The organism is Rhizobium sp. YJ-22 (assembly GCF_029601685.1).
Lineage (GTDB): Bacteria > Pseudomonadota > Alphaproteobacteria > Rhizobiales > Rhizobiaceae > Metarhizobium.
Window position 1 is genome coordinate 489,061 of the sequence record NZ_JARRIR010000002.1, and the last position, 56,115, is coordinate 545,175.

Here is a 56,115-nt window from a genome sequence, read left to right on the forward strand (position 1 = left end):
TTTGGCGCTCTCGACGATTTTCCCAAGGGGCGAACGCGCTGGTTTTTGCAGAAGCGGCTGGTTGGGTAAAGCCCCTCATTCGGCCCCTTGGGCACCCTTCCCACAGAAGGAAGACGGGCGCCACTCTATGCCTTATAGGCGATAGCCGCCGTCAGGCGCTTTTCAGCAACCGTTCGACAGCCTCGGCCTCGACCGCCTTGTCCCGCCAGGTAATGACACCCTTCAGCCGCGAATGCGTATCGGGCGCAAACGGCGCCACCAGAATCCGGGCGGGATCGGTAGGCGCAGGAAAGGTCAGCGCATTATAAGCGACCTTCTCGAAACCGAGCGGCATGTAATAGGGAGCGTCGCCGACAAGGATGACGGCTTCCGAGCCTTTGCGCCGGGCCGCGTCCACGGCGATCCGCACCAGTTCGCGGCCGATGCCCCGGTTCTTGTGCGACGGCCGGACGGCGAGCGGGCCGAGCAGGTGGCCCTTAACCGAACCCGCCAGCACCGGCGTCATCCGCACAGAAGCAATGGTTTCGCCATCGTCGCAGCAGACATAGGACAGCGCCCGGTCATGCGGCCCCTGCTCACGGATACGCGCGGACGACTTGGTAAACCGGCCGGGGCCGAAAGCCTCGTCGTTGATGAGTTCGATGACGGCGTCGTGCGTTGCGTCTTCGGTGAGATAGACCAGATCGTGCTTGAGCATGGTGAGACTGTACCGTGGAGGATGCGGACATGCGGATGTATTCAGCCACGCCAAAATGGCGTGTTTGAGATCATCAGCGTCGTCGCAGGCTCCGAAGGGTCGTCATCGATCAAGTTCCAAAAAGAGAATGGCAAAGCGGATATCAGAAAATATTCGTTTGTCCAATGGTAAAAACGCACCGTTCATTGTTTGGCGTCTCGCCAGCTGCGCGCCACGGTCTATCTTAGCCGCCAGATAACGACAGGAGATTTGATATGGGACGGCTCGTCGACGGCGTCTGGCAGGACGTGTGGTATGACACCAGGGAAAACAGGGGGCATTTCAAGCGCGCCGCCTCGCAATTCCGCAACTGGGTGACGAAGGACGGCAGCGCCGGCCCGAGCGGCCAGGCCGGCTTTGCCGCCGAGCGCGACCGCTATCACCTCTACGTGTCGCTCGCCTGCCCCTGGGCGCATCGCACGCTGATCTTCCGCAAGCTGAAAGGGCTGGAGGAGATCATTCCGGTCACCGCCGTCTCGCCGCTGATGCTGGAAAACGGCTGGACCTTCGATACGGAGAAGGACGGCATGGCCGACCCGCTGTTCGGCGCCGACTACCTCTGGCAGATCTACACCCGTGCCGATCCGCAGTATTCCGGCCGGGTGACCGTGCCGGTACTGTGGGACAGGAAGACGCAGACCATCGTCAACAACGAATCGGCCGAAATCATCCGCATGTTCAACAGCGCCTTCGACGATCTCACCGGCAATCGCGACGATTACTGCCCGCCGCATCTCAAGGCCGAGATCGATGCGATCAACGACCGTGTCTACGATCGCGTCAACAACGGCGTCTACAAGGCCGGTTTCGCGACGACGCAGGACGCCTATGAAGAGAACGTCCTGAAACTGTTCGAGACGCTGGACGAGTTGGAGGAGCGCCTGTCCCGCCAGCGCTATCTGGTCGGCAACCGGCTGACGGAGGCCGACTGGCGGCTGTTCACGACGCTGGTGCGCTTCGATCCGGTCTATGTCGGACATTTCAAATGCAACATCCGCCGCATCGCCGATTATCCGAACCTGTCGGCCTATCTGCGCGAACTATATCAGGTTCCGGGCGTGGCCGGGACGGTGGATTTCCACCACATCAAGCACCACTATTACCGCAGCCATCCCACGATCAACCCGACCCGCATCGTTCCCGTCGGCCCTGAACTGGACCTGACGACCCCACATGGGCGCGAAAGGCTGGCTGCGGCCTGAGGCGATCTACCAGATCATCGCCGGCGGTTCCTCCCCGCGCAATTCCGCCAGCCGCCGCACCGTGGCCTGTGTCACGCCGTCCGGCAGGGCATCCAGCGCAAAGAAGCCGCAGTCTCGGATCTCGCGATCCGGCGGGCGCGGCGCGGTCTGGCGCACGTCGACGCGGTAAAACAGAACATGGTCGCGCTTGCTGGCGTTGCGGTTGAAATAAATGTGGAACAGCGCGGGCTGGCCGAGGATTTCGAGGTTTCCCTCCTCGCGCAGCTCCTTGATCAGCGCGTCGCCGGCGCTTTCGTAATGCTCGACGCCACCGCCGGGCATATGCCAGCCGGGCACATAGGTGTGGCGCACCAGGAAGATCCGCCCCTCCGCATCGAAACAGGCGGCGCGCACGCCGAGCGTCATGCCACGCGTCACGGCGAAGACGCGGTGCAGGTTTGAGGTGAGCAATCGGGTGGCGATGATCTTCAGCCGGGGCTTGAGGCGTGCCATCATTTTATCGTGCTCCTCGAAGCCAGGTCTCGTCAACGTCCTGCTGTCGCACATGTCCATGGGAAAGCCCGCTTTCGTCCACGGCTGAAAATGCTCCGATTTGTCGCAATTCCAGCCGGAAAACCGGTTTCCCCTTTCCGCGTAAATGCTTTATGTCTGCGCCCCATGTTCAAGCTTGCTCATATTTCCGATGTCCATCTCGGGCCTCTGCCGAAACTGACCTTCCGGGAACTGGCCTCCAAGCGCATCACCGGGTTTGTGAACTGGCATCGCAACCGGCGCAAGCATCTTTTCACCGATACGCTGGATGTACTGCTCGAAGACATCGAGCGGCAGGCGCCCGATCATCTGGCGATAACGGGCGATCTCGTCAACCTCGCGACCGGCATCGAGATTCGCGCCGCCGCCGATTGGCTGGAGGAAGTCGGCTCGCCGGAAACCACGTCCGTGGTGCCCGGAAACCACGACGCCTATGTCGCCGGCGCCCACGACAAGGCGATGAACGCCTGGTACGGCTATGTGTGCGGCGACAACAACCCTGCCGCCTGGGACGAGGAGCGCAAGATCTTCCCCTATATGCGCGTGCGCGGACCGGTGGCGCTGATCGGCTGCTCGACCTCGATCGCCACGCCGCCCTTTTCCGCCAGCGGCTATTTCGGCCGCCGCCAGGCGCGAGAGACAGTCAACATGCTGCGCGCCGCCGGTGAGGCAGGGCTGTTCCGCGTCGTCCTGATCCACCATCCGCCGATCCGGGGCGCGACGTCGCCGCACAAGCGCATGTTCGGCATCCGCCGTTTCGCCGCCGCCATCTCCTCGGGCGGGGCCGAACTGGTGCTGCACGGCCATACTCATCTCAACACCACCTACTGGCTGCGCGGCCAGACGAGGCCGGTGCCGGTGGTCGGCATCGCCTCCGCCTCGCAGGGCCCCGGCGGTAAGAAACCGCCGGCCGCCTACAATCTTTTCCACATTTCCGGCAGCGCCGGCGCCTGGCATCTGGAATGCGAACGCTACGGGCTTACGCCGGATGGGCGCGAAATGGCGCTGGAGAACCGCGTCACCCTGCTGGATTAGCCCGCTTGCCACCAAAACCGCTTGCAGAGCGCGGTCGGTTGATTCATACCTTGGAATGCGCACGCGCAAGCCCTGGGATTTGTACCCTCGGAAACTGCCGGACGGGCGCATGATCTGGCAAGTGTCCATCATGATCGGCTTCACAACCGCGTTCCCGCGCGTCTGGATTGAACGGCAATGCATGAAACGGCAGTATCGGATATGGACGACCTTCGCCGCAGCCTGGTCGGGCTGCTGCCGAAGCTGCGCCGTTTCGCAATGACGCTGGCCCGCGATGCCGCAGATGCCGACGCGCTGGTGCTGCAAGCCTGCGAGCGCGCCATCGCCAAAAGCCCGATGCATGAGGGCGAAGCCAGGCTGGACGAGTGGATCTACACCCTCGCCCGCACTCTCTGGGCGGAGGAAGCGCGAAAACGCCCGCCCCGCGCCACGCAGGCAAGCCACGATCCGGCATCGCGTGAAAGAATCTCTCCTGCCCACCCGCTTCACGAGACGATTCTCTCTATGCCCGAGGGATTGGCGAGTGTTTTCGTGCTCGTGAACGTCGAGGGGCGCAGCTATGGTGAGGCAGCAGGAATTCTCGGCATTCCCGTCGCCACCGTCACGGCGCGCCTGTCCGCGGCCAGGCTGAAAATGGCCATGATTGTGGCCGAGGAAGAAGCAAGGAGAGCGTGAGCCGAATGCAGGATCTTCGAAAGCAGCCGCTTGAGGTACGTTTGTCGGCCCTTCTCGACGGAGAAGTGGCGCAGGACGAACAGCAGGAACTCGAACGACTCCTTTCGATGAACGGCGATGCCCGCGACCTGTTCGAGCGGCTGAAGCGCGGCTCGGAGACCGGCACAGCCGCCATGGACGAGCTGGTGAAGGAACCGGTTCCGCTGGCTCTGGTGCGCGCCATCAAGCAGGCGCAGCCCCCACGCGAAAAGCCCGGCCCGCGCCTGACGCTGAAATCGCTGCTGCGCACCATCCGCATCGCGCCCACCGGCCCGCAGGCGCTGGCCGCCGGCCTGTTCCTGTTCCTCGTCGGCGGCGGCATCGGCTATCTCTTGGGCGCACAGGCCACGGGCGCGGCACTGGCGCCGCAGGCGCTGGCCGCACTGCCGGCGAAAAGCTGGCTGGACGACATCGCCGCCTATCATCGCGTCTATTCCCGCCAGCAGCGGCATCTGGCCGAGGTGCCGGCCTCGGATGCCGACCATATCGTCGAATGGCTGACGGAAAGCGTCGGCGTTTCCTTCGCCCTGCCCGACCTAACCGGTGAAGGCCTGCAATTCCGCGGCGCCCGGCTACTGGTCGCCGAGGGCAAACCGGTCGGCGAACTGCTCTATCGCAACGATGACGACGACGTCATCGCCATCTGTTTCATGAAGGCCAGCAACAAGGCGCCCGGCACCAAGACACAAGGCCTGGACGAGACGATTCGCGACGACATCGGCCTGATTTCCTGGACCCGGCCCAACGCGTCCTACGTGGTCGTCGGCCCGTCCTCCGAGGCGACGCTGACGCAGATCGCCGAGAAGGCGTCGTCCCTCTTGTGAAGGCAGGGATGGCGGAAGAGGCTTGCCCCTTCCGCCGGAGACGGCATCAGCCCTTCAGTTCGAGCACGCGGTTGGCGGCCGAGACGATCGCTTCCAGCGACGCCGTGACGATGTTATTGTTGATGCCGGCGCCGAACAGCTTTCCGCCGGGATATTCGACCTCAACGTAAGCGATGGCAGCGGCATTCGAGCCATGCTGCAGCGAATGCTCGGAGTAATCCGCCACAGACAATTCGATGCCGAGATAGATCGACAAGGCATTGATGAAGCCGTCGATCGGACCGGTGCCGCGGCCTTCGATCTGCTTGGTCACGCCCCTGTCGGTGATCTCGGCGGAAACGATGCGCACGCCCTTCTGCTCGCTGACCGGATAGGTGTGGTGATCGACGAATTTCAGGCGCGCCTGCGGCTGCTCGACATAGCGCTCCATGAAGCGGTTGTAGATGCTTTTCGAAGGCAGCTCCTTGCCTTCCTCGTCAGTGATGCGCTGGATGTCCTCGCGGAACTCCACCTGCAGGTTGCGCGGCAGGTTGATGCCGTAATCCTGCTGCAGGATATAGGCGATGCCGCCCTTGCCCGACTGCGAGTTGATGCGGATGATCGCCTCGTAGGTGCGGCCGACGTCCTGCGGGTCGATCGGCAGGTAAGGCACCTCCCACAAGGGCTTGTTGGCGACCTTGATCGCCTTCATGCCCTTGTTGATCGCATCCTGGTGCGAGCCGGAGAAGGCGGTGTAGACCAGTTCCCCAACATAAGGATGGCGCTCGGGAATGACCATCTCGTTGGCATATTCGTAGACCGACTTGATGCGCTCGATATCGGAGCAGTCCAGCTCCGGATCGACCCCTTGGGTGAACATGTTCAGCGCCAGGGTGACGACGTCGACATTGCCGGTGCGCTCGCCATTGCCGAACAGCGTGCCTTCGACGCGGTCGGCGCCGGCCATCAGGGCCAGTTCCGTGGCGGCGATGCCGGTGCCGCGGTCGTTATGCGGATGCAGCGAGATGATGACGCTGTCGCGCTTGTCGATGTTGCGGCACATCCATTCGATCTGGTCGGCATAGACGTTGGGCGTCGCCATCTCGACCGTCGAGGGCAGGTTGAGGATCAGCTTGTCCTCGGGCGTCGGCTGCACCACCTCGATGACGGCGTTGCAGATCTCCAGCGCCACCTCCAGCTCAGTGCCGGTGAAGCTTTCCGGCGAATATTCGAAACGGAAGCCGCCGCCGGCCTTCGCGGCCATGTCGGTGATCATCTTGGCTGCATCGACGGCGATCTGCTTGATGCCGTGGACATCCTTGCCGAACACGACGCGGCGCTGCAACTCGCTGGTGGAGTTATAGAAATGCACGATGGGGCGATGGGCGCCCTGCAGGGCCTCGAAAGTGCGGGTGATCAACTCCGGGCGGCACTGCACCAGAACCTGCAACGAGACATCCTCGGGCACGTTGCCCTGTTCGATGCACCAGCGGGCGAAGTCGAAATCCGTCTGCGAGGCCGAAGGGAAACCGATCTCGATTTCCTTGAAACCCATGTCGAGCAGCAACTGGAACATCCGCGCCTTGCGGTCATGGCCCATCGGGTTGACCAGCGACTGGTTGCCGTCGCGCAGGTCCACCGAACACCAGACCGGCGCCTTGGTGATGGTCTTCGAGGGCCAGGTGCGGTCGGTCAGGTTGATCTGCGGATAGGGCTGGTACTTGATACCCGCCGCCGGCATCCCCTTGTGAGATTGGCCCTTAGGGGAGGATTGGTTGTTCGCGTCCATTGTCATGTCTCTTGCTTCGCAATCCCGGGACGGGCTCTTGTGGCCACAGGTCCATGGGGATCGGGTCTACGGATCTGAATTGAGATTGCGAGGAGCGATTGCCATGGCGGGTTCGGCCGCCGGGCGCTCCTCAACGGACCCGGCAACCGCGCGTAAGGTCGAGGCTAAGAAGCGAGAGGCCACCGCACGGACGGGCATTCGCAGAAATCTGCGCCCGGTCGCCAAAATTTGTTGCGGTGCGAATGGTCATGGCAGGTTTTATAACCATGGCTCCAGGGCGACGCAAGAGCCGTTTCACTTTTTTGCCAGCGCCACCGCGCGTTGCAGCGCCAGCATCGCGCCGCCCGCCAGCAAGCCCCAGAAGGCTCCGGAAATGCCGCCGAAGGACACGCCCGACGCGGTGATGAGAAACGTCAGCGCCGCCGCCTCGCGCGTGTCCGGCGCCTGGAAGGCGGCAACCGCCGAACCCGAGAAGGCGCCGATCAGCGCAAGGCCGGCCACCGCCTGGATGAGAATCGCCGGGGCGAGCGCCACGAAGGCGGTGACGACGCCGGCCAGCAGCCCAAAGATGACATAACCGAGGCCGCCGATCACCGCCGCCCAATAGCGCCGTTTCGGATCGGGATGGGCGTCTTCCCCGGCGCACATCGCCGCAGTGATCGCCGCCAGATTGACAGCATGGCCGCCGAAGGGGGCGCTGAACAGTGAAAACAGGCCGGTCGCCGCAAACAGCGGCCCCGGATCGGGCTCGTAGCGATTGACCTTCAGCACGGCGATGCCCGGAATGTTCTGCGAGGCCATGGTGACGATGAACAGCGGCAGCGCGATGGAAACCAGCGCCTGCAGGTTGAAGACCGGCAGGACGAATTCGACGGGCGGCGCCAGCGATTGCGACAAGACGGAAAACGCATCCGGCGGGATATCGACGCCGAAGACCAGCACCAGCACGAAGACAGCAAGTGCTGCCGGCACGGCAAACAGCCGCTTGAACGAACCGACAACCACCCAGGCGACCACGATGGGCAGGCCGAGCCAGAGATCGGCCGAAATCGCCTTCACCGGCGCAAAGCACAGGCCGATGATGACGCCGGACAGCATGGCATTGGCCAGCGGCGCCGGAATGGCGGCCACCGCCCGTCCCAGCGGCTTGAACAGCCCGGCGACGACAATCAGCAGCGCACAGACGATGAAGGCCCCGACCGCCGCCGGAAAGCCGCCAACGACCGCGCCGGTGGTCGCCAGCAGCGCCCCGCCCGGCGTCGACCAGGCAATGCTGATCGGCAGGCGGGTGGCGAGGCTGAGCACGATGGCGCAGACCCCCATCGACACCGACAGCGCCATCAGCCCCGATCCCGCCTCGAGATCGGTGGCTCCCACGCCCTTCAGGCCCTGGATGATGACCGCGAAGGAACTGGCAAAACCGACAAAGGCCGTGAGACAGCCCATGAACAGGCTCTGGAGGGAAAAATCTTTCAACATGGCGAGACTCGAAATGCAGCGCGCGAGATCGGATCGTCACTGCAGATCAAAAAACCGCGCGGCTGGCAAGGTGGTGGCGGAAGGATCGGGTACGTTGCTCACCAGCGCAGCAGGCGCGGCCCGGCAAGGGCGCCGATCAGGCCGACCAGCAGGATGCCGAGCGAATACCAGAGCAAGACGAAAGGCATGCCGTTTTCGGTGCAGAACCAGGAATAGACCCAGGCCCCCGCCGCACCGGCAGCAAGACCGGCGACGAAACCGGCAAGCCTCAGATCGACAGGCGCGCTTTTGCGTAGCAGGGAGAAATTGGCATAGAGCACTGGAAGCGCGAAACCGAGGATCAGGAACGGGCAATGCAGCGCCGACCCGCCCATAATAAGAACACGGTAGCTTTCCGTCGGTGAAACGGCGAGCTGTATGCCCGCAACGATGGCCATCGCGGCAACGATGAGGCCGAACCCGGCGAAGATCCCCCCGGCATCGCCATCCGGCCGCGACAGCCTGCGGATGGCGACGAAGGCGAGGATGGCGAGCAGCGCATTGTAGGCGGATTTGATCCAGAAGACCGGCAGGCTCAGCGCATGGGCCATGTCGACCCTAAAGCCGAAGAAAACCAGCATCACCAGCAGCGACAGACCGAGCGCCGGCAGCACCAGCGCTGCCATTCGCCGCTCCAGCGCATGGGCGGGCATCGGTTTCAGGTCGCGCACCAGGCTTTCGATAAGGTCGTCGGGATTGCTCACGTCTCTCCCCGCAGTTTTCTGGCCAGGGCCTTCAGGCTTCTATGGATGCCGACCCGCGCGGCGGTTTCGGTCTGGCCGGCGCGGCCGGCGGCTTCGGCAATCGATTCGCCGTCGAGCTTGACGCGGCGCAGCAGCTCGCGCTGGCGCGGCGGCAGGCCGTCGAGCAGGCGTTCGACATCGATGCGGGCGGTCAGTGCCTCCTCGCCGGAAGAGGTTTCGAGCGTCTCGTCGAGATCGACCAGCATTCGCCCGCCGCCGCGCCGGAAATGATCGACCAGCTTGTAGCGGGCGATCGAGAAGAACCAGGCGGTGAATGGCCGCGTCCGGTCATAGGTGTCACGGCGCGCATGCAGGGCCAGCAGCGTATCCTGCACCAGATCTTCCAGGTCGCTCCGGGCGCCGAGGGCCAGCCGCCGCCGGTAATAGGCGAGCAGCAGGCCACGCAGCGCCTGCAGCAGATGCCGGTAGGCGCCCTCGTCCCCGTCGAGGGAACGCAACATCATCCGCTTCAATGTCTCTTCCGAAAGGGCGTCCGTCATGTCGTCTGAGGTTCATTCGCAGGGCGGAGCAGAATGTTACCGGAAAAATCCGCCTTTATCCGCCGGCGGCGGCTCATCACATCCCCGTGAAGCCGTAACGCCGCGCAGCAAAACGGCGAATGAGCCGAGGTGAGCCCCGGCACGACGCCGGCGGACACGCCCCTGTTCCGGAGGAAACCACCCATGACCATCCGCTCCCGTGCCCTCGCCGCCGCGCTTGCCGTCGCCGCCCTCTCCCTTGCCGGCACCGCCGGCGCCGCCAGCATGAAGACCGATACGATGAAGAAGGAAAGCATGGCCAAGATGGACAAGAAGGACTGCATGCACAAGGCCGGCATGGAAAAGAACAAGATGAAAAAGGCCGACATGATGAAGGCCTGCGACATGATGAAATAAGTCGCCCGCATGACAAAACCCGTGCCGAGGCCGGCACGGGTTCTTGAAAAGGCCTATGCCGAAAGAATCAGATTTCGGCCTGCGACGAGATGATGCGCGAGACGAGGCCGTAGCCCTTGGCTTCCTCGGCGGAGAGCCAGTAATCGCGATCGGTGTCCTTGGCGATCTTCTCGACCGGCTGGCCGGTGGCGTCTGCGAAGATCCGGTTGAGGCGCTCGTTCATCTTGATGATTTCGCGCGCCTGGATCTCGATGTCGGAGGCCATGCCGCGGGTGCCGCCGGACGGTTGATGCAGCAGGAAGCGGGTGTTGGGCAGGCACAGGCGCTGCTCCTTGGGAACGCTGACATAAATCAGCGCGCCGGCGGAGGCGACCCAGCCGGTGCCGATCATCCACACCTTCGGCTTGATGAACTTGATCATGTCGTGGATCGAATCGCCCGATTCCACATGGCCGCCCGGCGAGGAGACGAAGATGCGGATGTCGTCGTCGCTGGCGGCCGCGAGCGCCACGAGCTGCGAGCAGACCTTCTGCGCCAGTTCCTGGGTGATGCCGCCATAGATGAAGATGGAGCGGGACTTGAAAAGGTTGGCTTCCGCCTCCTTGCCCAAGGGCAGCTCCGTCTTCTTGTCGTCTTCGTCGCTCATGCGTCCGTCTCCACCAATGTTTCTCGTGTTCCGCAGATAGTGCTTTCTCCCTCGTAAAACAATGCGGGAAAAAGACAAGGCAAGATCGGCAGGGCAGGCCTTGAGGCGTTGCGCAGCCTTACCGAAATGTAATTTTGACCGGCGCTGCATTTGCCACAGTCTCTGCCTAGATCTGTTTCATCGGTGATCGAACAGGACCAAGGAGGTCGCCATGTCACCCGAAGAACGCCAATTGCTCTCATCCCTTTTCGACCGTACCCGCGCCGCCGCAAACGTCCCGCGCGACCGCGATGCGGAAAACCTCATCGACTCTGCCGTGCGCGAACAGCCCTATGCGCCCTATCTGCTGGCGCAGGCGGTGATCCTGCAGGAGAAGGGGCTGGAGGCCGCCTCCGCCCGCATCCGCGATCTCGAAGACCAGGTCGCCCGCCTGCAGCAGGGCCATGACGGTCCTGCTCCTGCCGAAAGCGGCGGCTTCCTCGGCGGTCTCGGCTCGATTTTCGGCCGCGCGCCGGAGCAGGCCCGCCCGCCGCAACCCCACGCCGGCGACGCCTTTGCCCAGACCGTGGATCACGACAGCCGCCAGGGCCGCCTCTACGACGATTACGATCGTAACAATCCGCCGCAACGCACCGCCCCCTGGGGCCAGCAGCCGCCGCAATACGATCCCCGCATGGCCGCCCCCGCCGCCGCCGGGCCCTGGGGCCAGGCCGCATCCGGCGGCGGCAGCTTTCTCAAGGGCGCGCTGGGCGCGGCCGCCGGTGTCGCCGGCGGCGTGCTGCTCGCCGATACGCTGCGCGGCGCCTTCGGCTCGCATATGAGCGGTCTCGGCCTTGGCTCCCCCTTCGGCTTCGGCGCCACCGGCCAGCCGCCGGTCGAGGAAACCGTCGTCAACAACTACTACATGGATGACAACCGCCAGCCCTCCGACGATACCGACACCGATCCCGGCTTCGACGACACGCCGGTCGATGACCGCGACGACAGCGATTACGTCTGAAATAGGAAAAAGCGCGAAATTTTCGGTTTCGCGCTTCTTTCCTTTGAGATCAGCCGCGCCCGCGATAGGGCGCCACACCCTGATCGGGCAACCACACGCCTTCCGGCGGTGCACCCGTCTGCCAGAAGACATCGATGGGAATACCGCCGCGCGGATACCAATAGGCGCCGATGCGCAGCCAGACGGGCTGAAGGAGATCGACCAGCCGCTTGGCGATGTCGAGGCTGCAATCCTCGTGGAAAGCGCCGTGATTGCGGAAGGAATGCAGGAACAGTTTCAGCGATTTCGATTCCACCAGCCATTCGTCGGGAATGTAATCGATGACGATATGGGCGAAATCCGGCTGGCCGGTCATCGGGCAGAGCGAGGTGAATTCCGGCGCGGTGAACCGCACCACATAATCGGTGCCCCGATTGCCCGAGGGCACGCGCTCCAGAACCGCCTCTTCCGGCGAGGCCGGGCTCTCGACCTTCGCACCCAGCATCGACAGGCCCGAAACATCCGTCTTCGTCATTGTGCCGCAGCTCCTTTTACTTTCACGCGTACGCCATGCGCCTTTTCGCTTTCCGGCTCGACATGGATCACCACGCGCGCGCCCGGATGCGCCGCGTTGATGGCGTCTTCGAGGCGATCACAGATATCGTGCGCCTCGCCGACCGGCATCGAGGCGGGCACGACGAGATCGAAGACGACGAAGGTTGCCGCCCCCGCCTGCCGGGTCTTGAGGTCATGCACACCGAGCGCGCCGCCGGCATGGGTGGCGATCGCCGCCTTGATTGCCTTCTCCTCGTCCAGATCGACCGCCTTGTCCATCAGCCCGTCTATGGAATGCGAGATCACCTTCCAGCCCTGGAACAGGATGTTGAACGAGACGAGGATGGCGAGCACCGGATCGAGGATCGCATAGCCGGTGGCCAGCGCCAGGATCAGGCCGACGAACACCCCGACCGAGGTGACGACGTCGGAATTGATATGATGACCGTCGGCGACCAGCGCCGGCGAGCGGTATTTTTTGCCGGCGCGGATCAGCGTATAGGCCCAGACGGCATTGATGACGCCGGCCAACAGGTTGATGCCGAGGCCAAGCGCCGGCGCCTGCGGCAAGGCAGGCTCGGCCAGCGCCACCACCGCCTCGCGCACGATCATCAGCGCCGCCACGACGATCAGCACGCCCTCGGTGACCGCCGAGAGATATTCCGCCTTGTGGTGGCCGAAGGGATGGTCGTCATCGGCCGGCTTCTGCGCATAGCGGATGACGAAGAAGGCGATGAAGGCGGCGACGACGTTAACGGTCGATTCCAGCCCGTCCGAGAGCAGTGCCACGGAGCCCGTGACCCACCAGGCGACCAGCTTCAGCCCCATGACCCCGAAGGAGAGCGGAATGCCCCAGAAAGCCAGTCGCCTGACAATGATGTTGCCGTCTTCCGTCATATCCTTTTCCCGTGCGGATGCGAATGAATTGCAGTTTCAATGGCCTTAGAACGGCAAAACCGTGCAGGCGAAGTTTCGCCGGCACGGTTCCGTTGCCGTTCCTATGGACCAATTCAACCGGCTTGTCAAAACATCCGCCCGCCGGCGCATGAAAGCGTCGAACATGACAGTGCGCGCCGCGCATGGGCAAAATCTTTGCACAAGTCTTCGCTAGGAAGGCGGCCGGGCCGGATTTTCGGCAGCCGAGAGGAAAGACGCATGACGACAGGACTGAGCCAGATGCCGCTGGACGAAGAGGCGTTTTCGGCCGTCGATGCCGAGCACCTCGTGGCCGCCGGCGCCTTTTCCGAGGCGGAGCGGGCGGCGGTCTACCGCGCCATCGAAACCCGCCGCGACGTGCGCGACCAGTTCCGCCCCGATCCCCTGCCCGAGGCGCTGGTGCGACGCCTGCTGACCGCCGCCCACAACGCGCCCTCGGTCGGCTTCATGCAGCCCTGGAATTTCATTCTCGTCAGGAAACCCGAGACCCGCGAAAAAATCTGGGAGGCGTTTCGCACGGCCAATGACGAGGCGACCGGCATGTTCGCCGACGAGCGCCAGTCGCACTATCGCGCTTTGAAGCTGGAGGGAATCCGCAAGGCGCCGCTCAGCATCTGCATCACCTGCGACCGCGATCGCGCCGGGCCGGTGGTGCTGGGGCGCACCCACAATCCGGCCATGGACGTCTATTCCACCGTCTGCGCCGTGCAGAACCTGTGGCTGGCGGCGCGTGCCGAAGGCGTCGGCGTCGGCTGGGTCAGCATTTTCCACGAGGAGGCGATCAAGCGCATCCTCAACATCCCCCCGCGCATCGCCATCGTCGCCTGGCTGTGCCTCGGTTATGTCGACCGCCTCTACGACAGCCCCGAACTAGCCCTGAAGGGCTGGCGCCAGCGCCTGCCGCTGGACGAACTGGTCTATGAGGAAGGCTGGCCGGGAGAGGAAACCTGATACAAAAAGACCCGCCGGCCTGTTCGGGCGAGCGGGTCTTTTCGTTTCTCCTGGCGGTCTTTTGGTGACCTGTTGACGCCGTGTTTAAAGCCTCCGCAGCCGGAAGGCAAATGATGTTTTCGCGACTGCGACGCAGAGCCTCAGGCGGCCTGCGTCTTGGCCTTGCGCGACAGATGCGCCACCACGTTTTCGATCATGCGCATGCCGGCATCGCCGCCGAGCGTCATGATCGATTCGGGGTGGAACTGCACCGCGGCAATCGGCTCGCGCACATGCTCGATGCCCATGATCGTGCCGTCCTCGCTTTCCGCCGTGATCGTGAAATCGACCGGAAGGCTCGACGGATCGGCGAAGATCGAGTGATAGCGCCCGACCGTCACTTCCTTGCCGAGGCCGGAGAAGACGATGCCCGGCTCCAGCACGCGGATGCGCGACGGCTTGCCGTGCATCGGCACCGCCAGATGGCGCAATTCACCGCCATAGGCCTCGGCAATCGCCTGCAGGCCGAGGCAGACGCCGAAGACCGGCAGGTTGCGCGCCCGCGCCTTCCTGATCGTCGCCTTGCAGTCAAAGTCTTTCGGATTGCCCGGCCCCGGCGACAGCACGACGAGATCGGGATCGATCCGGTCGAAGATCTCGTCGGCGACCGGCGTGCGCACGGTCGAGACGGTGGCGCCGGTCTGGCGGAAATAATTGGCCAGCGTATGCACGAAACTGTCTTCGTGGTCGACCAGCAGGATGTTGACGCCCTTGCCGACCGTCGCGACATCGCGCGAGGCTTTGGCGCTGTTGCCGATCTTGGCGTCGCGGATGGCGGCGATCATGGCGGAGGCCTTCAGTTCGGTTTCTGCTTCTTCCTCATGCGGATCGCTGTCGTTGAGCAGCGTCGCACCGGCCCGTACCTCGGCGATGCCGTCCTTGATGCGCACGGTGCGCAGCGTCAGGCCGGTGTTCATGTCGCCGTTGAAGCCGACCATGCCGATGGCGCCGCCATACCAGGCGCGCGGGCTCTTTTCATGCGCCTCGATGAAGCGCATCGCCCAGAGCTTCGGCGCACCGGTGACGGTGACTGCCCAGGCATGGCTCAAAAAGCCATCGAAGGCGTCCATGTCGGCGCGCAACCGGCCCTCGATATGGTCAACGGTGTGGATCAGGCGCGAATACATCTCGATCTGGCGGCGGCCGATCACCTTGACCGAACCCGGCTCGCAGACACGACTCTTGTCGTTGCGGTCGACGTCGGAGCACATGGTCAACTCCGACTCGTCCTTCTTGGAATTCAGCAGCTTGAGGATCTGTTCCGAGTCGGCAATCGGATCGTCGCCGCGCTTGATCGTGCCGGAGATCGGGCAGGTCTCGATGCGGCGGCCCGAAACGCGCACGAACATTTCCGGCGAAGCCCCGACCAGATATTCCTGGTTTCCGAGATTGATGAAGAAGGAATAGGGCGACGGGTTGATCGCCTTCAGCCGCTTGGAGATCGCCGACGGCTTGCTGTCGCAGCGCTCCATGAATTTCTGGCCCGGCACCACCTCGAACAGGTCGCCGCGGCGAAAGCTTTCCTTGGCCTTGGTCACCAGCGCGGCATATTCGCCGGGATGATGATCGCCGCGCGGCGGGATGGTGTCGGTGGCGCGGAAAGGGTCCGGGGCGATATCGCCGTTCCGGTCGGCGGTCGTCACGCCGCCCTTCTCGAAATCGTAGCGGTCGATCCAGGCCTTGGCGGCATAGTTGTCGACGACGAGGATCTCGTCCGGCAGGTAAAGCACCATGTCGCGCTGGTCGGCGGGACGGGTGAGCTTGAGGTCGATGGCGTCGAACTGGAAGGCGAGGTCATAGCCGAAGGCGCCGTAAAGGCCGAGGCTAGCATCGGCCTGCGAGAAGAACAGGTCGGTCACCGCGCGCAGCACGGTGAAGACGGTCGGCATCTTCGAGCGCTCTTCCTCGGTGAAGACACGAGTTGGCTGGTTGACGGTGAGATCGAGCCGGCTTACGGAGCGGGCGCCGAGCGTCAATTCAGGCACGGTCGCCAGCCTGTCGGCGATGAAACCGAGCAGCACTTCGCCGCGGCCGTTATAGGCCTCGATCCAGACGGAGCGGCCGAAGGAGGAGATGCCGAGCGGCGGATCGATGACGGCGGTATCCCAGCGGGTATAGCGGCCCGGATATTCGTAATTGGAGGAGAAGACGGCGCCGCGCCGCTCGTCGAGGCGGTCGACATAGCTCGACACCGCATCGGCATAGGGCGTCTCGCGCCGCTGGCGGGTGACGGTGACGCCACCCCTCGTCTCGTAAATCTCCGCTCCGTCATCCCGGATGATCGTTGCCATCGTCTCTCTCTTCCCTCTTCGAGGCCCGGATGCGAGGTGGCTGGATACAACAAAGCCGCCTCGGGTTGCGGGCGGCTTTTCGTCTGTCTTCAGGACATGACTGGTCAAGGCCGCCTTTAGCGTGCCCACCACCAGTTCGCAATGTTCAAAGACTTCATCATGGGCAAAGTGTTAGACCGAACTTCGCCGCAGCGCAAGAGGCGATTGCGGCGCGGGCGGCGCTATCCGCGCCGCCCGCAAAAAGCGCTTCCGCAGGGATTAGAAGCGCTGGGTAATGGAGACCTTGAAGTAACGACCGGCCTCGGAATAATACTCTTCCGGTTGGGTGCGGCCGCTGCGGGCATTGGCGTAGTCGTAATAGGTCTTGTCGAACACGTTGTAGACGCCGGCATTGATCTTCATGCCCTTGATCTGCTCGGGTTCGTACCAGGCGGTCAGGTCGACGATGCCGTAGCCGGGGGTCTTGAAGTAGGTCGAGGTGGATTCGCCACGGCCGGCGGCCGAGGTGATCCAGTCGAGGCCGACGCCCCAGTTCTCGGTGTCGTAGCCGAGGCTCAGCACGCCCTTGAGCGGCGCGACCGACTGGATGAAATCACCCGTGCCCATGTCCTTGCCGTTGGCATAGGCAAGGCCGGCGCGAACGCTGAAGCCGTTGTCGAAGCGCTTGTGGGCGCCAAGCTCGACGCCGAAGATGCGGGCGCGGTCGAGGTTGACGTTCTGGGTGATGCCGCCCTGCGGATATTGCGACAGGACATAGCCGTTCGCCGCCGCTTCCGCCGCCGTCAGGGCCTTGGTGTCGATGAAGTTCTTGTAGCGGTTGTAGAAGACGTTGACGCGGCCGCCGAAATCGTCGTCGCCGATATTGGCGCCGAGTTCGAAACCGTTGCTGGTTTCGGATTCCAGCGCCGGATTGCCGACGCGCAGATAGGTGCCCGGCGCGCCGAAGGCGGCGTAAAGCTCACCCGCCGTCGGAGCGCGGAAACCCATGGCCCACTGGCCGTAGAGTTCCAGCCCGTCATGCGGCTGGTAGGCGACGCGCAGCTTCGGCGAGATCGCCGTATCGCTGAACCCGCCCGGCAGCGCCGGATTGGTGGCGTTGTTGTCATAGGCGTCGGTCATCTTCGGATCGTGCTCGATCCAGTCGAAGCGCAGGCCCGGCGTCACCGACCAGCCGGTCTCGGCAATCGCGATCTCGTCGTCGATGAACAGGCCGATGCGGCCGGTGTCCACCTTCGGCGTGTCCGCCTGGTTGGTGTGCAGGTTGTTGCAGGCGGTGTAGGGGCCGGTGTAAGGCTTGCGGCAATTGTCGTAGCCGGCCGAATACTGCTCGGCGGTGACGCGGGCCAGATCCCAGCCGAAGGTCAGATGGTGACTATAGTCGCCGGTGGAGAAATCCTTGCTGGCCGAGCCGATCAGGCCGAAAGCTTTTTCCTCGTAGCTGTTGGCGCGGCCGATGGGACCGATGACCGAGGTCGAGCGATAGCCGGTATAGCCGGAGAGACGCGTCTGGTCGAGCCAGTAGAGCGAGGTCTCGACCGAATCGAGCAGGCTGTCGGCGCTTTCCGATTCGTAGCGGTAGTCGAGCGAAACGCGGTCGCGGTCGGAATCTTCCTGCCCGTCGTAATTGCCGGGACGGTAATTGCCGGTCAGCGACTGGCTGGTGCGCAGATCCGTATCGCGATCCCTGCGGAAGGTTTCCGCCGTCACGCCGATGGTGTGGCCGCCCTCCAGCTTCTGGCGCAGCTTGAACAGCAGGTTGTGCTGGTTGTAGTCGGAGGGGTTCGCCTCGGTGCGCGTCGGGCCGTAGGTGTCGATATCGCCCTTGTTGCGGCGCTCCTCGCCCTTGCGATAGCTTCCCTGGAACAGAACGGAGGTGTTGTCGAAGCGCTTGGCGACGGCGACGGCAGGATTGTAGCTCCTGTCGGAACCGTCATAGGTGAACTTGGCAACGCCGCCCCAATCCCGCCCTTCGGCGATCAGGTCGTCGGCCTCCAGGGTGCGCAGCGCGAAGACGCCGCCGAGAGCGCCTGAGCCGGCGCGGCTCGAATCGGCGCCGCGCACGACGTCGACGGCCGAGATCGACGAGAAGTCGAAGCTATCGACGCCGCCATCGGCATCGCGGGTGGCATCCGACAGGTAGGACAGCGGAATGCCGTCGACGGTGGTCAGCACGCGGCTGCCTTCGAGGCCACGGATGTTCACGGCGCCGGTGGTGCGGTTATAGCTGACGCCCGGCTGCAGGCTGCGGCCGAGATCGTCGATGCTGGTGACCTGCTTGTCCTCGATCTCTTCCTGCGTGGTTTCCTGCGCCAGCGGCGTCTCGGCGACGGCGCCGGGCACACGCGCACCCTTGGAAACGACGATTTTCTTCAGCGGCGTCACATCCGCCGCCGCCGTCTCGACGCTCTGCGCCCAGACGGCCGGAGCAATCAGGCTCGCAATCGCCGTGCATGCCAAAAGAACCGACCGAGAATGCCGGACAGCCATGAAACAATTCCTTTTTTCAATGGGTCACCGGGCTGGCTGATGCGCGGCTTTGAGCGCGCGGCGGGCTGGCTGGGCGGAGCGAGTTTCGAAAACCCGGCGCGGTTGGCGCCTTGTTTCTGTCCCATAAAAAACATGAGTATGGCTGTCAAATAAATAAACATGAGTACGACGCTCATGTCTCGATACGGGGCGGCGGCGTGGCAAGGCTGCAACGAATCCCGCATGCCAGGCGTTTTCCCTGTCCCTGCTCGTTGGAAGGGAAAGGAAGACTGCATGACAGCCAACCATGCGCCGACCCTCGGATTGATCGCTGTTTTGGCCGCGACGTCAGGCTTCGCCGCCGACCTGCCGCCTGTCGGCCCCCTGCCCCAGCCACGCCCGGCGGTCGAGGCAAAAGCGCCACCGCAGGGAAAACCCGCGATCCAGGGGCCGCCCGCGCCGCCGAAGCCGGAAGGCCCGCTGAAAGGCACGGTGCTGACCCCGGAAGCGGAACTGGTCGTTACCCCGGAAAGCGCCGAGGATCACGCCGCGTGCGTTTCAGCGCTTGCCACGCTCGGGGTCGCGTTCACCGAGGAAAAGCGCATCGATGACGGCGAAGGCTGTGGCATCGACAAGCCGGTCTCGGTCTCGGGGCTGGCAGGCGGCATCGCGCTGCAGCCGGCCGCGACCATGACCTGCCCCGCCGCGCGCGCCATGGCTCAATGGACAAGGGACAGCGTCGTTCCGGCGGCCAGAGCCGCATTCCCGGACGAATCGCTGCAATCGCTGGAAACCGCCTCGGCCTATGTCTGCCGGCTGCGCAACAATGCCGAGCGGGGCAAGATTTCCGAGCATGCGCGTGGCAATGCCGTCGACATCTCCGCCTTCACTCTCTCCAGCGGGAAACGCGTCGATATCCATCCGCGCCGCGAGGATTCGACACTGTCAGGCGCGTTCCAACGCGCCGTCACCGCGGCTGCCTGCCTCTATTTCACCACCGTGCTCGACCCGGAAAGCGACGCGGCGCATGAGAAACACCTGCATCTCGACGTGCTCGCCCGCAAGGGCGGTTACCGCTACTGCCGATAAACAGGGCGTTTTCCCCTTGCCGGCGGCGGGTGCGCGGATAAGGACGCCGAACGGCGCCGCCCGCCTGCCGCGCCATCCGCTTATCTTCGAGTTGCAGGCGCTCTACCGTACAATCTTAAGCATCTCCGAACGGAAATCCGCTTTTCTCTTGTCCTGGAGATGCTCAGAACAAACCCTCGATATACCCCTCTTCGTTGAGGAAAATCTTTTCCGCCGAAGGGATTTTCGGCAGGCCGGGCATGGTCATGATCTCGCCGGTGATGACCACCACGAAGCCGGCGCCAGCCGACAGGCGCACCTCGCGCACCGGAACCGTATGCCCCTCCGGCGCGCCGCGCAGGTTGGGATCGGTCGAGAAGGAATATTGCGTCTTGGCCATGCAGACCGGCAGCCGGCCATAACCCTGCTCTTCCCAGGCGCGAAGCTGGTCGCGCACCGATTTGTCCGCTATGACCTCACCGGCGTGATAGATCGACTTGGCGATCGTCTCGATTTTCTGGAACAGCGGCATGTCGTCGGGGTAGAGCGGGGCGAATTGCGCGCCGCCGGCCTCGGCCAGTTCCGCCACCTTGCGCGCCAGCGCCTCGATGCCGGCCGAACCCTCCGCCCAGTGTCGGCAGAGGATCGCCTCCGTGCCAAGGCCCGTCACGTAATCCTGGATCGCCCGGATTTCCGCCGGCGTATCAGAAATGAAATGATTGATGGCGACGACGACCGGGACGCCGAATTTCTTGACGTTCTGGATATGGCGGCCGAGATTGGCGCAGCCGCGCGCCACCGCCTCGACATTCTCGCGCCCGAGATCGTCCTTCCTGACGCCGCCGTTCATCTTCATCGCCCGCGCCGTCGCCACGATGACGGCCGCCGCCGGCTTTAACCCCGCCTTGCGGCACTTGATGTCGAAGAATTTCTCCGCCCCGAGGTCGGCGCCGAAACCGGCTTCGGTGACGACGTAATCGGCAAGCTTCAACGCTGTCGTCGTGGCAATGACGGAATTGCAGCCATGGGCGATATTGGCAAAGGGGCCGCCATGCACGAAGGCGGGATTGTTTTCCAGCGTCTGCACCAGATTCGGCTGCATGGCGTCCTTCAGAAGCACCGTCATCGCGCCGTCGGCCTTGATGTCGCGGGCATAGACCGGTGTGCGGTCGCGGCGATAGGCGATGATGATATTGCCGAGCCGCCGCTCCAGATCCCGCAAATCCGTGGCCAGGCACAGGATCGCCATCACCTCCGAGGCGACGGTGATGTCGAAGCCGTTTTCGCGCGGGAAACCGTTGGCGACGCCTCCCAGCGAACAGACGACCTCGCGCAGCGCCCGGTCGTTCATGTCCATCGCCCGCCGCCAGGCAATGCGGCGAATGTCGATGTTCTCTTCGTTGCCCCAGTAGATGTGGTTGTCGATCAGCGCCGCCAGAAGGTTGTGGGCCGCGGTGATGGCGTGGAAATCACCGGTGAAATGCAGGTTGATGTCCTCCATCGGCACGACCTGGGCATAGCCCCCGCCGGCCGCGCCGCCCTTGACCCCGAAGCAGGGGCCGAGCGAGGCCTCGCGAATGCAGACGATCGTCTTCTTGCCGATGCGGTTCAATCCGTCGCCGAGGCCGACGGTGGTCGTGGTCTTGCCCTCGCCGGCCGGCGTCGGATTGATAGCGGTGACGAGGATCAGCTTGCCGTCCGGCTTGCCGCGCTGGGCCGCAATGAACTCCGCGCCGATCTTCGCCTTGTCGTGGCCATAGGGCAGCAGATGCTCGACGCCGATGCCAAGCGCTGCGCCGATCTCCTGGATCGGTTTTTTCCGGGCCGCGCGCGCGATCTCGATATCCGACTTCACATCCGTCATGGCGATCCTCCCCTTTTACTCCCAAGGGAATTTAGACCGTTAAGCGGGGCGTTGACCCGCGCCGGTTCAAGCCACTCTTTTTCGTATTTGCGACATTTTTCATTTTAGGACCGACAGCGCCTGCTTACCAACCGTTGTCTCGCAGTGCGAGATTTGATGCAACGCAATAGGATTCAGCCCGAGGAAGAGAGCCATCTCCGCCATCACCGCTGCCGCGCCCATCGCTGCCACAATCATGCATTAAGCAAGAGCCGTGCTTGTCGGGAGCTTTCTATTGCCGCCGGGCGGCAATTTTGTTAGCGGTAACATCGAATTCCCTCGAAACCCCGACGCAATGACATTGATGAATTTTCAGGACCGGCAGTCATTGTTGATTACCGAGCTGTCCTCGGTCAGAACCCGCGGGGCTTTCATTGCCGCGTTGAAACGGGTCGCGGCCGCGTTCTCGCTGCATCATGTCACGCTGCTGCGCATGCCCGGCCCCGACGACCGCGATCTGGCGCCGTTGGTTCTGGAAACGACATATGCGCCGCAATTCTTCCGCGATTTCGACCGCCATGGCCTCCTGTCCATCTGTCCGACGTCGCACCGGCTGCAATCATCGCTTCTGCCGCAGACCTGGGCGCTGAAAGCGGTGACGGAAGACGAGAAGACCCCGGAATGGCAGACCCTGGCCGGCTTCATGATCGGCCATGGCATCACCATGGGCATCGTGATCGCCATGACCGGCCTTGACGGCGAGCGGCTGGTGCTGCGCTATGACGGCGAGCGCGATTGCCTGCAGATGGACGAACTCAACGCCCTCAACATGGTTTCCACCCATGCCTTCGAGGCCTATGCGGCGATCCGTCCGCGCGAGCCGGCATTGCCGCATGCGCTCTCGGCGCGCGAGCTGGAGGTGGTGCGCTGGACGGCGCAGGGCAAGACCTCGGCCGAAATCGGCCAGATTCTGTCCCTCTCGGACCACACGGTGAACGCCTATCTCAACAATGCCATCAAAAAGCTCGATTGCGTCAACAGGACGCAACTGGTCGCCAAGGCGATCCGGCTGAAGCTGATCGCCTGACGTTCCGGCGATTGCGCCTGAGGGGACGGGGGAAAGCGTGTTACCGCATCATGAAAGTCATCGGTTTGCGCTGAGCGCCGAGGATCAGCAAAGACTCGGCATTTCGGATCGGGACATCGTCACGCTGGTTTCGGCCTATCGCCGGTTCGGCATCTGGCGCTTCGACCTGGCGACGGGCCATGTCTTCGCGTCCGCGGCCGCCTTCGATATCCTGGGTCTCGACTACACCACCGGCCCGATGAACATGGTCGCCGTCACCGCCCGCATCCATCCCGAAGATCTGCCGGTGCTGATGGAAACCTATGAGCGGGCCAGCAAGGATTGCGTCGGCTATCACAATCACTACCGGGTGCGTGACGGCGAGAGCTACAAGTTCGTGCGCTCCGTCGCCGGCTTCCGCCGCCTGCCGGACTGTCCGGCCGGTGAAATCGTCGGCGTCATCTACGAACTGAATGACCTGCACCAGTTCGTCGCCTTCGCCGACGATTGATGATTTTTACCTGTCGAGGATCGAACGCACTTCGACGAGACCCGAACGCACGCGCAGGATATAGAAACCCATCGTCGCCAGATGCGTCGGCATGATCCAGCCGTCCTCCTCGCCGTTGGAAATGATGAACGGCTGGATGCGCAGCGCCGCTTTGAACTGCGTCATCGTATCGTTCCAGATCGGCGCCAGGTTACGCTCGGCGATCACCTGCGAGAAATCCGCCTGGGCGGCGGCAAGGATGGCGTAATAGCCATAGAGCTGGCCATAGGCGAACCAGAAGCGGTCGTCGGCGCGCGTGTCGAACCAGCCGCCGTTGTAGTTCTCCGAGCGGTCGCGCAGGATCGAGGCGGTATTGCCGAGATCGTTGGCGATACGGTCGACGAATTCGAGCAGGTTGTCGGCACGCCCGTCGAAGATCGCGGCGCAGGAGGCAAGCTCGCCGTTGAAGGCGCGCAGGCTTTTGATCGCGGCGCGGTAATAGCTCGGCGTCGGCGTCTTCGGGCCGAAGGGTTGCAGGCCGAAATACCAGGAGAATTCGTCGAACTGGATATTGCCGCGCGCATCCTGCAGGTTGTTGTTGATGCTGGAGGTGCCGCGCATGCGGCCCAGCGCATCGACCAGTTCCACCGAGGTGCGGCGCACCGCCTGGTTGACGCCGCGCTGGAACGAGGCCTTGTTGTCGAGGAAAGGCGTGTGATCCCAGTCGATGCCGAAGAAGCCCAGCCGGTAGAGCAGCATGGACGAGATCCAGGCATTCTGGTTGACGTTGAAATCGGTGAGGTCGGCGGCGACATCGACGACCGCAGAGCGCTGGCAGGTCTTCGCCTGCCCCTCCACCGTCGGCAGTTCGGCGCCAGCCGGCGCCTTGCGTTGCGCCAGCGCGTAATTGTCGATCAGGTTCGGGTTGAAATTGGTCCAGACCTGCGTCTGCCAGATGAAATAGCCGTAGGAGACGATCAGCAGCGCCAGGATCGCCAGCACCGGCCCGCGAACCACCCAGGAACGGCGGCGATACCAGCCATGCGCGGCCAGGAACGGCCATAGCAGCCAGGCGACGAACATGCCGAGCCCCCTGCCGATGGCGCTGAACACGCGCACGAAGAAGGCGATGATCGGATCAAGCATGGTCATCCTCTCCAAGTCCGTAGAGGCGCATCCGGAACGCCCTCTTGTCCTTCAGGTAAGTGTTCGCCAGCACGCTGACAACATGTTTGCGCATCGTCTCGGCCATGGCGTCATAGGAACGGTAAAAGCCTTCCTTGTCGAAGACGAAACGCGAGACGAAATCGGCCGGCACCATCTCGCTGATCAGCTGGCTGACCAGCCATCGGTCCGGATGATCCGGCCGCGCCCGCACGACGAGGAAACGAGAGGCCGGCGGCACATCCGCCATCTTCAACTCGCCGGAGACGGCGATGGTGCGCAACGCCTCCATCAGGAAGGGATAGGCGCCGTCCTTCGATACCAGTGCGACATTGCGATGCATCCAGGTTTGCAACCATATGGCGTCAATCTTGTCAAGATCGACCTCCGGCTGCGAGCGATGCACGAGATCGCGCACGATCATCTCGGCGCGGTGCTTGAGCAGGCCGGAGCCTTCCACCCAGCTTGCGCGCGGCAGATCGATGCGACCGGTGCGCACAAGGAAATCATAAATGGCGGCGGGATCGCCAAGCGAGATATAGGCCACCTGCCAAGGCCGCGAGCGGCGGAAGCCGGGGGCGGCGGGATCGCAGATCACCGTCGTCGCCTTGCCGTCGAGGAAGACGTAGACGCCGCCGAAATGATTGGCCCAGAAAGCATCGTGGCGGAAGACGAGCTGATCGGGCACCAGCGCGTTCTGGCGGATGTCGCCGGTCACCTGCGCCAGCTCCACCATGCGCGTCAGCATGACATCGTCGCGCCAGGCATCCGGCTCGGAGGTCAGGCGGTCGACGAGCTGGCGCAATTCGCCGGCCTTGCCGAGCAGATCCTCGGCCGAGAGCACGCGGAAGGTCACTTCGTTGATCGACAGCAGGTCTTCGAGGCTGTCGACCACCGAGACCGAATCCTCGATCTCGCCATAGAGCGCATCCTTGATGGTCACCGCATGGATCGCCCGCCGGTTGGCCTCGAAGAATTCATGCATCAGCCCGCCGGTATTGGAAAAACTGGTATGGACGACGGGCAGGTTTTCCTGCTCCGGCGTCAGGATGACGAAGCGGCGGTTGACGCGGTTGGGGTCGAGATAATCCTCGTCGCCGAATTCGTCGGCGATCTCCGGCGAAAAGCCGGTCATGTCGATGCGGAACGTGTCGAGCGCCGTCGCGCGCATGCCGAAGCCGGCCAGCGCCTTGTTGTAGCGCGCGATCAGGTGCGGCTCCGATATCTCCAGCAGCCGCCCGTAGATCAGTTCGGCCTCGAACAGGCGGTCTACCATTTGCCGTCCCGCTTCATGGCTTCGATTTCGCCGATCGCACGCTCGCGCTGCTTCTCACGGCGGACGATCTCGTCGATGGCGGTGCGGTCGCTGGTGTCGGCGTAGCGGAATTCGGAATCGGCGTAGCGGTTGATCTCCTGCAGCACCATGTCGAGGGTAACAGGCGTGCGCAGCGCCTCGATCATCTGTTTCTTCTCGTCATAGCTCTTGTGCAGGAAGGGTTCGGGGTTGGAGAACCATTCGTCCGGCAGGTCGATATCCATCGCCCGCATCTTGATGGCGTCGGTGATGTTCTTGATCGCCCGGCCGGTAAAGCGCGGCTCCACTTCCTTGATGCGGTAAAGATAGGTGCCGATATCGGCAAGCGAGGAGATACCGCCATTCTCCTTCTCGAACCGCTCCCAGACAGCGGCAAGCCCCGCCTCGGAGGGGCGCGCATGGCCGTCATAGGAGGCCTTGACCGCCGTCTTGATCGACTGGCCGGCGTAAAGCGTATGGTCGCCCAGCGGGATCGCATGGTTGCGGCCGATCAGCAGGGCGAAGATGTCGATGTAATCGTCGCGGGTCTGCGGCCCGTCGATCAGCCAGCGGGCGCCGGCGCGCTGGCGCAGCGCATCGTCCACCGCTTCCGGGTGGTTGGAGAACATGCCGAAGGTGCAATTGCCGCGCACCACGGTCGACGCGCCGGCAAAACTTTCCATCAGCACCGCCGTCACTTCCTGCTGGCCGGCGGACGCGCGGTCGTCGGAACGCTTGGCCGCCACCTGGTCGACATCGTCGACGGTGCCGAAGCCGATGGCGCGCGGATTGGTGACCGCATTGACGAAGGCCTTGCAGTTCTGCCCCGACTTGCCCTGATAGGAGGAAATCTGGTCGACGCCGAAATTCTCGTAATGGAAGCCGTAGCCGGCCACCTGGCAATAATCGTTGAGCAGGCCGGCGATCATCTGGATCAGGATGGTCTTGCCGGTCCCCGGCATGCCGTCGCCCATGAAGGTGAAGATGAAGCCGCCGAGTTCGACGAAGGGGTTCATCTGCCGGTCGAAGTCATAGGCCATCAGCATGCGGGCAAGCTTCATTGCCTGATATTTGGCGATGTGGTTGCCGACGATCTCCTCCGGCTTCTTGAAGCTCATCACCAGCGGCCTGGATTTGGCGCCCGTGCCGGCCTCGAAGCCGTTCAGCGTCACGTCGTCGGCATCGAGGCGAATATGCATGGTCTCGAAGGCGGCGCTTTCCGGGAACCGGCTTTTGCGCGCCAGCAATTCCTCTTGAGCCAGCGCCAGATAGGCCCGCGCCCGCGCCGCCATCGCGTTGTCGTCGGCCGCACCCGAAATCGCCCGCGCCAGCCCGGCGACGATGCATTTCAGCCCGTCCTGCGGCGTTTCGAACAGGAAATCCGGGGCGTTGACGCTGATGCCCTCGCCTTCCTCCGGCGGCAGCGTCGCCTGGAGATAAGCGACCAACGTGAAGGCGGCGACGAAGCTGGCGGCCGCGAGATAGGCCTTGAACTGCACCGCATCGGCCCCAGCCAGAGGGGCAGCGAGATTGCGCGCCTGAAGACCCTCCAGCACCGTCTGCCGCGCAAACACGTCGGCAACGGCAAGCGCCACCTGCACGCCGCGCCGGGTGCGATAGACCAGCGTATGGCCGGCGGGCGACAGCAGCGGATCGGTGGCATGGACGGCCTGCACCGTCGCCGTCAGCTCGACGTCGCGGGTGCGCCTGACGCCGGCCGTCGAGACGGTCGGCACGAAACGCCTGTTGGTGCCGGCAATCGGCGCCGAGGACGGCGCGCCGTCCGCCTCGATCAGCGAAAAGCGCGTCACCAGCGCCTGCGCCGCCGCGACATGGCGGGCGATTTCCTCTTCGCGCAATGTCGTCAGGCCCGCGTTCAAACTCATGGCGTCATACCTCGCTGATCACCTGATTGCCGGAAATGACATGCACCTTGTAATCGCCGAAGATCGCCGCCGCTTCACCGGAAGCATACAGGGCCTGATAGGCTTCGTGCGGCACCAAAGCATGTTTTTCATAGGCGCTGACGCCCATGCGCGTCGCCTCCAGATTGGCGGTGTCGATGTAGAATTCCTGTCGCGCAGGCGTCGAGGAAAAGAAGCCGCGTTCGGCCGGCTGCTCGGCGCGGGAAAACACCTCCTGCTGCGTCCAGGTCAGCAGCCAGGCGTCCTCGGGCTTGCGCACCTTGGAGAGGATGCCGGTGATGCGATCGTTGTTCTCGGTAATTCCCGCCGAATAGAACGGCCCGAGCACGAAGCGGCGCAACTGCTTGGGATGCAGCGTCGGGAAATCCGTGTCGAGATTGGCGGCGATGGTCGCCGGCGTCAGCGCATAACCGCTGTTGCGGGTGACGAAATCGTCGAAACGCGCCGCCAGTTGCGGATTGAGCAGCCCCCCGACCGGCAGCGGGATCTGTACCGACGGATCGAGCGTGCCGTCGTCGCGCACCAGCATGTTCACCAGAGTGTCGGAGGAATCCTCGATCAGCGCGATATAGACCATCGGCAGCGTCTGCGTGCCGTCGAAGGCGCCCCAGACAACCACATAATAGGGCCGCCGGTTCTTCGGATTGACGCCGACATGCACCGTTTCCGGCAGCACGACCGGCGAAAAAATCTCGCCCGCCGACACCGCTTCCAGATAGATGCGCTCGGCCATGCGCGCCTGAAGCGCTTCGGGGAAAGCACGGTGGCGCAGGATGAAATCGGCCATCTCGGTCCGCAGGACCTGCGCGTCGGGAATGGCGGCGAGCCGTCCTTCCGCCGTATTGCGGTCCTTTTCCAGCTCCAGCACGTTCTGGAACACCGGAAAGCCGCTTTCGGCCCGGGAAATGCGGAAATGCTCGGTAAAGCCGATGCGGTTTTCCCAGCATTGCAGTGAGGCGGAGAAACGCCGGAGAAACGGCGTCAGGATCGCCGGCGGAAACGGATTGCCGGGATCGGCGCGGTCCGGGTCGGAGAGATAGACCTCCAGCCCCGACAGCGCCGTCTTCACCGTCGAAAAATACTGCGCCACCGGGCCGTCGGATGGAGTGATCATGCCGCCGCCCTGCCCCTGTCGTCCCCGCCTTTGCTCATGCGCGCGATGCCGTCACTGGCGGACGTAATCGGCGGCGTTGTGCTTGTCGAGAACCGCCTGGAAGCGGCGGGCGAAGGCGTCGTCGGCCAGCTTCTTGCGGCGCTGGATGTCCTGCGTCGCGAGCATGTTCTTTTCGTGCATTTCGAGCAGGTCGCCGATATGGCGCTGGGCAGCCGCGCCGATGCCGGCCATGGTTTCCTCGGCCGCCGTATCCACCTGGGAACCCAGCGTGTTGATGCGGTGGGCGACTTCCTGCTGGGCGGCGGTCTTCAGCGAGTCTTCCAGGGCCTTGTAGAGCACGATGCGCTGCTCGGTATCGATGGTCAGCTTGTTGATCAGCGTGTTCTGGGCGGCGATCTGGTTGTTGAGAGAATCGACGAAGGTCTGGAACATCGAGGTATAGCGTTCCAAGGTCTGGCTCTCGGCCAGCAACTCCTGTTCGCGCGCCTGCATCTGGTTGTATTCGGTGGCCATCGCAGAGCGCTCGCCTTCGAGCTGGGTGCGCTCGCCCTGCTCGGTGGAGGCGGCGATGCGGTTCTCGATATCGAGAAGCTGCGGGTTGAGTTCGTTGATGCGCTTCTGCGTGGTTTCGAGATTGGCGACCGTCTGCTTGCGGCGCTCGATCACCTGGATCAGGCTGGCCTCGGAACTCTTGTAGCGCTGGTCGAGAATGCCACGCTGCTCCTTCAGGATACCGACAATGGTGTCGGACTTGACCAGCAGTTCCTGCAGGTTGCCGGCCAGCGACATGTTGCGGACGCGGTCGGTGCGCATGCGCTGCGCCTTCTGCTTTGAGAAGATGCCGATGAACTTCTCGTAGCCGGTATAGGTCTTCATGCTCTCGAATTCGGAGCCGAAGACGTTGGTGGCGTCTTCCAGGCCGATGATCAGGTCGGCGATATTGGCTTCCATCGCCTTCTGCTGGACGAGCACGTCCTGGATGCGCGCATTCTCGATATCGAAATTGACGTCGCCCAGCTTGGTGTCGGCCTTGGCGAACTGGTCGAGCGCGGCACCCGATTGCGCCATCTTGCCGCGAACCTCGTCGACGATGGAACGGGTCTTTGCAATTTCGCTGTCGAAGGACTGTAGCGTCGCCATGCAGGTGCCTCTCCTCAAGTGATGAAGGGAGCGCTCGTCCCGCGCCCCCTCGAACCGGTAGAGACCATATAGGATTCCGTGCGGGATGAAACCATACCCGTCCCGCGAATTGCATCGTCGGCTGTCTTACTTCGCCGAGGCCGGATCCTTGAGATAGGCGATGACATTGGCGATGTCGGCTGGCGCCTTCAAGCCGGCGAAGGTCATCTTGGTGCGCTTCACCACGAAACGCGGATTGGCGAGATAGGTGGTCAGCGCCGCCTCGTCCCAGACCTTGCCGCCGCCAAAGGCCTGCATCGCCGGCGAATAGCTATAGCCGGCGGCGGTCGCGACCGGGCGGCCGACGACGCCCATCAGCGACGGACCGACCTTGTTCACCGACTCGGTGGCGGTGTGGCAGGCGGCGCATTTCTTGAAGACCATGGCGCCCGCCTTCGCATCGCCGCCGGCCCGGGCCAACCCGGTCGAGGCCACGAAAAGACAGAGTATGGCAAGACAGCGACGCATCATGGAGGTTCCCCGATTTGCACCCGCGGAAAACGTCTCCCACGCGGTTTGCGCCCATCATCACCGGTTTCACGCCGCTGAACAGGGTGCAAAACGTCGCAAAGGACCATGATAACAGTCGGTAAAAGACAGCTCTCCGCTTGAAATTCGCTATTATTGGTGATTGGCTGGGGGCTCTGAACAATAAAAGGCTGGGAGTTATCAATGAAGAAAATCAATAGTTTCAGACTGGCAATGCTGGCAACGGCGGCACTTGGCGCGCTGGCAACGGCACCGGCTCATGCCGCGGAGCCGGAAGCCTGCGCGAGCGTGCGCTTCTCAGACGTCGGCTGGACCGACATCACCGCGACCACCGCGACCGCCTCCGTCGTGCTCAAAGCCATCGGCTATCAGCCGATGACGACGGTGCTTTCGGTGCCGGTCACCTATCAGTCGCTGAAGAACAAGGACATCGACGTTTTCCTCGGCAACTGGATGCCGACCCAGGAAAATGACGTGCGTCCCTTCCTGAACGACAAGTCGGTTGAATCCTTCGGCCCGAACCTGGAAGGCGCCAAATACACGCTCGCCACCAACGCCAAGGGCGCCGAACTCGGCATCAAGGATTTCAAGGACATCTCCGCCCACAAGGACGATCTTGACGGCAAGATCTACGGCATCGAGCCTGGCAATGACGGCAACCGCCTGATCATCGACATGGTCGACAAGGACACCTTTGGCCTCAAGGGCTTCGAGGTGGTCGAATCCTCCGAGCAGGGCATGCTGGCGCAGGTCTCGCGCGCCGACAAGGAAGGCAAGCCTGTTGTCTTCCTCGGCTGGGAGCCGCATCCGATGAACGCCAACTACAAGCTGACCTATCTCTCGGGCGGCGACGACATCTTCGGACCGAATTTCGGCGGCGCCACCATCTTCACCAACGTCCGCGCCGGCTACACCACCGAATGCCCCAATGTCGGCAAGTTCATCACCAATCTGAAGTTCTCGTTGAAGATGGAAAACGAGATCATGGGCAAGATCCTCAATGACGGCAAGGAGCCGGAAGCCGCCGCCACCGAATGGCTGAAGGACAATCCTTCCGTCATCGAGCCCTGGCTTGCCGGCGTCACAACGCTGGATGGCGGCGATGCTCTGGCCGCCGCCAAAAGCGGCCTTGGCCTCTGACTATCGGAATGAAAAGAGCGGCGTGAAGCCGCTCTTTTCATAAGGCTAGAGATTTCCATCTTCCAACGGGCGGACGCGCGTGAATTGGCTAACTGACAACAGGATCCCGATCGGGCCGTGGGCGAAATCCTTCGTCGACTGGCTGACGACCAACGGCGGCTGGTTCTTCAACCAGCTTTCCTTCATTCTTTCCAATTGCATCAAGGCGATGCTGTATCTGCTGCAAACGCCGCATCCGCTGATCGTGGTCGCGGTGCTGACCGCCATCGGCTGGTGGCTGCGCCGCTCGGTCAGCGTCGCGGCGATGACGGCGATCGGCCTGCTGTTCATCATCAACCAGGGCTACTGGAAGGAGACGACCGAGACGCTGGCGCTGGTGCTCGCCTCCACCGCCGTCAGCATGCTGGTCGGCGTGCCGCTCGGCATTGCCGCGGCGCGGCGCGCCTGGGTCTATTCGATCATGCGGCCGATCCTCGACCTCATGCAGACGATCCCCACTTTCGTCTATCTCATCCCGGCGCTGATCCTGTTCGGCCTCGGCATGGTGCCGGGCCTGATCGCCACGGTCATCTTCGCCATTCCCGCCCCCATCCGCCTCACCCGCCTTGGCATCATCTCGACGCCGCCCTCGCTGGTGGAAGCGGCCGAATCCTTCGGCGCCACGCCGATGCAGGTGCTGCGCAAGGTGGAACTGCCCTTCGCCACGCCGCAGATCATGGCGGGCCTGACGCAGACCATCATGCTGTCCTTGTCGATGGTGGTCATCGCGGCGCTGGTCGGCGCCAACGGCCTTGGCGTACCCGTGGTGCGGGCGCTCAACACCGTCAACGTCGCCAAGGGTTTTGAAGCCGGCCTGTGCATCGTCATCCTCGCGATCATCCTCGATCGCGTCTTCCGCAGTTCCGAAGCAGGAGATGGCGCATGAGCGATGCAGTCACCTTCAACGACATCGATATCGTTTTCGGCAACAATCCCGAAAAAGCGATCGCCATGATCGACGCGGGCAAGACCCGAGACGAGATCGGCCACGAAACCGGCCTGGTGCTCGGCGTCGCCAAGGCGTCGCTCTCCATCCACGAGGGCGAGATCCTCGTGCTGATGGGTCTCTCCGGCTCCGGCAAATCGACGCTCTTGCGGGCCGTCAACGGGCTGGCGCCGGTGGTGCGCGGCAAGGTGTCGGTCGCCTCGAAAACCGGGCCGATCGACCCTTACGCCTGTTCCCCCAAGGCGCTGCGCGATTTTCGCATGCACACCGTCTCGATGGTGTTCCAGCAATTCGCGCTGCTGCCCTGGCGCACGGTGGCCGACAATGTCGGCTTTGGGCTGGAACTGGCCGGCGTGCCGGAAGCCGAGCGCAAGCAGCGCGTCGGCGAACAGCTCGAACTCGTCAATTTGACGAAATGGGCGGGCCGCAAGGTCAACGAACTCTCGGGCGGCATGCAGCAGCGCGTCGGCCTCGCCCGCGCCTTCGCGACCGGCGCGCCGATCCTGTTGATGGACGAACCCTTCTCGGCCCTCGACCCGCTGATCCGCACCCGCCTGCAGGACGAGTTGCTCGAATTCCAGCGGCGGCTGAAGAAGACCATCCTCTTCGTCAGCCACGACCTCGACGAAGCCTTCCGCATCGGCAACCGCATCGCCATCATGGAAGGCGGGCGCATCGTCCAGTGCGGCACACCGCAGGAGATCGTCCGCAATCCGGCCAACCAGTATGTCGCCGATTTCGTGCAGAACATGAACCCGATCAACATGCTGACCGCCGGCGACGTCATGCAGGCCGGCGTGCAGACCGCAACGCCCGGCGTCAGCGCCACGGCAACGGTCACCACGCCGCTGGTCGACATCTTGGACGCGTTGACCCGCCAGCCCGGCAATATCGGCGTTGTCGACAACGGCACTGTCATCGGCACGATCAGCGCCCAGGATATCGTCGAGGGCCTCACTCGCCACCGTCGCCGGGAAAACGCCTGAAGCGCCGGCACATCCGCCACTTTTGCTTCGGTGGAGCGGCGGCCACTTTTGAGCATTTCCGGGAAAACGGATACCCGGTTCCGTTCGGAAATGCGATAAAACGATGCTTTGAAAGCGTGTCGCGGCCTGACCTGCGATACGCTTTTCTTATGGGAGGAGACGACATGACCGACAAGCCCTCCGTCCTGCGCGATACGGATGACGATGCCCGCCGCCTGGCGCGGCGATTGCTGCATGGCGGCCCGCATGTGGCGCTGGCGGTCGTCGATGCCGAAACCGGCTTCCCCTTCGCCAGCCGCGTGCTGGCCGCCACCGATAGCGATGGCACGCCTGTTATCCTCGTCTCGGCGCTCTCGGCCCATACCAGGGCGCTGACGGCCGATTCGCGCTGCTCGCTGCTGGCGGGCGAGCAGGGCAAGGGCGATCCGCTGGCCTATCCACGCGTCACCATTCTCGCCCGCGCCGAACGCGTGGCGGTGGGTGATCCCGCACGCGTCCGGCTGCGCCGCCGATTCGTGCTGCGCCACCCCAAGGCCGCGCTCTACATCGATTTTCCGGATTTCGCCTTCTTCCGGCTGGCGCCGGTCTCGGCGAGCCTCAACGGCGGCTTCGGCCGCGCCCATGCGCTTGAAGGCACCGACATCCTCGGCCCTCGACCGGACGCGGAGCAGTTTTCGGAGATGGAAGAAGAGGCGCTGGCCAGCCTGCTGGCCGCCGATCCCGAGGCTGCGGCGGGCATCGCCAGAACCCTGTCGCTGCCCGCCTCGAACGACTGGCGGATCGCGGGACTGGATGCCGGCGGGATCGACATCGCATCGACGGACAATACCGTCGGCGGGCGGCTGGAATTTCCCGAACCGCTGCAATTTACGCATAGCTTAATTAGTTACATGGGACAAACCGGGCCGACAATACGTTAAATTTAGCAATGTACAATTTTGGACCCCGACGATAAGTCTGACGCTCTTCCTGCAGCGCAACGTGACGTCCACCAACGTGCAAAAATCGCTGTAATACTTTATAGTCGCTGCATAATTTTCCCCGGACCGATCCGGCACGGGAAAAATCGTGCGGCCCCGAGCCGGAGCTTGTTTGCCCCCGTCTGACGGCGGCGCTGGAACGCACGATGAAAACCGATTCTCTCTCCGACCATTCGACTGTCGCCGCCGGCCTGCTGTCCGCCATGGCAAACCCCAAGCGCCTGCAAATCCTCTGCAGCCTGGTCAAGGGGGAAGTGGCTGTCGGCGCGCTCGCCAGTCAGGTCGGCCTCAGCCAATCGGCATTGTCGCAGCATCTGTCGAAGCTGCGTGCCCAGAAACTGGTCAACACACGCCGCGACGCCCAGACCATCTATTATTCGAGTTCGTCGGAAGCGGTCCTGAAGGTGCTCGGCACTCTTGAGGAAATCTACTGTCAGACCGTCAGCGAAACCCCTGCCTGACAGACGCCTGCCGGAACGGTCGAAGAGCAGGCTCTGTCGCGACCGCCCGCTCCCCTCTGCCCTGAAAAAACGGACCAGGCAGCCGCGACAGGCTTATGGTCGCACGGCGAGCTTGCTCCGGACTGTCGCGCCGACAACCGTTACGGCCTATTGCGCATCGGCGAGGAAGCTCGCCGCCTGCAGCAGCGCCGCATTCCAGTTGATGGTGATCTCGTTGACGCCCCAGGCGCCGATATCGTCGATATAACAGCGCGAGCCGGCGCAGCCGGCCAGCTTTTCCAGCGCCACGGGATCGGCCAGCGTCGCATTCGGCCCGCCGGCCAGCGAACCCGCTGGCGGCGACGGCAAGGCGGGGTTGAGCTGATGCGCATACCAGCGGCTATGCTGGTTATGGGCGAAGGCCGTGCCGTAGCCGGTGATGTAGGAGATGTTCATCGGGTTGCGGCCGAGCAGGTAATCCATCGCCTCGCGCGCTGCCGCCAGGTAATGCTTCTCGCCGGTGAGGTCGAAGGCGGCCGCCGTCACCAGCAGGTTCTGCAACATCAGGTGATTCGAACCCCAAGCGAAAATGCCGCCCTTGGGACGGTAGATATAGCCAAAACCCTGCTTCTTCTGGTAGCTGACGAAACGGTCGGCGGCCGAGATCACCGAAGCCCTGGCCATCTGCCGGTCGGCATCGGGCAGCGGGTCGCCATAGAGCGCCAGTTCCAGCCGGGCGAAGCCGGCGACGTTGCGCCAGTCGAAGCCGGCGCCGTCGAAGGGATCGCGCTTCCAGTGCGGCGAGACCCTGAGCGCCTCCAGATAGGCCGTGTCGCCGGTGGTGATCAGCAGTTCGGCTGCCGCCCAGTAGAATTCGTCGGACACATCGTCGTCGTCGTAGTCGCCGCCGCCCTGCTGCCCATCCGAGACCGGCGCGAAAAGATCGGGGTGTTTTTGCGCTGCCCCATAGGCCGTGCGCGCCGCCGCCAGCAGCCTGTCGGCGAAGGCGGCGTCATAGGGACGGAACAGCCGCGCCCCTTGCGCGGCAACGGCCGCGACGTCCAGCGTCGCCGCCGTCGAGGGCCGGTGCAGCGCCCTCTCCTTCGGGTCGAGATGCGGCAGCATCGGCAAGCCGGTCCAGCCGATGTCGTGAACCTTGTGATAGGCCATGCCGGAAAGCGGTTCGCCGTCCGGCACGATCATCTTCAGCAGGAATTCCAGCTCCCAGCGCGCCTCGTCGAGACCGTCCGGCACGCCGTTGCCCCGCTCCGGCAGACGTGCGAAACCATCCGAGAGCAGCGGCGATTTCGGTGCAAAACGCTTGGCGCGCTCGAAAGCGGCCATCATCTGCGCCACCGAGATGCCGCCATTGACGACATATTTGCCGTGGTCGCCGGCATCGTACCAGCCGCCGCTGACGTCGCGCGTGCCCTTGCATTGCCAGTCCTTGCCGTAAAGCTTGGCCGCCACCGGTCCGGTCAGGCAGGCAACCGCGCCATCGCCGCGATTGGGATCGACACCGACATGGCCGGCCGGGCGGGCATAGGCCGCGCCGGCGATCGCGCCGTCGATGACAATGCCGCTGCGCTGCGGATAGAACCAGGAGAGCGCGTCGACGGAGAGCCGCCGGTAAAGGTCGCTGTCGATAGCAAAGGCCGGGCCTGCCGCCTCGCCAGCGACCAGCCGGTAATCGCCGCCCGGCCGCGTCAGCGGCGTGAAATCGGCGACGTGCAGGCTGTAACCGGAGGCCGGATCGACGCCGCGCACTTCCGTCTCACCCTCGCCGAACACCTTGCCGGCGCCATCGACGATCTGGAAGCGCAACGGCGTCTTCGACAAAGATATGATCGTCGCCCGCTTCGACCCGCCGGGCAGGAAGCCGGCCTGGTTGAGCCGCACCGGATCGGCGACCGGCTCCAGGACGGGTGCGGCGCGGTTCTGGTTCATGCGCGTCTCCGCCTGGTTCTCGCCCGCGGGCGAAAGCTTCACATTGTCGATGCAGAAACGCCAGGCGCCCTGCTGGCCGCCGAGCTGGAAGACGAGCTGGGCGCGGCCGGCGCGCGCATTGGAAAACGGCAGGCTGGCCGGCTCCAGCGCCTCTGTTACCTCCACCGGCGCGGCAAACCGCTCCGCCCATGGCGCCTTCGGATCCTGCAGCATCACCTTGATCCTGTCGGGCGCGTCATTACCGGTGGCGCGCGCCTCGAAACCGAGAACATAGGACTGGCCGGCCTTCAGCTCGCCCGTATCCACGCCGATCAGCGCATCCCACGGCTTTTCGACGCCGGCGGACACGTCGCCGCAGAGCTGGCCGGAGCGCACGGCGAGACGCACATTGTCCGTCGACCAGAAACCGGCCTTTCCATTGGAAAAATCGCCGCCACGCACGAGGCTGGAGGAAGGGGCCGCAAAGGCGGACGTGCCGAACGCCAGCACCAGACCGAGCGCCGCGAGGATTGGGGAAGTCATCATGACCTTCTTGTCGTTACGGCCCACCGATCATGGCAGGCGCGGAGAGAGCATAAGCAGCCGCGCGGCACCCTAAACAGGAAAAGTTAACCCTCTTCAAACGGGTGCCGACAAGCCACCCTGCTTGACGCCCCGCCGCCCGCTGATACTTTGACCGTCGGGTAAAATCCGGCGCACCGCCAACCATCGATGCAAGTGACCATGCCGCCCGCCTGGTCGGAGGAGACGAACCATGTCCGAACGTATGAACGCCACGCCCAACGATTTGCGGGCCTTCTGGATGCCGTTTACGGCCAACCGCCAGTTCAAGAAGGAGCCGCGCCTGTTCGTCGGCGCCAAGGACATGCACTACACCACCCATGACGGCCGCCAGGTCCTGGACGGCACGGCCGGCCTGTGGTGCGTCAATGCCGGCCACTGCCGCCCAAAGATCACCGAGGCGATCCGCGCCCAGGCCGGCGAGCTCGACTACGCCCCCGCCTTCCAGCTGGGCCACCCCAAGGCATTCGAACTCGCCAACCGCCTGGTCGACATCGCGCCTGACGGACTCGACCATGTGCTCTACACCAATTCCGGTTCGGAATCGGTAGAAACCGCACTCAAGGTTGCGCTCGCCTATCACCGCGTCAAGGGCAACGGCTCGCGCTTCCGCCTGATCGGCCGAGAGCGCGGCTATCACGGCGTCAATTTCGGCGGCATCTCCGTCGGCGGCATCGTCTCGAACCGAAAGATGTTCGGCACGCTGCTGACCGGCGTCGACCACCTGCCGCACACCCACCTGCCGGCCAAGAACGCCTTTACGCGCGGCCAGCCGGAGGAAGGCGCCGATCTCGCGACCGAGCTGGAACGCATCGTCACCCTGCACGACGCCTCGACGATCGCCGCCGTCATCGTCGAGCCGATCGCCGGCTCCACCGGCGTGCTCATCCCGCCGAAGGGTTACCTGCAGAAGCTGCGCGAGATCTGCACCAAACACGGCATCCTGCTGATCTTCGACGAAGTCATTACCGGTTACGGCCGCCTCGGCGCGCCCTTCGCGTCGCAATATTACGACGTCAAGCCGGACATGATCACCACTGCCAAGGGCCTGACCAACGGCGTCATCCCCATGGGCGCGGTCTTCGTCACTTCCGAGATTCATGATGCCTTCATGAACGGCCCGGAGCACATGATCGAGTTCTTCCACGGCTATACCTATTCCGGCAACCCGATCGCCTGCGCCGCCGCACTCGGCACGCTCGACACCTACAAGGAAGAGGGCCTGCTGACCCGCGCCGCCGAACTGGCGTCCTATTGGGAAGACGGCCTGCATTCCCTGAAGGATTGCAAGAACGTCATCGACCTGCGCAACACCGGCCTGATCGGCGCCATCGAACTGGAACCGATCGCCGGCGAACCGACCAAGCGCGCCTTCACCGCCTTCCTCAAGGCCTATGAGAACGGCCTGCTGATCCGCACCACCGGCGACATCATCGCGCTCTCGCCGCCGCTGATCGTCGAGAAGAAGCATATCGACGAGATCTTCGGCAAGCTGCGCGATATCCTGAACAGCGATATCTGAAACGAGGAAAGGCCCCGCAAGGGGCCTTCCTTTATCCGGCTCAATCCAGCTCTGCGCAGAACACGTCGAAGGGCGCGAGATGAATCTCGCCATCGGCATAGACGGGGCTGAAGCCCGGCCAGGCGATGACGCGGGCGATGCGTTGGTCTGCGGGAGCGAAGTTGGCCCGTTCACGCGTCAGGTTGAAGACGAAGAGCAGCCGCTTGCCGTCCTTCTCGCGCACGAAGCTCAGCAGATTCTGGTTGGAATCGACGAAACGCATGTCGCCATCGCGCAGCACATCCTGGTCGCGGCGGAAGGCGAGCGTGCGACGATAGTGCTGCAGCACGCTGTCGGGATCGTGTTCCTGAGCATCCGCCGCCAGCGGTCGGTGCTCGACGGGAACCGGCAGCCACGGCTTGCCGGCCGAGAAGGCGGCGTAGTCGGCTGCCTTTTCCCAGACCATCGGCGTGCGGCATCCGTCGCGGCCCTTGAAGGCGGGCCAGAAGCGGATGCCATAGGGATCGCGCAGATCCTCGAAGGCCAGCTCCGCCTCGGGCAGGCCGAGTTCCTCACCCTGATAGAGGCAGATCGACCCACGCAAGGCGGAAAGCAGCGTCACCGCCAGCTTCGCCACCCGGGCGCGCTCCTCGACAGTCTCGGCAAAGCGGCTGACATGGCGCTGCACGTCATGGTTCGAGAAGGCCCAGCAGACCCAGCCGTCGGTGACGGCATTCTGGAAGGCAGTCACGCATTTGCGCACATGGCTGGCGGTGAAATCCGGCCCCAAGAGGTCGAAGGTGTAGCACATGTGCAGCTTGTCGCCGCCGCCGGTATAAGCCGCCACCGTCTTCAGCGAACGCGGTCCGTCCCCGACCTCGCCGACCGTCGTGCGCCCTTCATACTGGTCGAGCAACGCTCGAAAACGGCGCAGGAATTCGATATTCTCCGGCTGCGTCTTGTCGTAGAGGTGGTTCTGCATGCCGTAAGGGTTTGTATCCGGCGCATCGAGACCGACGGAATCCGGGTCCGGTTCATGGGGCGGATTGTTGCGCAGCAACTTGTCGTGGAAATAGAAATTCACCGTATCGAGACGGAAACCGTCGACGCCGCGATCCAGCCAGAACTTGACCGTCGCCAGCACGGCATCTTGCACATCGGGATTGTGGAAATTCAGATCCGGCTGCGAAATCAGGAAGTTGTGCATGTAGTATTGGCGGCGCACGCCGTCCCATTCCCAGCCCGGGCCGCCGAAGATCGACAGCCAGTTGTTGGGCGCGGTGCCGTCCGGCTTGGGATCGGCCCAGACATACCAGTCGGCGCGGGCATTGTCGCGGCTGGCGCGGCTTTCGATGAACCAGGGGTGCTGGTCGGAGGTGTGGGAAATCACCTGGTCGATGATGACCTTGATGCCGAGGCGATGCGCCTCGGCCAGCATCTCGTCGAAATCGGCGAGATTGCCGAAGATCGGATCGACGTCGCAATAATCGGAAACGTCATACCCCATATCCGCCATCGGCGAGGTGAAGAAGGGCGACAGCCAGATGGCGTCGACGCCGAGCGAGGCGATATGCGGCAGGCGCAACGTCACGCCGCGCAGATCCCCCAACCCGTCGCCGGTCGTATCCTGGAAGGAACGCGGATAGACTTGATAGATGACCGCGCCGCGCCACCAGTCGGGGTTCGTCGTCGGGCTCTTGATAGGGTCGGTCATGCAGGACTCCGGCTGGCGAATCGAAACAGGCGAGGCTCCGACTCTTCCGCGAAAACCTGTCCGCCGCAAGGCGCGAGGGCGGCAAGGTGTGCGTCAATCTTTCCTTGCCCGAAATCCCCGACCGGCGTATTGCCGCAGGGAAACATCGGGGCACTTCCGAGAACGGTTTTCCGTCCGGGAAAACATCTGGCACAGCGGGGAGAACACGGGTGAGCGGGCATCTTCTGTCGATCGGCGAATGCATGGTGGAACTGTCGCAGGCGGGAGACGGGCTGCTGCGCAAGGGTTTTGCCGGCGATACCTTCAACACTGCCTGGTATGCGCGCCTCTGCGCAGCCCCCGGCTGGCAGGTGGATTACCTGACCGCGCTCGGCGACGACCAGACGTCGCAGGACATGCTGGGTTTCATGGCGCATGCCGGCATCGGCACGGATGCGATCCGCCGCCTGCCCGGCCGCATGCCCGGCCTCTACATGATTCACCTGAAGGACGGCGAACGCTCCTTCAGCTACTGGCGCGAGACCGCCGCCGCCCGCCAGCTCGCTGCCAATGGCGATCATCTGCGCCGGGCGCTGGAAAGCGCCGACCTGCTGTATTTCTCCGGCATCACGCTGGCGATCCTGCCGGACGCCGATGCCGAGACCCTGCTTTCCGAATTGCGTCGCGCCAAGGCAGCCGGCAAGCGCGTCGCCTTCGACCCCAACATCCGCCCGCGCCTGTGGAAGGATCGCGCGCGCATGCTTTCGGTCATCAGCGAAGGCGCGCGTGCCTCCACCCTCGTCCTGCCGAGCTTCGATGACGAAGCCCAGCATTTCGGCGATGCCTCGGTCGCCGCCACGCTCGACCGCTACACCGGCCTCGGCGTTGCCGATATCGTCGTCAAGGACGGGCCGAACGGCGCGACGCTGCGCTTTGCCGGCCGCGAGGACATGCATGTTCCGGCAACCATGGTCGAGCGCATCGTCGATACCACCAGCGCCGGCGACAGCTTTAACGGCGCCTTCCTCGCCCATTATCTGGAGCATGGCGATCCCGCTGCCGCCGCCGCCTTCGCCGCCGGCATCGCCGCCCGTGTCATCGGCGAGCATGGAGCGCTGATCCCGCGCGAAAAGCTGTTCGCATAGAGCATGTCCCGGAAAAGCCGATACCGGTTTTCCCTCCTGAAATGCGACAAAACAGGCTGCGAAAGCGGCTGACATGCTGCTGTAACAAAGCTTGGCGATAGGAATCCCGAACGCCGTCGCGGAATGAGTCCGCGTCCGCGACCGGGGGCCGTCGCCATGACCGCAATCACCATCGTTACCGATGCCTGGCATCCACAGGTCAACGGCGTCGTGCGTTCCATCGAAAACACGGTCGGCGAACTGACCCGCCTCGGCCATCGGCTGTCACTGCTGACCCCGGAGCGGTTTCGCAGCATCCCCTGTCCCACCTATCCCGAGATACGCCTGTCTCTGGCAAGCTATTCGCGCGTCTCGGCCGAGTTGGAGCGGCAGCAGCCGGCCTTCGTGCATATCGCCACCGAGGGGCCGCTGGGCCTGAAGGCGCGGCGCTGGTGCATTCGCCACAGCATGCCCTTCACCACCTGCTACCACACCCGCTTTCCCGAATATGTCGCCGCCCGCCTGCCGGTGCCGCTGGCGCTCACCTATGCCTTTGCCCGCTGGTTCCATAATGCGGGCGCCGCCTGCATGGTGGCGACGGAAAGCCTGGAGAGCGAACTCGCCGGCCGCGGCCTGAAAAATCTCGTGCGCTGGAGCCGCGGCGTCGACACCGAACTGTTCCACCCGGCAAGGCGTGAAGAATGCCCCTTCGGCCTGCCGCGCCCGATCTTCATGACCGTCGGCCGCATCGCCCCGGAAAAGAACCTGTCGGCCTTTCTCGATCTCGACCTACCCGGCTCGAAAGTCGTGGTCGGCGACGGCCCGGCCCGCCGCGGCCTCGAAGAGCGCCACCCGGAGGCGCATTTCACCGGCGTCAAATTCGGTGCGGAGCTCGCCGCCGCCTATGCCCAGGCCGACGTCTTCGTCTTCCCCTCGAAGACCGACACCTTCGGCAACACCATCCTGGAAGCATTGGCCAGCGGCGTCCCCGTCGCCGCCTATCCGGTCACCGGCCCGATCGACATCCTCGGCTCGGAGCCGCAGGCCGGCGCGCTCAGCGAAGACCTGCGCGAAGCATGCCTGCGCGCCCTCGACCTCTCAGGGAACGCCGCGCGCGACCTGGCCGAACGCTATTCCTGGACCGCGGCGGCCCAACAATTCCTCGACAACGTCACCCGCGCCAACGCGACCAACCCGGCCTGCGCCAGGGCGGACATGTCGCCGCTGCCGCTGTCGCGGCATATCTGCAAGTGATGTGAAAAAGCCAATCGGTTGACGGACCTCACGGTCCGCCAAATTCTCAGCGCCGCTTCTTTTTCGACTCGAACGGATTTTCCGGCGCGCGGAAATGGATTCGCACCGGCACGCCCGGCAGCTCGAAATCGTTGCGCAACCCGTTGATCAGATAGCGCACATAGGACTCCGGCAGAGCGTCCGGCCGGGTGCAGGAGATCATGAAGGCCGGCGGGCGGGCCTTGACCTGCGTCATGTATTTCAGCTTCAGGCGGCGTCCGGAGACGGCCGGCGGCGGATGCTGGATCTGCGTGCCCTCCAGCCAGCGGTTCAGGCGGGCGGTGGAAATGCGCCGGTTCCAGACCTTGTCGGTATCGATCACCGATTGCATCAGCTTGTCGAGCCCGTAGCCCGTCTGGCCGGAAATCGGCACGGCGCGGATACCGCGCGCCTGCGGCAGCAGCCGCTCGGTCTTTTCGCGCAGGTCGGCCAGAACCGCCTGCGGATCCTCGATCATATCCCACTTGTTGAAGGCGAGCACGGCGGCCCGGCCTTCGCGCAGCACGAGGTCGACGATCTGCAGGTCCTGCTTCTCGAATGGGATGGTGGCGTCGAAGACGATGATCACCGTTTCGGCAAAGCGGATCGAGCGCAGCGCATCGGCGACGGACAGCTTTTCCAGCTTCTCCTGCACCTTGGCCTTGCGGCGCATACCGGCCGTGTCGAACATCTTGATCATCCGGCCGCGCCATTCCCACTCCACCGAGATGGAATCGCGGGTGATCCCGGCCTCCGGGCCGGTCAGCAGCCGGTCCTCGCCGAGAAAACGGTTGATCAGGGTCGACTTGCCGGCATTGGGGCGGCCGACGATGGCGACGCGCAGCGGCTTGGTTTCGTCATAAGCGGCTTCTTCCTCGCCCTCGCCGAAATCACCGTCATCGGCGGACAGGGAGACATTGGTCTCCGGCTCGTCGATTTCGGGCGGAAAGGCCACGTCCTCGCCGATGGCCGCGACGATGGCGTCGCGCAGGTCGATCATGCCCTGGCCGTGTTCGGCCGAGATCGGGCAAGGCTCGCCGAGCCCGAGGGTGAAGGCATCGTAGAAACCGCCGTCAGAGCCGCGGGCTTCCGACTTGTTGGCGACCAGCACGACGGGCTTGCCGCGCTTGCGCAGCATTTCGCCGAGCACCTTGTCGACCGGCGTCAGGCCCGCCTTGGCGTCGATGAGGAACAGCGACAGGTCGGCCTCGTCGATGGCGGCTTCCGTCTGGGCGCGCATGCGCCCTTCCAGCGTATCGGCGCCCGCCTCTTCGAGGCCGGCGGTATCGATGATGGTGAAGCGCAGGTCAACCAGCTTGGCCTCGCCCGGCCGGCGATCGCGAGTAACGCCCGGCGTGTCGTCGACAAGCGCCAGCTTCTTTCCGACCAGACGGTTGAAAAGCGTGGATTTGCCGACATTCGGGCGGCCGACGATGGCGACGGTGAAGCTCATGGGTTTTCCCGGTTTCGGTTAGGCCGCTTTGCCGGAAGCGGCGATCAGGTCGAGCATGATCTGCGCCCGGTTGGCGACCGTGCGCGGCGCATTGGCGTCGTCGGCGATCTGCTGGAACCAGTCGCGGGCCTTCTTGAAGTCGCCTGCCTTGTAGGCGGAGAGGCCGAGCGCCTCGCGCGCGGAATTGCGCAACGCGTTCTGCGGCGTCGCCATCGCTTCGATTTCGGCCGAGACCTGGTCGTAGGGCGCGCTGTCGATCAGCAGCCAGCCGGCCCGCACCTTCGCCGCATCGCGCAGCGCCGGCGGAACCGCGCTGTCCTTGCCGATTTCCGAGAATGTTTTTGCCGCGCCCGCCGCATCGCCCTTTTCGGCCTGCAGCGTGGCGGCGCGCATCCGCGCCAGCACCGGATAGGAGCCGTGTCCCTCGGCCGCCAACTTCTCCAGCGCCTTCAACGCCTCGTCGGGCTTGTTCTCGTCGACCAGCTTCAGCGCCGAGAGGAATTCGTCGCCGGAGCCGGAGGCACGCTGCGTCTGCCAGTAATCATAGGCGCGATGGGCGGCGGTGCCGACGACGATCAGCACGGCGAGGCCAATGATGATGCGGCCGAAGCGGCGCCAGACGGACCTGAACTGGTCCGAGCGCAGTTCCTCGTTTACTTCGCGGATGAAGCTGTCGTCGTTGAATGCCATTCCTGTCTCCGGCCGTTCGCCTTCTGGCGCATCAGGCTGCCTTCTAACCGATTTTACGCATATTGTAAGGGGGAATCGGGCAAATCGGCCCTGTTCACCCCATGGAGATCGGCTGGACGCCGATCAGCCACTCATGCAGCTTCCAGATGATCAGGAACCAGAGGGCCGCCCCGAGAATGACGGCCGCGATGTCGTAACCCACGGAAACGAAGGGACGCGGCGCAATTTCTCCGGCCCGTTCACGACGCTTCAGCGAAATGCGCAACAGCACGCCATAGGCGAGGAACGAGCCGAACAGCAGCACGGAGGCCGTATCGCCCCGCGCCAGCAGATGCGCGAACGCCCAGATCTTGATCGACAGCACGATCGGATACCGGGTTTTCGTCGCGATATGCCCGGCCGGCAGGAAACCCGCCACCAGACAGATCATCGCGATCAGCATCAACGTCACGGTGATATGCTTCATGAACAGCGGCGGATACCACAGCATGTCGGTGACGTCGCGCGCCTGCGCGAAACCATAGATCACCAGCACGAGCGTGACGATGCTGGCCAGCGAATGGAACACGACCCAGGCCGGCTTGCCGAAGCGCGCGATCACCCCGGTGCGGAATCCGGGGGCGAAGACCCGCAGCAGGTGCACGGCGAAAAACAGGATGAGGCCGACGACCAGCAATGTCATGGTGCAAATTCCCTGAACGACAAACGATGCGACTGGATTACCGGCAAGCCCGTTGAAATGAAAGCCTTATCAAAGCTTCGCCGCATTCACGAGGCAGAAAGCCGCATCAAGGCGTTTCCGGCACGTGTTTGAAATGCTCGGAAATGCGCCGGATTTTGCCTGAGTCGAGTTGGAATGCTTCGTTTTCTGTATCTTTTGCCCGCCCTGTCCGTCCTTGCCCCCTCCTTGGCCGCCGCTGCCGAACGGCCGCAGATGGTCATCGTCTCCTTCGACGGCGCCCATGACAATGCGCTCTGGGACAGAAGCCGGGCACTCGCCGGACGCACTGGCGCGCATTTCACCTATTTTCTCTCCTGTACCTTCCTGATGAATGCGGATGCGAAGAAGGCCTATCAGGCGCCGGGACAGAAGAAGGGGCGCTCCAATGTCGGCTTCGCCCGAAGCGAGGGTGAAATCCGCACCCGCCTGAACCATCTCTGGGCTGCCCATCTGGAGGGACATGAGATCGGCAGCCATGGCTGCGGCCATTTCGACGGCAAGGACTGGACGAAAGCTGACTGGGCGCAGGAATTCCGCACCTTTCGCACCACGCTTGCGAATGCCTGGAAGGGCGCCGGCGCTGCCGACAGGGAACCTGCGCAATGGCAGGATTTCGCCCGAAACGGCATCCACGGTTTTCGCGCCCCTTACCTCGCCGCCGGCAAGCCGCTGGTCGATGCCGAGCGCGAGGACGGCCTGACCTACGACGCCAGCCTGGTGACCAGGGGACCGATGCTGCCGCGCGAGCAGGATGGCATCATCCACTTCGGTCTGCCGCTGATACCCGAAGGCCCGGCCGCCAAGCCCGTCGTCGCCATGGACTACAATCTTTTCGTGCGCCATTCCGTCGGCATCGAGAACAAGGCGCGTTCGGCCGAATTCGAGGAACGGGCGCTCGCCGCCTACCGCGCCGCCTTCGAGGCGCAATATGCCGGCCAGCGCATTCCGCTGCAGCTCGGCTTCCATTTCGTCGAGATGAATGGCGGCGCCTACTGGCGGGCGCTCGACCGTTTCGTCACCGAAGTCTGCGGCAAACCGGATGTCGCCTGCGTCACCTATTCGCAGGCGATCGAGAAGTTGCACCCCGCCAAGGGCGAAAGCGCCGCCGGGACCTCGGCCTTCTGACGCGGAACCGTTTCCCCGCGCTCGCGTTCCCCTAGCAAGGAAACCGAGATTGGAGAGAATATATGCTTCGCGGCCTTGTCCTGTGGCTGATGGGCGTCCCGCTCATCCTGGTCATCCTTATCTGGATGTTCTTCCTGTATTGAAAACAGGCCCGGCAAATGCCGGGCCTGTTCCGTTCAGATCGGCTGGCCGACGTCGATGCGGTTGCCGTCCGGGTCGGCGAAGACGAAGGCGCGCAGGCCGTAATCCTTGTCCTGCAGGCTCTTGATGATCCTCAAGCCGTAACGCTGGCAGGCGTCATGGACGGCATCGACATCGTTGACCATGATATGGGCGATGTTGAAATCCGCCGCCTCGTGGCGCGGCTGCAAGGTCAGGTGCAGTTCGCCCCCGTCGCGCTTGAGGATCATGAAGCCGACCGGGTTTCCATTCTCGAAAGTCTTCCGGAACCCGAGCGCCCCGATATAGAAGTCGCAGGCTTTGGCCATGTCCTTGACCGGCAGCATGGCGGCAATGCGTCCGAAGCGGACGCCGGGATCGGCGATGTCGTTCATCGCGGAACCTCCGTCTTGGGAAAGCGCGAAGACCGCGCCGGGCGGTGCCGGCGGCAGTGACGCGTTCCGATGTGGGAAACGGCAGGACGGTGCCCGCGAAACCGACCATAGCCGCGAATGTCGTCGGGGAAAAGCGTTTGTCCGATACGAAAAGGCCCGGCGCGATGGCCGGGCCTGGAAAGCGTTTCAGTCTTCCTCGACGGGGACGCGCATCCCCTCCTGCGTCGCGAGATAACGCTGGTCCGCCGAGGGCAGGTCGAGCCCTTCGATTGCCGCCTCGAAGGCCTTGAGGCGCTTGTGGATCGACAGGAGCTCGATGATCGTCGTCCAGCTATTGACCAGATACTGGAAGGAATTGCTGACCTGGCCGAATGCGGTGAGGATCTGCTGGTAGATACCATAGGTGATCTTCCCGGCGACGATGGTCGGCACCAGCATGAAGGTCACGAACAATCCGTCGGCCTGGATGTAGAAATAGCGCGCGACGTTGAAATACAGATAGTGGAAATACATGCGGAAATAGTTGCGCCGCACATTGGCGAACAATTCCTTGACCGTCACCGGATCGGCGCGCTCGGCATGATCCTCGCCATAGACCAGTTCCTTGCGATAGGCGGCCTCGACGCGCTGGTTGCGGAATTGCAGGCCCGGTAGCTTGATGCCGACGATAGCCAGCAGCGCGGTACCGAACATCGACCAGAGCAGCGCCAGCCAGAACAGCGAATGCGGAATGGCGCCGATGATCGGCAATGTCGTGATGTAGGTCGAAAGCTGGAACAGGATCGGCAGGAAGGCGATTAGCGTCATCACCGAATTGATCAGGCTGATGCCGAGACCTTCGAGGATGTTGGCGAAACGCATCGTGTCTTCCTGCACACGCTGCGAGGCCCCTTCGATGTGGCGCACCCGCTCCCATTTCGACATGTAGAAATCGTTCATCGCCGTGCGCCAGCGGAAGACATAGTGGCTGACGAAGAAATCCGTGAGGATCGAGACGAACATGCTCAGGAAGGCGATCTGGCAGAAGATCAGCATCATGGAGTAGAAATTCTCGTCCGTGATGCCGGGCTTGCCCGTCAACGCATTCTGCAACAGGTCGCCGAAGGGGCGGCGCCAGTTGTTGATGGCGACGTAGACCTGAACGCCGAAATAGGTCGAGAAGATGATCAGCGCCGATCCCCAGATCGACCAGTTCTTCCACGGATGGTCCTTCGCCTTGATGTGCCAGAACCCGCAGAAGAGCACCGTGCAGGTGACGAAATAGATATAGAACCAGAGATTGTCCGGCGTCAGGAAGAAACGCAGGTCGATCGGCGGCTCCTGCCCTTCCGGCAGCGGCGCGAAACCGAGCGCCGTCCCGAAATCGGCGCCGACCGTGTACCACACGGCGATGCAGATCAGCGTCCAGACGACGAGGGAGGAGAAGAACAGCCGGGGCTGGGGAAAGAATGAATGGAACACGGGGAACGTGGCTTTCCTGGCTTTGACAGAACGTGGCGTTGCAAGACCACGGATTCGCCGGAAACTAAGGCAGTTCTGAGAAAGCGGCAATGGCCCGAACCGATTGTTACCCAGTTGTAATCAATCGGCAACGGGCCATGACAGATTGGAAAGGTGGCCGCTTCAGGCAGCCCGGCGCTGTCCTGGCTGCACCCGTGCGCCGTCCGAGAGACGGAAATTGCCGATGAGGCGCATCAGCTCGTTGCTCTCCTGTGTCAGTGTCTGGCTGGCGGCATTGGTTTCCTCAACCATGGCGGCGTTGCGCTGGGTCATCTGGTCCATCTGGTTGACGGCGGTATTGACCTCCGCAAGCCCGACCGACTGCTCCCGCGCCGACATGGCGATCGATTCCACCTGGGCGTTCACCTGGTTGACCAGCGTCTCGATTTCGCCGAGCGCCTCGCCGGTGGAGCGCACCAGCGCCACGCCATTGCCGACCTCGTCGGCGGAATTGCTGATCAGCCCCTTGATTTCCTTGGCCGCCTGCGCCGAGCGCTGGGCAAGCTCTCGCACCTCCTGCGCCACCACGGCGAAGCCGCGCCCGGCTTCGCCCGCGCGCGCCGCCTCGACCCCGGCATTCAGGGCAAGAAGATTGGTCTGGAAAGCGATCTCGTCGATGACGCCGATGATCTGGCCGATGCGGTTCGACGCCTCCTCGATGCGGCTCATCGCCGCCACCGCATCGCGCACGATGGCGCCGGAGCGACCGGCACTGCTGCGGGTCTCGCCGACCATGCGGCTGGCTTCCGCCGCCCGCTCGGAAGTGCTGCGCACCGTCGCGGTGATCTCGTCGAGGGCGGCGGCCGTTTCCTCCAGCGAGGCGGCCTGCTGCTCGGTGCGCTGCGAGAGATTGTTGGCGGCTTCCGAAATGCCGGCGGCGCTGCCGTTCACCACCTCGGTCGATTGCGAAATGGCGCAGATGACGTCGCGAAGCGCTGCAACGGCGCGGTTGAAATCGTCGCGCAGCTTCGAATAATCGGCGGGGATGGCGCCGATGGCGGCGGTGAGATCGCCGGCAGCCAGCCGCTCCAGCGCCTGGCCGACCGCCTGCATGGCATGGGCCTGGCCCTCAGCGACGGATTGCTGAATGTGTTCGCTGCGGGCGCGCTCGTTGTCCAGCCGCTCCTGCTGCGCCTTTTCGCGGCCGCGCAGGTCGACGCGTTCGCGCACGCTGTCGCGCAGCACCGACAGAACCTTCGCCATTTCGCCGATCTCGTCGCCGCGATCGGTTTCGGGAACCTCCGCCTCCAGCTTTTCCTGCGAAATCGACTGCATCGAGCGCTTCAGCCGCTCGACCGGGCCCACGACGCTGCGCACGATCGCCACGGCCGCCAGCGACACGGCAAGCGCGCAGCAGAGGAAGATGATGCCGGCCTGCAGCATATTGGCGCGAAACAGCGCATCGAGATCGTCGGCATAGACGCCGGTGCCGACCACCCAGCCCCAGGGCTCGAAACCGGCGACATGCGAATATTTCAGCACCGGCTCCTCGAAGCCGGGCTTCGGCCAATAATAATCGACGAAGCCTTCGCCGGTGGCGCTCGCTTTCACCGCCTTGACGAATTCCTGGAAGATGTGCTTGCCGGTCGGGTCGGCCATGCCGGACTGGTCGGTGCCGTCCATTTCCGGCTTGATCGGATGCATGACGATGCCGGCCTTCATGTCGTTGATCCAGAAATAGCCGCTCTTTTCGTAGCGCAGCGCCCGCACCGCATCCTTGGCCCGCGCCTGCGCCTCCTCGCGCGAGATCGTGCCGGCCGTTTCAAGCCCATGGAAGAAAGTGAACAACGTCAGGATGTTTTCATCGAGCGCCTTCAGCTTGGCCTTGCGCTCGGCGACCATGGCGCCCTGGTAATGGTGGAGCGAATAGGCCATGGACCCGAGAAAGCCGGCCAGCGCCAGTCCCACGAGCAGATACAATCGCGCCGAAAGTCTCAAAGTCTTCATCCCGCAGCCCCGGTAACACCATACGCCACGGCGCCGCGCATCATCCCGATCGCGCAACGGACGCCGTAACCTCAAAACATCGCCGCCCCCGTCCCGGAACGAGCCGGGCGGAAAGGCAGCCTTGGCAAAAGGGTGAAGCGAGCCTGTTAAATTTGACTGAACGCAACTCCGAAGCGGCCTCCCCATATTTGGGGAGGCGACTGGAGATCGGGCAAGATTCAATCGGCGAGTGTGAGCACCAGCGGCCCGTTGCGCGTGGCGACCAGCGTGTGCTCGAATTGCACGGTCGGAGCGCGCGGCTCGCTGAACAGCGTCCAGGCATCGCCATCGCCATCCTCGGCCCAATGGCCGCCGAGCGACAGGAAGGGCTCGATGGTGAACACCAGCCCCTCGGTCATGATCCGCGTCTCGTCCGGATCCGGCCAGGTGGAAAGCTCCTGCGGCTCCTCGTGCAGCGACCGGCCGATGCCGTGGCTGGCGAGGTTGGCGATCAGCGTATAGCGGTTCTTCGCCGCAAAGGCGCCGATGGCATTGCCAATCCTGGCCAGAGGCTCGCCGGTCTTCACCTGGTTGACGCCGAGCCAGAGGGCACGCTTGCCGTCGCGCACCAGCCGTTCGACCTTCTTGGTGATCGGCGGCACGGCGAAGGACGAGCCGGTATCGGAAAAGAAGCCGTCCTTGACCGCGGAGACGTCGATATTGACGAGATCGCCGGCCTGGATGACCCGCGAGCCCGGAATGCCGTGGGCGACTTCCTCGTTCACGCTGATGCAGGTGGCGCCCGGAAACTGGTAGCAGACCTCCGGCGCCGATTGCGCGCCGTTGTCTTCCAGGAACCGGCGGCCGATATCGTCGAGCTCTTTCGTGGTGATGCCCGGCTCCAGCGCGCCGGCCATGGTCTGGACGGCGGCGGCGCAGATGCGGCCGATATCCTTCAGCTTGGTGAGTTCGTCTTCGCTCGATATGACCATGATCGCTAACCGCCCTGCTGAAACATCATGCTTCGGCTTTTGCGGGTTGCGGCGCGTCCGTCAATGCCTTTCTGACCAGCGGCGCGACTTTGGTGCCGTAAAGCTCGATGCCGCGCATGATCTGGTCATGCGGCATCAGGCCGATGGCCATTTGCAGCAGGAAACGGTCATTGCCGAAGATTCGGTGATGCTCGACGATCTTTTCCGCCACCGTTTCCGGGTCGCCGACGAACAGCGCGCCGCTTGGGGACCGCGCCATGTCGAAATGCATGCGGCTCGTCGGTCCCCAGCCGCGCTCGCGGCCGATGCGGTTCATCACCTCGGCCTGCGGCCCGTAGAACTGGTCGGCGGCGGCCTCGGTGGTATCGGCGATGAAGCCGTGGACATTGATGCTGGTCTTCAGCACCGCCGGATCCTGGCCGGCACGCCGCGCAGCCTCGCGGTAGAGATCGAAGAGCGGCGCGAAACGGCGCGGCTCGCCGCCGATGATGGCCAGCGCCACCGGCAGGCCATAGGCGCCGGCGCGCGCCACCGATTGCGGCGTGCCGCCGACGGCGATCCAGATCGGCAGCTTCTCCTGCAGCGGGCGCGGATAGACGCCACGACCATGGATAGCGGCGCGCATCTGCCCTTCCCAGGTGATGACCTCCTCGTCGCGTAGCGCCAGCAGCAGGTCGAGCTTTTCGGAAAACAGTTCGTCGTAGTCTTCGAGATTGTAGCCGAACAACGGGAAGGACTCGATGAACGAACCGCGCCCGGCCATGATCTCCGCCCGTCCGTCCGAGAGCAGGTCGAGCGTCGAAAACTGCTGGAACACCCGCACCGGATCGTCCGAGGACAAGACGGTGACGGCGCTGGTCAGGCGGATGCTCTTCGTCTTGACGGCGGCGGCGGCCAGGATCGTCGCCGGGCTGGAGGCGGCGTAATCCGGCCGGTGATGCTCGCCGAGCCCGAAGACATCGAGCCCCACCTGATCGGCCAGTTCGATCTCCTCGAGAAGATTTTTCAGCCGTCGCGCCGCCTCCGGACCCTTGGCGACCGAGGGCGACGGGTCGACATCCGCGAAAGTATACAGACCGAGTTCCATGGGCATCCAAACCTCTTTAAACTGAGCCTTGAGATAGGGATGCGCCCCGATTTCGGCAAATATAAAGTCTGGATGGATGGTTTCGAGAAACTGGATGGTACGCGCCACAAGTCAGGTGGCCGGCAAGCCGTCCTGCTTCAGGCAATCGAGCTGGCGGCGGATATGGGCGGCCTCGGCCGGCGAGCGGGCGAGCGCGATGGCGCGGTCGAAGGCGATGCGCGCCTCGGCCTTGCGCCCGACCTGCATCAGCAGGTTGCCGCGCAAGCCATGGAAATAGAAATAGCCGTCCAGCGCGTCGGAAAGCGTCTCGACAAGATCGAGCGCAACCTCGGGCCCTTGCGCCTTGGACATGGCGACCGCCCGGTTCAGCGTCACCACGGGCGAGGGCTGCAGATGTTCCAGCATGCGGTAGAGCAACTCGATCTGCGGCCAGTCGGTCTCGGCGGCGGTGGCGGCGCGCGCATGCAGGGCGGCGATCGCCGCCTGAAGCTGGTAGGAACCGGCGTGGCCATGGCGGATCGCCTTTTCGATCAGCACCAGCGCCTCGTCGATCTGCGAACGGTCCCACAGCGCGCGGTTCTGTTCTTCCAGCAGCACGATCTGGCCGGCCGTATCGAGCCGGGCGGCGCGGCGGGAGGCATGCAGCAGCATCAGCGCCAGCAGGCCCATGATTTCCGGCTCGCCCGGAAACAGGCCGAGCAGCAGCCGTCCCAGCCGGATCGCCTCATCGGCAAAGGCCGCCGCCTCGCGGGCCGGATCGGCCTGGCTGTAGCCCTCGTTGAAGACGAGATAGATCATGGTCGAGACGGTGGCGAGCCGTTCGGCACGCGCGTTCACGTCCGGCGTTTCGAAGGCGACGCCGGCGCGGGCGACCTTGGCCTTGGCGCGGGTGATGCGCTGCTCCATCGCCGCCTCCGACACCAGGAAGGCGCGGGCGATCTCGGAAACGCTCAAGCCCGAGACGATGCGCAGCGCCAGCGCGATCTGCTGCGTCGCCGGCAGGTCGGGATGGCAGCAGATGAACAGCAGCCGCAGGATGTCGTCGCGATAATTCGAGGCGTCCAGCCGCTCGGCGATATCGGCCTCGGCATCCTCGCGGTCGGAGATCGTCTCCTCGTCCGGCAGCGCCTGCAACCGGCCGCGCTTGCGGATCTGGTCGACGCCGCTGTTGCGCCCGACAAGGATCAGCCAGGCGGCGGGATCGCGCGGCGGGCCCTTGTCCGGCCAGGTCCGCAGGGCACGCAGGCACGCTTCCTGAAACGCTTCCTCCGCGATGTCGAGATCGCGAAAATAGCGTAAGAGCGCCCCCACCGCCTTGGGACGCGCCGCCGTCAGCGCCGCATCGATCCATGCAATATCGCTCATGATCGGGTCTCTCCGGGGCGAAAGACGTAGAAGGGCCGGATTTCGTAGGAACTGGAGCCGGGATTGACCGCCGACAATTCCCTGGAGAAGGCGACCGCCTCGTCCAGCGTCTCGAAATCGACAACGTAGAAGCCGAGCAGCGCCTCCTTGGTCTCGGCAAAGGGGCCGTCGATGACCAGCGGTTCGGTCTTGCCCTTGCGCACCGTGGTCGCTGCCGTCGTCGGCATCAGCCGCCCGACCGGCCCGAGCTTGCCGGATGCCGCCAGCGGCGCCTGCACGGCCTGCAATTTTTCCATCACTGCCGCCTCTTCTTCCTTGGACCAGGCGAAGACGGTTTCCTCATGGGCATAACACAGGATCGCATACAGCATCGAACCACTCCTCTTTGTCGATGACGAAAGGGTAGCGGCTGTGCCGACAGGGCGCAGCAGAAATATTTTTGACGGAAAGCCTCAGCGCTGGCGCATCGTCAGACGGCCCGCCTGCACGTCGAGCGTCGCCTGCGCGCCATGCAGGATGGCACGATGCCGGATGCCGTGGCCGACTGGCAGGCCGCCGAGGATCGGCACGTCGAGCGAGGCGAGATGATGGCGCACGATATCGATGGCGTTGACGCGTAACGACAGATCGAAGCCGACGAATTGACCGATGGCGATGCCGGCCACCCCATCCAGATGCCCCGCCTTGCGCAGCATGGTCAGCCCGCGATCCAGTTGGCCGCGCTGCATGTTGACCGCCTCGACGAACAGGATGGCGCCGCGAAGCAACGGCAAAGCCCAGCCGGCCGCCGTCATCAGCATGTCGAGATTACCGCCGATCAGGCGGCCATCGGCTTTGCCCGAGGTGGTCAGCGCCGCCGTCGCCTCCTGGGAATCGGCCTCGATGACCACGTCGTCATCGCTGGTCAGCATTCGACGGATGGCGTCGCGATCGGCGGTATCGCCGAGCAGCCCGCCACCGATGCCGATCAGCCGGCAGCGCTTCCAGAGCATCAAGTGCAGAATGGTGATGTCGCTGAAGCCGACCAGTGGCTTGGGATCGCGTCTCACCGCCTCGAAATCGATGCGATCGGCGATGCGATAGGAGCCCTTGCCGCCGCGCGTGGCAAAGATCGCCCGGACGCCGGGATCGCGGAAGGCGTCGTCGAGATCGGCAAGCCGGTCTTCGTCACTGCCGGCAAGATAGCCGAGCTTGTCATAGACATGGGCGCCGAAATCGACGGCGAACCCCCATTCCTTCAACAGCGTCACCTGCCGCATCACCTCCTGCGGCTCGGGCGTGCTTGCCGGCGAGACGAAACGGATGCGGTCGCCCGGCTTGAGCTTGGGCGGCAGAAGGATGGGATGCGGACGGTCGGCGTGTGATTCCATATGCGCAGTCTGCCATGGAAAGGACGGCGGAAGGATATGAGATCGTCACCCAAATCTCCGCCGTCCTGCTCGGCCTGGTGCCGAGCATCTGAACATGTCCGATATATCCTTTCGTCAATGGCTTATCAGGCATCGGCAGATCCTCGGTACGAGGCCGAGGATGACGTTTCGGGGTTGGGAGACGCTTGCGCTACCCACCGGACTTGAATCTTTACAGGAAGTTAAGAAACCGCCGGTAACA

General features: G+C 63.8%; 52 protein-coding genes (1 of these 52 only partly in view). 20 read left to right on the forward strand and 32 right to left on the reverse strand.

The window, feature by feature from the left end:
- Positions 1–69, forward strand: the 3' end of a protein-coding gene (locus P7F60_RS06985) for a GNAT family N-acetyltransferase (protein ID WP_277916986.1). It extends 360 nt beyond the left edge of the window; the window shows 69 of its 429 coding nt (coding positions 361–429); its start codon lies beyond the left edge, outside the window; the stop codon is at positions 67–69.
- An 82-nt stretch (positions 70–151) separates the two neighbouring features.
- Here P7F60_RS06985 and P7F60_RS06990 read toward each other — a convergent pair whose 3' ends face one another.
- Complete coding sequence (locus P7F60_RS06990; protein ID WP_277916987.1) at positions 152–697, reverse strand: N-acetyltransferase; 546 nt, start codon at positions 695–697, stop codon at positions 152–154.
- A 254-nt stretch (positions 698–951) separates the two neighbouring features.
- Here P7F60_RS06990 and P7F60_RS06995 point away from each other — a divergent pair, with 254 nt between their 5' ends.
- Complete coding sequence (locus P7F60_RS06995; RefSeq protein ID WP_277916988.1) at positions 952–1,938, forward strand: glutathione S-transferase family protein; 987 nt, start codon at positions 952–954, stop codon at positions 1,936–1,938.
- A 6-nt stretch (positions 1,939–1,944) separates the two neighbouring features.
- On the opposite strand, the gene P7F60_RS07000 is transcribed toward P7F60_RS06995, so the two are convergent.
- Positions 1,945–2,433 (reverse strand): NUDIX domain-containing protein, encoded by a 489-nt coding sequence (locus P7F60_RS07000; RefSeq protein ID WP_277916989.1) that lies wholly within the window; start codon positions 2,431–2,433, stop codon positions 1,945–1,947.
- Between the two features lie 162 nt (positions 2,434–2,595).
- On the opposite strand from P7F60_RS07000, the gene P7F60_RS07005 reads away from it, so the two are divergent.
- The 3 genes from P7F60_RS07005 (at position 2,596) to P7F60_RS07015 (ending at position 5,042) form a co-directional block, all read left to right on the forward strand.
- Positions 2,596–3,504, forward strand: a complete 909-nt coding sequence (locus tag P7F60_RS07005) for a metallophosphoesterase (protein ID WP_277916990.1) — start codon at positions 2,596–2,598, stop codon at positions 3,502–3,504.
- 177 nt (positions 3,505–3,681) lie between these two features.
- A complete protein-coding gene (locus P7F60_RS07010) occupies positions 3,682–4,179 on the forward strand; it encodes an RNA polymerase sigma factor (RefSeq protein ID WP_277916991.1) in 498 nt (165 codons plus the stop codon).
- Between the two features lie 5 nt (positions 4,180–4,184).
- Positions 4,185–5,042 (forward strand): anti-sigma factor, encoded by an 858-nt coding sequence (locus tag P7F60_RS07015; protein WP_277916992.1) that lies wholly within the window; start codon positions 4,185–4,187, stop codon positions 5,040–5,042.
- Between the two features lie 46 nt (positions 5,043–5,088).
- Here the strand turns inward: P7F60_RS07015 and leuA are convergent, their stop codons facing one another.
- The 4 genes from leuA to P7F60_RS07035 all read right to left on the reverse strand — a co-directional run bounded on the left by leuA (position 5,089) and on the right by P7F60_RS07035 (position 9,571).
- Complete coding sequence (gene leuA, locus P7F60_RS07020) at positions 5,089–6,810, reverse strand: 2-isopropylmalate synthase (RefSeq protein WP_277916993.1); 1,722 nt, start codon at positions 6,808–6,810, stop codon at positions 5,089–5,091.
- 294 nt (positions 6,811–7,104) lie between these two features.
- The gene (locus P7F60_RS07025; protein ID WP_277916994.1) at positions 7,105–8,289 is read right to left on the reverse strand and encodes a benzoate/H(+) symporter BenE family transporter; all 1,185 of its coding nucleotides are present in this window, start codon (positions 8,287–8,289) and stop codon (positions 7,105–7,107) included.
- Positions 8,290–8,387: 98 nt separating this feature from the next.
- A complete protein-coding gene (locus tag P7F60_RS07030; RefSeq protein WP_277916995.1) occupies positions 8,388–9,032 on the reverse strand; it encodes an NrsF family protein in 645 nt (214 codons plus the stop codon).
- Positions 9,029–9,571, reverse strand: coding sequence for a sigma-70 family RNA polymerase sigma factor (locus P7F60_RS07035; RefSeq protein ID WP_277916996.1), 543 nt, complete (start codon positions 9,569–9,571; stop codon positions 9,029–9,031). The genes P7F60_RS07030 and P7F60_RS07035 overlap by 4 nt, the downstream gene beginning before the upstream one ends.
- 183 nt (positions 9,572–9,754) lie before the next feature.
- On the opposite strand from P7F60_RS07035, the gene P7F60_RS07040 reads away from it, so the two are divergent.
- Positions 9,755–9,967 (forward strand): hypothetical protein, encoded by a 213-nt coding sequence (locus P7F60_RS07040; RefSeq protein WP_277916997.1) that lies wholly within the window; start codon positions 9,755–9,757, stop codon positions 9,965–9,967.
- A gap of 67 nt (positions 9,968–10,034) precedes the next feature.
- Here the strand turns inward: P7F60_RS07040 and P7F60_RS07045 are convergent, their stop codons facing one another.
- Positions 10,035–10,613 (reverse strand): ATP-dependent Clp protease proteolytic subunit, encoded by a 579-nt coding sequence (locus P7F60_RS07045; RefSeq protein ID WP_277916998.1) that lies wholly within the window; start codon positions 10,611–10,613, stop codon positions 10,035–10,037.
- A gap of 211 nt (positions 10,614–10,824) precedes the next feature.
- Between P7F60_RS07045 and P7F60_RS07050 the strand changes: the two genes are divergently transcribed.
- Positions 10,825–11,613 carry a DUF2076 domain-containing protein gene (locus tag P7F60_RS07050; protein ID WP_277916999.1) on the forward strand — a complete coding sequence of 263 codons (789 nt, stop codon included), beginning with the start codon at positions 10,825–10,827 and terminating at the stop codon, positions 11,611–11,613.
- Between the two features lie 49 nt (positions 11,614–11,662).
- On the opposite strand, the gene queF is transcribed toward P7F60_RS07050, so the two are convergent.
- Both queF and P7F60_RS07060 read right to left on the reverse strand, forming a co-directional pair.
- Positions 11,663–12,127: a preQ(1) synthase gene (gene queF / locus P7F60_RS07055; RefSeq protein ID WP_277917000.1), complete on the reverse strand. Its 465-nt coding sequence runs from the start codon at positions 12,125–12,127 to the stop codon at positions 11,663–11,665.
- Entirely contained in the window at positions 12,124–13,044 is a 921-nt protein-coding gene (locus P7F60_RS07060) for a cation diffusion facilitator family transporter (protein WP_277917001.1), read from the reverse strand. Before P7F60_RS07060 ends, queF begins: the two co-directional genes overlap by 4 nt.
- 279 nt (positions 13,045–13,323) lie before the next feature.
- Between P7F60_RS07060 and bluB the strand changes: the two genes are divergently transcribed.
- On the forward strand, positions 13,324–14,034 hold the full coding sequence (bluB, locus tag P7F60_RS07065) for a 5,6-dimethylbenzimidazole synthase (RefSeq protein ID WP_277917205.1): 711 nt from the start codon (positions 13,324–13,326) through the stop codon (positions 14,032–14,034).
- Positions 14,035–14,174: 140 nt separating this feature from the next.
- On the opposite strand, the gene P7F60_RS07070 is transcribed toward bluB, so the two are convergent.
- The 3 genes from P7F60_RS07070 to P7F60_RS07080 all read right to left on the reverse strand — a co-directional run bounded on the left by P7F60_RS07070 (position 14,175) and on the right by P7F60_RS07080 (position 19,075).
- Positions 14,175–16,364, reverse strand: a complete 2,190-nt coding sequence (locus P7F60_RS07070; protein WP_277917002.1) for an anthranilate synthase — start codon at positions 16,362–16,364, stop codon at positions 14,175–14,177.
- 258 nt (positions 16,365–16,622) lie between these two features.
- Positions 16,623–18,851: a TonB-dependent hemoglobin/transferrin/lactoferrin family receptor gene (locus tag P7F60_RS07075; RefSeq protein ID WP_277917003.1), complete on the reverse strand. Its 2,229-nt coding sequence runs from the start codon at positions 18,849–18,851 to the stop codon at positions 16,623–16,625.
- Positions 18,794–19,075 (reverse strand): hypothetical protein, encoded by a 282-nt coding sequence (locus tag P7F60_RS07080; RefSeq protein ID WP_277917004.1) that lies wholly within the window; start codon positions 19,073–19,075, stop codon positions 18,794–18,796. Before P7F60_RS07080 ends, P7F60_RS07075 begins: the two co-directional genes overlap by 58 nt.
- 49 nt (positions 19,076–19,124) lie before the next feature.
- On the opposite strand from P7F60_RS07080, the gene P7F60_RS07085 reads away from it, so the two are divergent.
- A complete protein-coding gene (locus P7F60_RS07085) occupies positions 19,125–19,919 on the forward strand; it encodes an extensin family protein (protein ID WP_277917005.1) in 795 nt (264 codons plus the stop codon).
- Positions 19,920–20,082: 163 nt separating this feature from the next.
- Here the strand turns inward: P7F60_RS07085 and P7F60_RS07090 are convergent, their stop codons facing one another.
- Positions 20,083–21,762: a formate--tetrahydrofolate ligase gene (locus tag P7F60_RS07090; RefSeq protein ID WP_277917006.1), complete on the reverse strand. Its 1,680-nt coding sequence runs from the start codon at positions 21,760–21,762 to the stop codon at positions 20,083–20,085.
- A gap of 334 nt (positions 21,763–22,096) precedes the next feature.
- Between P7F60_RS07090 and P7F60_RS07095 the strand changes: the two genes are divergently transcribed.
- Positions 22,097–22,828, forward strand: coding sequence for a LuxR C-terminal-related transcriptional regulator (locus tag P7F60_RS07095; RefSeq protein ID WP_277917007.1), 732 nt, complete (start codon positions 22,097–22,099; stop codon positions 22,826–22,828).
- A gap of 37 nt (positions 22,829–22,865) precedes the next feature.
- Positions 22,866–23,318: a diguanylate cyclase gene (locus P7F60_RS07100; RefSeq protein WP_277917008.1), complete on the forward strand. Its 453-nt coding sequence runs from the start codon at positions 22,866–22,868 to the stop codon at positions 23,316–23,318.
- Positions 23,319–23,324: 6 nt separating this feature from the next.
- Here P7F60_RS07100 and P7F60_RS07105 read toward each other — a convergent pair whose 3' ends face one another.
- The 6 genes from P7F60_RS07105 to P7F60_RS07130 form a co-directional block, all read right to left on the reverse strand.
- Positions 23,325–24,443: a DUF2333 family protein gene (locus P7F60_RS07105; protein ID WP_277917009.1), complete on the reverse strand. Its 1,119-nt coding sequence runs from the start codon at positions 24,441–24,443 to the stop codon at positions 23,325–23,327.
- Positions 24,436–25,737 carry a DUF6638 family protein gene (locus tag P7F60_RS07110; RefSeq protein ID WP_277917010.1) on the reverse strand — a complete coding sequence of 434 codons (1,302 nt, stop codon included), beginning with the start codon at positions 25,735–25,737 and terminating at the stop codon, positions 24,436–24,438. Before P7F60_RS07110 ends, P7F60_RS07105 begins: the two co-directional genes overlap by 8 nt.
- A complete protein-coding gene (locus P7F60_RS07115) occupies positions 25,731–27,641 on the reverse strand; it encodes an AAA family ATPase (RefSeq protein WP_277917011.1) in 1,911 nt (636 codons plus the stop codon). The genes P7F60_RS07110 and P7F60_RS07115 overlap by 7 nt, the downstream gene beginning before the upstream one ends.
- Positions 27,642–27,645: 4 nt before the next feature.
- A complete protein-coding gene (locus tag P7F60_RS07120) occupies positions 27,646–28,794 on the reverse strand; it encodes a hypothetical protein (protein ID WP_277917012.1) in 1,149 nt (382 codons plus the stop codon).
- 51 nt (positions 28,795–28,845) lie between these two features.
- Positions 28,846–29,934, reverse strand: a complete 1,089-nt coding sequence (locus tag P7F60_RS07125) for a hypothetical protein (protein WP_277917013.1) — start codon at positions 29,932–29,934, stop codon at positions 28,846–28,848.
- 126 nt (positions 29,935–30,060) lie between these two features.
- Complete coding sequence (locus tag P7F60_RS07130; protein ID WP_277917206.1) at positions 30,061–30,441, reverse strand: cytochrome c family protein; 381 nt, start codon at positions 30,439–30,441, stop codon at positions 30,061–30,063.
- Between the two features lie 204 nt (positions 30,442–30,645).
- Here P7F60_RS07130 and P7F60_RS07135 point away from each other — a divergent pair, with 204 nt between their 5' ends.
- The 5 genes from P7F60_RS07135 to P7F60_RS07155 all read left to right on the forward strand — a co-directional run bounded on the left by P7F60_RS07135 (position 30,646) and on the right by P7F60_RS07155 (position 35,014).
- Positions 30,646–31,602 (forward strand): choline ABC transporter substrate-binding protein, encoded by a 957-nt coding sequence (locus P7F60_RS07135; RefSeq protein ID WP_277917014.1) that lies wholly within the window; start codon positions 30,646–30,648, stop codon positions 31,600–31,602.
- Positions 31,603–31,681: 79 nt separating this feature from the next.
- Positions 31,682–32,527: a choline ABC transporter permease subunit gene (gene choW, locus P7F60_RS07140; RefSeq protein WP_277917015.1), complete on the forward strand. Its 846-nt coding sequence runs from the start codon at positions 31,682–31,684 to the stop codon at positions 32,525–32,527.
- Positions 32,524–33,573, forward strand: a complete 1,050-nt coding sequence (gene choV / locus P7F60_RS07145) for a choline ABC transporter ATP-binding protein (protein WP_277917016.1) — start codon at positions 32,524–32,526, stop codon at positions 33,571–33,573. Before choW ends, choV begins: the two co-directional genes overlap by 4 nt.
- Before the next feature lie 164 nt (positions 33,574–33,737).
- A complete protein-coding gene (locus P7F60_RS07150; protein WP_277917017.1) occupies positions 33,738–34,493 on the forward strand; it encodes a pyridoxamine 5'-phosphate oxidase family protein in 756 nt (251 codons plus the stop codon).
- A gap of 206 nt (positions 34,494–34,699) precedes the next feature.
- Positions 34,700–35,014, forward strand: coding sequence for a metalloregulator ArsR/SmtB family transcription factor (locus P7F60_RS07155; RefSeq protein ID WP_277917018.1), 315 nt, complete (start codon positions 34,700–34,702; stop codon positions 35,012–35,014).
- Positions 35,015–35,161: 147 nt separating this feature from the next.
- Here the strand turns inward: P7F60_RS07155 and P7F60_RS07160 are convergent, their stop codons facing one another.
- Entirely contained in the window at positions 35,162–37,465 is a 2,304-nt protein-coding gene (locus tag P7F60_RS07160; protein WP_277917019.1) for a glycoside hydrolase family 9 protein, read from the reverse strand.
- 229 nt (positions 37,466–37,694) lie between these two features.
- Here P7F60_RS07160 and P7F60_RS07165 point away from each other — a divergent pair, with 229 nt between their 5' ends.
- On the forward strand, positions 37,695–39,023 hold the full coding sequence (locus P7F60_RS07165; protein WP_277917020.1) for an aspartate aminotransferase family protein: 1,329 nt from the start codon (positions 37,695–37,697) through the stop codon (positions 39,021–39,023).
- A 40-nt stretch (positions 39,024–39,063) separates the two neighbouring features.
- Here P7F60_RS07165 and P7F60_RS07170 read toward each other — a convergent pair whose 3' ends face one another.
- Complete coding sequence (locus P7F60_RS07170) at positions 39,064–40,716, reverse strand: alpha-glucosidase (RefSeq protein ID WP_277917021.1); 1,653 nt, start codon at positions 40,714–40,716, stop codon at positions 39,064–39,066.
- A 209-nt stretch (positions 40,717–40,925) separates the two neighbouring features.
- Here P7F60_RS07170 and P7F60_RS07175 point away from each other — a divergent pair, with 209 nt between their 5' ends.
- Both P7F60_RS07175 and P7F60_RS07180 read left to right on the forward strand, forming a co-directional pair.
- The gene (locus P7F60_RS07175; RefSeq protein WP_277917022.1) at positions 40,926–41,840 is read left to right on the forward strand and encodes a sugar kinase; all 915 of its coding nucleotides are present in this window, start codon (positions 40,926–40,928) and stop codon (positions 41,838–41,840) included.
- A 156-nt stretch (positions 41,841–41,996) separates the two neighbouring features.
- Positions 41,997–43,073, forward strand: coding sequence for a glycosyltransferase family 1 protein (locus tag P7F60_RS07180; protein WP_277917023.1), 1,077 nt, complete (start codon positions 41,997–41,999; stop codon positions 43,071–43,073).
- Positions 43,074–43,119: 46 nt separating this feature from the next.
- Here the strand turns inward: P7F60_RS07180 and der are convergent, their stop codons facing one another.
- The 3 genes from der to P7F60_RS07195 form a co-directional block, all read right to left on the reverse strand.
- Positions 43,120–44,544, reverse strand: a complete 1,425-nt coding sequence (gene der, locus P7F60_RS07185; RefSeq protein WP_277917024.1) for a ribosome biogenesis GTPase Der — start codon at positions 44,542–44,544, stop codon at positions 43,120–43,122.
- Positions 44,545–44,562: 18 nt separating this feature from the next.
- A complete protein-coding gene (locus tag P7F60_RS07190) occupies positions 44,563–45,234 on the reverse strand; it encodes a tetratricopeptide repeat protein (protein WP_277917025.1) in 672 nt (223 codons plus the stop codon).
- A gap of 94 nt (positions 45,235–45,328) precedes the next feature.
- Positions 45,329–45,916, reverse strand: coding sequence for an NnrU family protein (locus tag P7F60_RS07195; RefSeq protein WP_277917027.1), 588 nt, complete (start codon positions 45,914–45,916; stop codon positions 45,329–45,331).
- A 174-nt stretch (positions 45,917–46,090) separates the two neighbouring features.
- Between P7F60_RS07195 and P7F60_RS07200 the strand changes: the two genes are divergently transcribed.
- The gene (locus P7F60_RS07200) at positions 46,091–47,080 is read left to right on the forward strand and encodes a polysaccharide deacetylase (protein ID WP_277917028.1); all 990 of its coding nucleotides are present in this window, start codon (positions 46,091–46,093) and stop codon (positions 47,078–47,080) included.
- 176 nt (positions 47,081–47,256) lie between these two features.
- Here the strand turns inward: P7F60_RS07200 and P7F60_RS07205 are convergent, their stop codons facing one another.
- The 8 genes from P7F60_RS07205 to P7F60_RS07240 form a co-directional block, all read right to left on the reverse strand.
- Positions 47,257–47,634: a glyoxalase superfamily protein gene (locus tag P7F60_RS07205; RefSeq protein ID WP_277917029.1), complete on the reverse strand. Its 378-nt coding sequence runs from the start codon at positions 47,632–47,634 to the stop codon at positions 47,257–47,259.
- Positions 47,635–47,820: 186 nt separating this feature from the next.
- Positions 47,821–49,095, reverse strand: coding sequence for a peptide antibiotic transporter SbmA (sbmA, locus tag P7F60_RS07210; RefSeq protein WP_277917030.1), 1,275 nt, complete (start codon positions 49,093–49,095; stop codon positions 47,821–47,823).
- Between the two features lie 162 nt (positions 49,096–49,257).
- The gene (locus P7F60_RS07215) at positions 49,258–51,081 is read right to left on the reverse strand and encodes a methyl-accepting chemotaxis protein (protein ID WP_277917031.1); all 1,824 of its coding nucleotides are present in this window, start codon (positions 51,079–51,081) and stop codon (positions 49,258–49,260) included.
- Between the two features lie 218 nt (positions 51,082–51,299).
- Positions 51,300–52,052: a type I methionyl aminopeptidase gene (map, locus tag P7F60_RS07220; protein WP_277917032.1), complete on the reverse strand. Its 753-nt coding sequence runs from the start codon at positions 52,050–52,052 to the stop codon at positions 51,300–51,302.
- 25 nt (positions 52,053–52,077) lie between these two features.
- Positions 52,078–53,139, reverse strand: coding sequence for an LLM class flavin-dependent oxidoreductase (locus P7F60_RS07225; RefSeq protein WP_277917033.1), 1,062 nt, complete (start codon positions 53,137–53,139; stop codon positions 52,078–52,080).
- Between the two features lie 111 nt (positions 53,140–53,250).
- Entirely contained in the window at positions 53,251–54,504 is a 1,254-nt protein-coding gene (locus P7F60_RS07230) for an RNA polymerase sigma factor (protein WP_277917034.1), read from the reverse strand.
- Complete coding sequence (locus P7F60_RS07235) at positions 54,501–54,875, reverse strand: YciI family protein (RefSeq protein ID WP_277917035.1); 375 nt, start codon at positions 54,873–54,875, stop codon at positions 54,501–54,503. Before P7F60_RS07235 ends, P7F60_RS07230 begins: the two co-directional genes overlap by 4 nt.
- 81 nt (positions 54,876–54,956) lie before the next feature.
- Positions 54,957–55,874, reverse strand: a complete 918-nt coding sequence (locus tag P7F60_RS07240) for an LD-carboxypeptidase (RefSeq protein ID WP_277917036.1) — start codon at positions 55,872–55,874, stop codon at positions 54,957–54,959.
- Positions 55,875–56,115 lie beyond the last annotated feature (241 nt).

What these genes read in the sequence shown, in the direction of transcription:
- P7F60_RS06990 (WP_277916987.1), bottom strand. Translation starts at nt 697, where the DNA reads ATGCTCAAGCACGATCTGGTCTATCTCACCGAAGACGCAACGCACGAC.
- P7F60_RS06995 (WP_277916988.1), top strand. Translation starts at nt 952, where the DNA reads ATGGGACGGCTCGTCGACGGCGTCTGGCAGGACGTGTGGTATGACACC.
- P7F60_RS07000 (WP_277916989.1), bottom strand. Translation starts at nt 2,433, where the DNA reads ATGATGGCACGCCTCAAGCCCCGGCTGAAGATCATCGCCACCCGATTG.
- P7F60_RS07005 (WP_277916990.1), top strand. Translation starts at nt 2,596, where the DNA reads ATGTTCAAGCTTGCTCATATTTCCGATGTCCATCTCGGGCCTCTGCCG.
- P7F60_RS07010 (WP_277916991.1), top strand. Translation starts at nt 3,682, where the DNA reads ATGCATGAAACGGCAGTATCGGATATGGACGACCTTCGCCGCAGCCTG.
- P7F60_RS07015 (WP_277916992.1), top strand. Translation starts at nt 4,185, where the DNA reads ATGCAGGATCTTCGAAAGCAGCCGCTTGAGGTACGTTTGTCGGCCCTT.
- leuA (WP_277916993.1), bottom strand. Translation starts at nt 6,810, where the DNA reads ATGGACGCGAACAACCAATCCTCCCCTAAGGGCCAATCTCACAAGGGG.
- P7F60_RS07025 (WP_277916994.1), bottom strand. Translation starts at nt 8,289, where the DNA reads ATGTTGAAAGATTTTTCCCTCCAGAGCCTGTTCATGGGCTGTCTCACG.
- P7F60_RS07035 (WP_277916996.1), bottom strand. Translation starts at nt 9,571, where the DNA reads ATGACGGACGCCCTTTCGGAAGAGACATTGAAGCGGATGATGTTGCGT.
- P7F60_RS07040 (WP_277916997.1), top strand. Translation starts at nt 9,755, where the DNA reads ATGACCATCCGCTCCCGTGCCCTCGCCGCCGCGCTTGCCGTCGCCGCC.
- P7F60_RS07045 (WP_277916998.1), bottom strand. Translation starts at nt 10,613, where the DNA reads ATGAGCGACGAAGACGACAAGAAGACGGAGCTGCCCTTGGGCAAGGAG.
- P7F60_RS07050 (WP_277916999.1), top strand. Translation starts at nt 10,825, where the DNA reads ATGTCACCCGAAGAACGCCAATTGCTCTCATCCCTTTTCGACCGTACC.
- queF (WP_277917000.1), bottom strand. Translation starts at nt 12,127, where the DNA reads ATGACGAAGACGGATGTTTCGGGCCTGTCGATGCTGGGTGCGAAGGTC.
- P7F60_RS07060 (WP_277917001.1), bottom strand. Translation starts at nt 13,044, where the DNA reads ATGACGGAAGACGGCAACATCATTGTCAGGCGACTGGCTTTCTGGGGC.
- bluB (WP_277917205.1), top strand. Translation starts at nt 13,324, where the DNA reads ATGCCGCTGGACGAAGAGGCGTTTTCGGCCGTCGATGCCGAGCACCTC.
- P7F60_RS07070 (WP_277917002.1), bottom strand. Translation starts at nt 16,364, where the DNA reads ATGGCAACGATCATCCGGGATGACGGAGCGGAGATTTACGAGACGAGG.
- P7F60_RS07075 (WP_277917003.1), bottom strand. Translation starts at nt 18,851, where the DNA reads ATGGCTGTCCGGCATTCTCGGTCGGTTCTTTTGGCATGCACGGCGATT.
- P7F60_RS07080 (WP_277917004.1), bottom strand. Translation starts at nt 19,075, where the DNA reads ATGCGGGATTCGTTGCAGCCTTGCCACGCCGCCGCCCCGTATCGAGAC.
- P7F60_RS07085 (WP_277917005.1), top strand. Translation starts at nt 19,125, where the DNA reads ATGACAGCCAACCATGCGCCGACCCTCGGATTGATCGCTGTTTTGGCC.
- P7F60_RS07090 (WP_277917006.1), bottom strand. Translation starts at nt 21,762, where the DNA reads ATGACGGATGTGAAGTCGGATATCGAGATCGCGCGCGCGGCCCGGAAA.
- P7F60_RS07095 (WP_277917007.1), top strand. Translation starts at nt 22,097, where the DNA reads ATGACATTGATGAATTTTCAGGACCGGCAGTCATTGTTGATTACCGAG.
- P7F60_RS07105 (WP_277917009.1), bottom strand. Translation starts at nt 24,443, where the DNA reads ATGCTTGATCCGATCATCGCCTTCTTCGTGCGCGTGTTCAGCGCCATC.
- P7F60_RS07110 (WP_277917010.1), bottom strand. Translation starts at nt 25,737, where the DNA reads ATGGTAGACCGCCTGTTCGAGGCCGAACTGATCTACGGGCGGCTGCTG.
- P7F60_RS07115 (WP_277917011.1), bottom strand. Translation starts at nt 27,641, where the DNA reads ATGAGTTTGAACGCGGGCCTGACGACATTGCGCGAAGAGGAAATCGCC.
- P7F60_RS07120 (WP_277917012.1), bottom strand. Translation starts at nt 28,794, where the DNA reads ATGATCACTCCATCCGACGGCCCGGTGGCGCAGTATTTTTCGACGGTG.
- P7F60_RS07125 (WP_277917013.1), bottom strand. Translation starts at nt 29,934, where the DNA reads ATGGCGACGCTACAGTCCTTCGACAGCGAAATTGCAAAGACCCGTTCC.
- P7F60_RS07130 (WP_277917206.1), bottom strand. Translation starts at nt 30,441, where the DNA reads ATGCGTCGCTGTCTTGCCATACTCTGTCTTTTCGTGGCCTCGACCGGG.
- P7F60_RS07135 (WP_277917014.1), top strand. Translation starts at nt 30,646, where the DNA reads ATGAAGAAAATCAATAGTTTCAGACTGGCAATGCTGGCAACGGCGGCA.
- choV (WP_277917016.1), top strand. Translation starts at nt 32,524, where the DNA reads ATGAGCGATGCAGTCACCTTCAACGACATCGATATCGTTTTCGGCAAC.
- P7F60_RS07150 (WP_277917017.1), top strand. Translation starts at nt 33,738, where the DNA reads ATGACCGACAAGCCCTCCGTCCTGCGCGATACGGATGACGATGCCCGC.
- P7F60_RS07155 (WP_277917018.1), top strand. Translation starts at nt 34,700, where the DNA reads ATGAAAACCGATTCTCTCTCCGACCATTCGACTGTCGCCGCCGGCCTG.
- P7F60_RS07160 (WP_277917019.1), bottom strand. Translation starts at nt 37,465, where the DNA reads ATGATGACTTCCCCAATCCTCGCGGCGCTCGGTCTGGTGCTGGCGTTC.
- P7F60_RS07165 (WP_277917020.1), top strand. Translation starts at nt 37,695, where the DNA reads ATGTCCGAACGTATGAACGCCACGCCCAACGATTTGCGGGCCTTCTGG.
- P7F60_RS07170 (WP_277917021.1), bottom strand. Translation starts at nt 40,716, where the DNA reads ATGACCGACCCTATCAAGAGCCCGACGACGAACCCCGACTGGTGGCGC.
- P7F60_RS07180 (WP_277917023.1), top strand. Translation starts at nt 41,997, where the DNA reads ATGACCGCAATCACCATCGTTACCGATGCCTGGCATCCACAGGTCAAC.
- der (WP_277917024.1), bottom strand. Translation starts at nt 44,544, where the DNA reads ATGAGCTTCACCGTCGCCATCGTCGGCCGCCCGAATGTCGGCAAATCC.
- P7F60_RS07190 (WP_277917025.1), bottom strand. Translation starts at nt 45,234, where the DNA reads ATGGCATTCAACGACGACAGCTTCATCCGCGAAGTAAACGAGGAACTG.
- P7F60_RS07195 (WP_277917027.1), bottom strand. Translation starts at nt 45,916, where the DNA reads ATGACATTGCTGGTCGTCGGCCTCATCCTGTTTTTCGCCGTGCACCTG.
- P7F60_RS07200 (WP_277917028.1), top strand. Translation starts at nt 46,091, where the DNA reads ATGCTTCGTTTTCTGTATCTTTTGCCCGCCCTGTCCGTCCTTGCCCCC.
- P7F60_RS07205 (WP_277917029.1), bottom strand. Translation starts at nt 47,634, where the DNA reads ATGAACGACATCGCCGATCCCGGCGTCCGCTTCGGACGCATTGCCGCC.
- P7F60_RS07215 (WP_277917031.1), bottom strand. Translation starts at nt 51,081, where the DNA reads ATGAAGACTTTGAGACTTTCGGCGCGATTGTATCTGCTCGTGGGACTG.
- map (WP_277917032.1), bottom strand. Translation starts at nt 52,052, where the DNA reads ATGGTCATATCGAGCGAAGACGAACTCACCAAGCTGAAGGATATCGGC.
- P7F60_RS07225 (WP_277917033.1), bottom strand. Translation starts at nt 53,139, where the DNA reads ATGGAACTCGGTCTGTATACTTTCGCGGATGTCGACCCGTCGCCCTCG.
- P7F60_RS07230 (WP_277917034.1), bottom strand. Translation starts at nt 54,504, where the DNA reads ATGAGCGATATTGCATGGATCGATGCGGCGCTGACGGCGGCGCGTCCC.
- P7F60_RS07235 (WP_277917035.1), bottom strand. Translation starts at nt 54,875, where the DNA reads ATGCTGTATGCGATCCTGTGTTATGCCCATGAGGAAACCGTCTTCGCC.
- P7F60_RS07240 (WP_277917036.1), bottom strand. Translation starts at nt 55,874, where the DNA reads ATGGAATCACACGCCGACCGTCCGCATCCCATCCTTCTGCCGCCCAAG.